The organism is Flavobacterium zubiriense, assembly GCF_041729725.1.
Taxonomy (GTDB): Bacteria; Bacteroidota; Bacteroidia; order Flavobacteriales; family Flavobacteriaceae; genus Flavobacterium; species Flavobacterium zubiriense.
In genome coordinates this window covers 115,344-173,014 of record NZ_JBCFQL010000009.1, presented here as the reverse complement: position 1 = coordinate 173,014, position 57,671 = coordinate 115,344, and the positions used below count along the sequence as shown (strand labels likewise).

The 57,671-nt window shown below is 32.5% G+C and carries 57 protein-coding genes (2 of these 57 cut by a window edge); 40 read left to right on the top strand and 17 right to left on the bottom strand.

Annotation, left to right across the window (positions count from 1 at the left end; translation table 11 throughout):
• The 22 genes from lpxA to AAGV28_RS09900 form a co-directional block, all read left to right on the top strand.
• On the top strand, positions 1–182 hold the 3' portion of the coding sequence (lpxA, locus tag AAGV28_RS10005) for an acyl-ACP--UDP-N-acetylglucosamine O-acyltransferase (RefSeq protein ID WP_373406676.1). It extends 604 nt beyond the left edge of the window; the window shows 182 of its 786 coding nt (coding positions 605–786); the start codon falls outside the window, past its left edge; its stop codon occupies positions 180–182.
• A gap of 160 nt (positions 183–342) precedes the next feature.
• On the top strand, positions 343–909 hold the full coding sequence (gene efp, locus AAGV28_RS10000; RefSeq protein ID WP_161643320.1) for an elongation factor P: 567 nt from the start codon (positions 343–345) through the stop codon (positions 907–909).
• A 102-nt stretch (positions 910–1,011) separates the two neighbouring features.
• Positions 1,012–1,944: a UDP-3-O-(3-hydroxymyristoyl)glucosamine N-acyltransferase gene (locus AAGV28_RS09995; protein ID WP_373406675.1), complete on the top strand. Its 933-nt coding sequence runs from the start codon at positions 1,012–1,014 to the stop codon at positions 1,942–1,944.
• A gap of 164 nt (positions 1,945–2,108) precedes the next feature.
• A complete protein-coding gene (sucD, locus tag AAGV28_RS09990) occupies positions 2,109–2,981 on the top strand; it encodes a succinate--CoA ligase subunit alpha (protein ID WP_373406674.1) in 873 nt (290 codons plus the stop codon).
• A 203-nt stretch (positions 2,982–3,184) separates the two neighbouring features.
• Complete coding sequence (locus AAGV28_RS09985) at positions 3,185–3,607, top strand: hypothetical protein (protein WP_373406673.1); 423 nt, start codon at positions 3,185–3,187, stop codon at positions 3,605–3,607.
• Positions 3,608–3,742: 135 nt separating this feature from the next.
• Positions 3,743–4,489: a 3-oxoacyl-[acyl-carrier-protein] reductase gene (gene fabG, locus AAGV28_RS09980; protein ID WP_373406672.1), complete on the top strand. Its 747-nt coding sequence runs from the start codon at positions 3,743–3,745 to the stop codon at positions 4,487–4,489.
• A gap of 107 nt (positions 4,490–4,596) precedes the next feature.
• Positions 4,597–6,624 carry a hypothetical protein gene (locus AAGV28_RS09975; RefSeq protein ID WP_373406671.1) on the top strand — a complete coding sequence of 676 codons (2,028 nt, stop codon included), beginning with the start codon at positions 4,597–4,599 and terminating at the stop codon, positions 6,622–6,624.
• A gap of 50 nt (positions 6,625–6,674) precedes the next feature.
• Positions 6,675–7,634 (top strand): YeiH family protein, encoded by a 960-nt coding sequence (locus AAGV28_RS09970; protein WP_373406688.1) that lies wholly within the window; start codon positions 6,675–6,677, stop codon positions 7,632–7,634.
• A 10-nt stretch (positions 7,635–7,644) separates the two neighbouring features.
• Positions 7,645–8,124 carry a DUF2231 domain-containing protein gene (locus tag AAGV28_RS09965; RefSeq protein ID WP_373406670.1) on the top strand — a complete coding sequence of 160 codons (480 nt, stop codon included), beginning with the start codon at positions 7,645–7,647 and terminating at the stop codon, positions 8,122–8,124.
• 398 nt (positions 8,125–8,522) lie between these two features.
• Positions 8,523–9,380, top strand: a complete 858-nt coding sequence (gene hisG / locus AAGV28_RS09960) for an ATP phosphoribosyltransferase (RefSeq protein WP_373406669.1) — start codon at positions 8,523–8,525, stop codon at positions 9,378–9,380.
• 95 nt (positions 9,381–9,475) lie between these two features.
• Positions 9,476–10,759: a histidinol dehydrogenase gene (hisD, locus tag AAGV28_RS09955; RefSeq protein WP_373406668.1), complete on the top strand. Its 1,284-nt coding sequence runs from the start codon at positions 9,476–9,478 to the stop codon at positions 10,757–10,759.
• A gap of 105 nt (positions 10,760–10,864) precedes the next feature.
• Complete coding sequence (gene hisC, locus AAGV28_RS09950) at positions 10,865–11,914, top strand: histidinol-phosphate transaminase (RefSeq protein ID WP_373406667.1); 1,050 nt, start codon at positions 10,865–10,867, stop codon at positions 11,912–11,914.
• 91 nt (positions 11,915–12,005) lie between these two features.
• Entirely contained in the window at positions 12,006–13,142 is a 1,137-nt protein-coding gene (gene hisB / locus AAGV28_RS09945; protein WP_373406666.1) for a bifunctional histidinol-phosphatase/imidazoleglycerol-phosphate dehydratase HisB, read from the top strand.
• A gap of 67 nt (positions 13,143–13,209) precedes the next feature.
• Positions 13,210–13,797: an imidazole glycerol phosphate synthase subunit HisH gene (hisH, locus tag AAGV28_RS09940; protein ID WP_373406665.1), complete on the top strand. Its 588-nt coding sequence runs from the start codon at positions 13,210–13,212 to the stop codon at positions 13,795–13,797.
• 83 nt (positions 13,798–13,880) lie between these two features.
• A complete protein-coding gene (gene hisA / locus AAGV28_RS09935; protein ID WP_373406664.1) occupies positions 13,881–14,606 on the top strand; it encodes a 1-(5-phosphoribosyl)-5-[(5-phosphoribosylamino)methylideneamino]imidazole-4-carboxamide isomerase in 726 nt (241 codons plus the stop codon).
• Between the two features lie 77 nt (positions 14,607–14,683).
• On the top strand, positions 14,684–15,439 hold the full coding sequence (gene hisF / locus AAGV28_RS09930) for an imidazole glycerol phosphate synthase subunit HisF (protein ID WP_373406663.1): 756 nt from the start codon (positions 14,684–14,686) through the stop codon (positions 15,437–15,439).
• A 92-nt stretch (positions 15,440–15,531) separates the two neighbouring features.
• Entirely contained in the window at positions 15,532–16,131 is a 600-nt protein-coding gene (gene hisIE, locus AAGV28_RS09925) for a bifunctional phosphoribosyl-AMP cyclohydrolase/phosphoribosyl-ATP diphosphatase HisIE (RefSeq protein ID WP_373406662.1), read from the top strand.
• Positions 16,132–16,272: 141 nt separating this feature from the next.
• Positions 16,273–17,406: an alpha/beta hydrolase gene (locus AAGV28_RS09920; RefSeq protein WP_373406661.1), complete on the top strand. Its 1,134-nt coding sequence runs from the start codon at positions 16,273–16,275 to the stop codon at positions 17,404–17,406.
• The gene (locus AAGV28_RS09915; protein WP_373406660.1) at positions 17,407–18,837 is read left to right on the top strand and encodes a leucyl aminopeptidase family protein; all 1,431 of its coding nucleotides are present in this window, start codon (positions 17,407–17,409) and stop codon (positions 18,835–18,837) included.
• Between the two features lie 4 nt (positions 18,838–18,841).
• The gene (locus tag AAGV28_RS09910) at positions 18,842–20,056 is read left to right on the top strand and encodes an ATP-grasp domain-containing protein (protein ID WP_373406659.1); all 1,215 of its coding nucleotides are present in this window, start codon (positions 18,842–18,844) and stop codon (positions 20,054–20,056) included.
• 49 nt (positions 20,057–20,105) lie between these two features.
• Positions 20,106–21,761, top strand: a complete 1,656-nt coding sequence (locus tag AAGV28_RS09905; protein WP_373406658.1) for a M1 family metallopeptidase — start codon at positions 20,106–20,108, stop codon at positions 21,759–21,761.
• A gap of 55 nt (positions 21,762–21,816) precedes the next feature.
• Complete coding sequence (locus AAGV28_RS09900) at positions 21,817–22,521, top strand: DUF4240 domain-containing protein (RefSeq protein ID WP_373406657.1); 705 nt, start codon at positions 21,817–21,819, stop codon at positions 22,519–22,521.
• 3 nt (positions 22,522–22,524) lie between these two features.
• Here the strand turns inward: AAGV28_RS09900 and AAGV28_RS09895 are convergent, their stop codons facing one another.
• The 6 genes from AAGV28_RS09895 to AAGV28_RS09870 form a co-directional block, all read right to left on the bottom strand.
• The gene (locus AAGV28_RS09895) at positions 22,525–23,715 is read right to left on the bottom strand and encodes a hypothetical protein (RefSeq protein ID WP_373406656.1); all 1,191 of its coding nucleotides are present in this window, start codon (positions 23,713–23,715) and stop codon (positions 22,525–22,527) included.
• Between the two features lie 133 nt (positions 23,716–23,848).
• The gene (locus tag AAGV28_RS09890; protein ID WP_373406655.1) at positions 23,849–24,679 is read right to left on the bottom strand and encodes a type 1 glutamine amidotransferase; all 831 of its coding nucleotides are present in this window, start codon (positions 24,677–24,679) and stop codon (positions 23,849–23,851) included.
• Between the two features lie 43 nt (positions 24,680–24,722).
• A complete protein-coding gene (locus AAGV28_RS09885; protein WP_373406654.1) occupies positions 24,723–25,829 on the bottom strand; it encodes a carboxylate-amine ligase in 1,107 nt (368 codons plus the stop codon).
• A 23-nt stretch (positions 25,830–25,852) separates the two neighbouring features.
• Positions 25,853–26,794 carry an ATP-grasp domain-containing protein gene (locus AAGV28_RS09880; protein WP_373406653.1) on the bottom strand — a complete coding sequence of 314 codons (942 nt, stop codon included), beginning with the start codon at positions 26,792–26,794 and terminating at the stop codon, positions 25,853–25,855.
• Between the two features lie 41 nt (positions 26,795–26,835).
• Positions 26,836–27,549 (bottom strand): alpha/beta hydrolase-fold protein, encoded by a 714-nt coding sequence (locus AAGV28_RS09875; RefSeq protein ID WP_373406652.1) that lies wholly within the window; start codon positions 27,547–27,549, stop codon positions 26,836–26,838.
• A gap of 305 nt (positions 27,550–27,854) precedes the next feature.
• Positions 27,855–28,259 (bottom strand): glyoxalase, encoded by a 405-nt coding sequence (locus AAGV28_RS09870; protein ID WP_373406651.1) that lies wholly within the window; start codon positions 28,257–28,259, stop codon positions 27,855–27,857.
• Positions 28,260–28,326: 67 nt separating this feature from the next.
• On the opposite strand from AAGV28_RS09870, the gene AAGV28_RS09865 reads away from it, so the two are divergent.
• Positions 28,327–28,710, top strand: a complete 384-nt coding sequence (locus tag AAGV28_RS09865) for an acyl-CoA thioesterase (protein ID WP_373406650.1) — start codon at positions 28,327–28,329, stop codon at positions 28,708–28,710.
• A 56-nt stretch (positions 28,711–28,766) separates the two neighbouring features.
• On the opposite strand, the gene AAGV28_RS09860 is transcribed toward AAGV28_RS09865, so the two are convergent.
• Both AAGV28_RS09860 and AAGV28_RS09855 read right to left on the bottom strand, forming a co-directional pair.
• The gene (locus AAGV28_RS09860) at positions 28,767–30,026 is read right to left on the bottom strand and encodes a mechanosensitive ion channel family protein (RefSeq protein WP_373406649.1); all 1,260 of its coding nucleotides are present in this window, start codon (positions 30,024–30,026) and stop codon (positions 28,767–28,769) included.
• Position 30,027: 1 nt separating this feature from the next.
• A complete protein-coding gene (locus AAGV28_RS09855; RefSeq protein WP_373406648.1) occupies positions 30,028–30,303 on the bottom strand; it encodes a DUF3817 domain-containing protein in 276 nt (91 codons plus the stop codon).
• 104 nt (positions 30,304–30,407) lie between these two features.
• Between AAGV28_RS09855 and AAGV28_RS09850 the strand changes: the two genes are divergently transcribed.
• The 4 genes from AAGV28_RS09850 to AAGV28_RS09835 all read left to right on the top strand — a co-directional run bounded on the left by AAGV28_RS09850 (position 30,408) and on the right by AAGV28_RS09835 (position 35,287).
• On the top strand, positions 30,408–30,935 hold the full coding sequence (locus tag AAGV28_RS09850) for a DUF6155 family protein (RefSeq protein ID WP_373406647.1): 528 nt from the start codon (positions 30,408–30,410) through the stop codon (positions 30,933–30,935).
• Between the two features lie 105 nt (positions 30,936–31,040).
• Positions 31,041–32,588 carry a DEAD/DEAH box helicase gene (locus tag AAGV28_RS09845; protein ID WP_373406646.1) on the top strand — a complete coding sequence of 516 codons (1,548 nt, stop codon included), beginning with the start codon at positions 31,041–31,043 and terminating at the stop codon, positions 32,586–32,588.
• Between the two features lie 37 nt (positions 32,589–32,625).
• Entirely contained in the window at positions 32,626–33,966 is a 1,341-nt protein-coding gene (locus AAGV28_RS09840) for a DEAD/DEAH box helicase (RefSeq protein ID WP_373406645.1), read from the top strand.
• A gap of 58 nt (positions 33,967–34,024) precedes the next feature.
• Positions 34,025–35,287 carry an NAD(P)/FAD-dependent oxidoreductase gene (locus AAGV28_RS09835; RefSeq protein ID WP_373406644.1) on the top strand — a complete coding sequence of 421 codons (1,263 nt, stop codon included), beginning with the start codon at positions 34,025–34,027 and terminating at the stop codon, positions 35,285–35,287.
• Positions 35,288–35,378: 91 nt separating this feature from the next.
• On the opposite strand, the gene AAGV28_RS09830 is transcribed toward AAGV28_RS09835, so the two are convergent.
• Positions 35,379–36,608 (bottom strand): ATP-binding cassette domain-containing protein, encoded by a 1,230-nt coding sequence (locus AAGV28_RS09830; RefSeq protein ID WP_373406643.1) that lies wholly within the window; start codon positions 36,606–36,608, stop codon positions 35,379–35,381.
• Positions 36,609–36,979: 371 nt separating this feature from the next.
• On the opposite strand from AAGV28_RS09830, the gene AAGV28_RS09825 reads away from it, so the two are divergent.
• Genes AAGV28_RS09825 through AAGV28_RS09795 form a run of 7 tightly spaced genes read left to right on the top strand, consistent with a single transcriptional unit; the run spans position 36,980 to position 42,444 of the window.
• Positions 36,980–38,119: an NAD(P)/FAD-dependent oxidoreductase gene (locus AAGV28_RS09825; RefSeq protein ID WP_373406642.1), complete on the top strand. Its 1,140-nt coding sequence runs from the start codon at positions 36,980–36,982 to the stop codon at positions 38,117–38,119.
• Positions 38,113–38,826 carry a methyltransferase domain-containing protein gene (locus tag AAGV28_RS09820; protein ID WP_373406641.1) on the top strand — a complete coding sequence of 238 codons (714 nt, stop codon included), beginning with the start codon at positions 38,113–38,115 and terminating at the stop codon, positions 38,824–38,826. Before AAGV28_RS09825 ends, AAGV28_RS09820 begins: the two co-directional genes overlap by 7 nt.
• Entirely contained in the window at positions 38,823–39,875 is a 1,053-nt protein-coding gene (locus tag AAGV28_RS09815) for a type III polyketide synthase (RefSeq protein WP_373406640.1), read from the top strand. The genes AAGV28_RS09820 and AAGV28_RS09815 overlap by 4 nt, the downstream gene beginning before the upstream one ends.
• A 15-nt stretch (positions 39,876–39,890) precedes the next feature.
• Positions 39,891–40,319: a 3-hydroxyacyl-ACP dehydratase FabZ family protein gene (locus tag AAGV28_RS09810; protein WP_373406639.1), complete on the top strand. Its 429-nt coding sequence runs from the start codon at positions 39,891–39,893 to the stop codon at positions 40,317–40,319.
• 48 nt (positions 40,320–40,367) lie between these two features.
• Positions 40,368–41,642: a beta-ketoacyl-[acyl-carrier-protein] synthase family protein gene (locus AAGV28_RS09805; RefSeq protein ID WP_373406638.1), complete on the top strand. Its 1,275-nt coding sequence runs from the start codon at positions 40,368–40,370 to the stop codon at positions 41,640–41,642.
• A gap of 18 nt (positions 41,643–41,660) precedes the next feature.
• Entirely contained in the window at positions 41,661–41,915 is a 255-nt protein-coding gene (locus AAGV28_RS09800) for an acyl carrier protein (protein WP_373406637.1), read from the top strand.
• Positions 41,916–41,958: 43 nt separating this feature from the next.
• Positions 41,959–42,444 (top strand): 4'-phosphopantetheinyl transferase family protein, encoded by a 486-nt coding sequence (locus tag AAGV28_RS09795; RefSeq protein ID WP_373406636.1) that lies wholly within the window; start codon positions 41,959–41,961, stop codon positions 42,442–42,444.
• Positions 42,445–42,464: 20 nt separating this feature from the next.
• Here AAGV28_RS09795 and AAGV28_RS09790 read toward each other — a convergent pair whose 3' ends face one another.
• The 7 genes from AAGV28_RS09790 to AAGV28_RS09760 all read right to left on the bottom strand — a co-directional run bounded on the left by AAGV28_RS09790 (position 42,465) and on the right by AAGV28_RS09760 (position 50,458).
• The gene (locus AAGV28_RS09790) at positions 42,465–43,064 is read right to left on the bottom strand and encodes a 3'-5' exonuclease (protein WP_373406635.1); all 600 of its coding nucleotides are present in this window, start codon (positions 43,062–43,064) and stop codon (positions 42,465–42,467) included.
• Between the two features lie 4 nt (positions 43,065–43,068).
• On the bottom strand, positions 43,069–44,976 hold the full coding sequence (locus tag AAGV28_RS09785) for a DUF294 nucleotidyltransferase-like domain-containing protein (RefSeq protein ID WP_373406634.1): 1,908 nt from the start codon (positions 44,974–44,976) through the stop codon (positions 43,069–43,071).
• A gap of 253 nt (positions 44,977–45,229) precedes the next feature.
• Positions 45,230–45,724, bottom strand: coding sequence for a hypothetical protein (locus AAGV28_RS09780; RefSeq protein ID WP_373406633.1), 495 nt, complete (start codon positions 45,722–45,724; stop codon positions 45,230–45,232).
• A gap of 123 nt (positions 45,725–45,847) precedes the next feature.
• A complete protein-coding gene (fucP, locus tag AAGV28_RS09775; protein ID WP_373406632.1) occupies positions 45,848–47,167 on the bottom strand; it encodes an L-fucose:H+ symporter permease in 1,320 nt (439 codons plus the stop codon).
• 62 nt (positions 47,168–47,229) lie between these two features.
• A complete protein-coding gene (locus AAGV28_RS09770) occupies positions 47,230–48,132 on the bottom strand; it encodes a carbohydrate kinase family protein (RefSeq protein ID WP_373406631.1) in 903 nt (300 codons plus the stop codon).
• Between the two features lie 12 nt (positions 48,133–48,144).
• The gene (locus AAGV28_RS09765) at positions 48,145–49,008 is read right to left on the bottom strand and encodes a sugar phosphate isomerase/epimerase family protein (protein ID WP_373406630.1); all 864 of its coding nucleotides are present in this window, start codon (positions 49,006–49,008) and stop codon (positions 48,145–48,147) included.
• Between the two features lie 31 nt (positions 49,009–49,039).
• Entirely contained in the window at positions 49,040–50,458 is a 1,419-nt protein-coding gene (locus AAGV28_RS09760; RefSeq protein WP_373406629.1) for a carbohydrate porin, read from the bottom strand.
• 310 nt (positions 50,459–50,768) lie between these two features.
• On the opposite strand from AAGV28_RS09760, the gene AAGV28_RS09755 reads away from it, so the two are divergent.
• From AAGV28_RS09755 to AAGV28_RS09735, 5 genes are all read left to right on the top strand, one after another.
• Positions 50,769–51,506, top strand: coding sequence for an NUDIX hydrolase (locus tag AAGV28_RS09755; RefSeq protein WP_373406628.1), 738 nt, complete (start codon positions 50,769–50,771; stop codon positions 51,504–51,506).
• A gap of 379 nt (positions 51,507–51,885) precedes the next feature.
• Positions 51,886–53,496, top strand: a complete 1,611-nt coding sequence (porX, locus tag AAGV28_RS09750; RefSeq protein WP_373406627.1) for a T9SS response regulator signal transducer PorX — start codon at positions 51,886–51,888, stop codon at positions 53,494–53,496.
• 94 nt (positions 53,497–53,590) lie between these two features.
• Positions 53,591–53,998, top strand: coding sequence for a tRNA (adenosine(37)-N6)-threonylcarbamoyltransferase complex ATPase subunit type 1 TsaE (gene tsaE / locus AAGV28_RS09745; RefSeq protein WP_373406626.1), 408 nt, complete (start codon positions 53,591–53,593; stop codon positions 53,996–53,998).
• A gap of 212 nt (positions 53,999–54,210) precedes the next feature.
• Positions 54,211–55,410: an alanine dehydrogenase gene (locus AAGV28_RS09740; RefSeq protein ID WP_373406625.1), complete on the top strand. Its 1,200-nt coding sequence runs from the start codon at positions 54,211–54,213 to the stop codon at positions 55,408–55,410.
• 37 nt (positions 55,411–55,447) lie between these two features.
• Positions 55,448–55,825, top strand: coding sequence for a DUF4258 domain-containing protein (locus AAGV28_RS09735; protein ID WP_373406624.1), 378 nt, complete (start codon positions 55,448–55,450; stop codon positions 55,823–55,825).
• A gap of 167 nt (positions 55,826–55,992) precedes the next feature.
• Here AAGV28_RS09735 and ung read toward each other — a convergent pair whose 3' ends face one another.
• Complete coding sequence (ung, locus tag AAGV28_RS09730) at positions 55,993–56,664, bottom strand: uracil-DNA glycosylase (protein ID WP_373406623.1); 672 nt, start codon at positions 56,662–56,664, stop codon at positions 55,993–55,995.
• Between the two features lie 224 nt (positions 56,665–56,888).
• On the opposite strand from ung, the gene AAGV28_RS09725 reads away from it, so the two are divergent.
• Positions 56,889–57,671: the 5' end (the start) of an endonuclease MutS2 gene (locus AAGV28_RS09725; protein ID WP_373406622.1), read on the top strand. The gene runs 1,383 nt beyond the window's last position; 783 of the gene's 2,166 nt are visible here — the first part of the coding sequence; the start codon lies at positions 56,889–56,891; its stop codon lies beyond the right edge, outside the window.

Genomic DNA, 57,671 nt, shown 5'->3' with positions numbered 1-57,671 from the left:
CCGAAAAAATAAGAGAAATTCAGGATATTTACAGAATTTTATATCAAAAGAATTACAATACAACTCAGGCTTTAGGAATTATTGAAGCCGAAATGGAAGCCACTCCAGAAAGAGATGAAATTATCGATTTTATTAGAAATTCTTCTCGTGGTATCATGAAAGGGTACAGCGGAAATTATTAAAAGAGAATAGAATAAAGAAGAAAGAGAAAAGACTGGGAGTTTTAATTTGAATTAGTCTTTAAAAAAAATAAAAGCTTAATCGTTTATTTGTAAAATCGATGAATCGATGCGAACAGATAAGCGAATTGACAAATAAACGAATAAACAAATAAACAATAAAATGGCATCTACATCAGATATTAGAAACGGACTTTGTATTAAATACAATCACGATATTTATAAAATTATCGAATTTTTACATGTTAAACCAGGAAAAGGACCTGCTTTTGTAAGAACAAAATTAAAAAGTTTAACCACTGGAAAAGTATTGGATAATACATTCTCAGCAGGACATAAAATTGAAGATGTTCGTGTAGAAACACATACATACCAGTATTTATATGCTGAAGGAGATCAATTTCATTTCATGAATAACGAATCCTTTGAGCAAATTACTTTGAATAAAAGTATTCTTGATAACCCAGATTTATTGAAAGAAGGTACTAATGTAATGGTTCAGGTGAATACTGAAACTGATTTGCCTTTATCTGTAGATATGCCCGCTTCAATTATTCTTGAAGTAACGTATGCTGAACCAGGAGTTAAAGGAAACACAGCAACAAATGCTACTAAATCAGCAACTGTTGAAACAGGAGCTACGGTTAACGTACCTTTGTTTATTAATGAAGGGGACAAAATTAAAATTGATACTGCTTCAGGTTCTTACATGGAGCGTGTTAAAGAGTAGTTTAATTGAAAAATTTAAAGATTAAAAAATGAAATGTTTTTAAGCTTTAAATTAACAATGGAATTTTTTAATCTTTAAATTTTTCAATCTTTAAATTAATTTATGAAATTTACAAAAGCATATTCTTTAAAAGAAATTGCAGGTTTACTGAATTGTGAATTTGTAGGGAACGAAAATTTTGAAGTTTTGGGCATGAACGAAATTCATGTGGTAGAAAAAGGAGATATTGTTTTTGTAGATCATCCTAAATACTACGAAAAAGCTTTAAATTCGGCAGCTACAATTGTTTTAATTAATAAAAAAGTGGATTGTCCTGAAGGAAAAGCGTTGTTGATTTCAGAGGATCCATTTAGTGATTTTAATAAATTAACAAGGCATTTTAAACCTTTTCAATTCTCAGGAGTTGCTATTTCTCCCTCAGCTGTTATTGGTGAAGGAACTGTAATTCAGCCGAATTCTTTTATTGGAAATCATGTTGTTATTGGTAAAAATTGTTTGATTCATTCTAATGTTTCTATTTATGACTATACGGTTTTAGGAGATAATGTAATTATTCATGCAGGAACCATTCTGGGTGCAGATGCTTTTTATTATAAAAAACGTCCTGATGGTTTTGATCAATTGCTTTCGGGTGGGCGAGTAGTTATTAAAGATAATGTTGGAATTGGCGCTTTGTGTACCATTGACAAAGGAGTTACTGGTGATACTACTATTGGCGAAGGAACAAAAATTGACAATCAGGTTCATGTAGGACATGATACTGTAATTGGAAAAAAATGTTTGATTGCTTCTCAAACCGGAATTGCAGGATGTGTTATCATTGAAGATGAAGTAACTATTTGGGGACAAGTAGGAACAACTAGCGGAATTACCATTGGTGAAAAAGCAGTTATATTAGGTCAAACCGGAGTAACTAAATCGGTCGCGGGTGGAAAAACCTATTTTGGAACACCTATTCAGGAATCCAGAGAAAAATTGAAACAATTGGCCAATATCAAAAAGATTCCAGAGATTCTAGAGAAATTAAAACAATAAATAAATGGGGTAAATTATTGCATTTTGTTAAAAAGTCAATAATTTGTGTTGAAGCTAACAAATGAGTAAAATAACAGACTTTTTTTTGATAAGAAAAGAGCTCAAATAATTTCGAAAACCTTATTTTTGCATTACAAATTTAAAAATCACATAAAATATATATCATGAGTGTTTTAGTTAACAAAGATTCCAAAATAATTGTTCAAGGTTTTACAGGAAGCGAAGGTACTTTCCACGCTTCTCAAATGATTGAATACGGTACTAACGTTGTAGGTGGTGTAACTCCAGGAAAAGGAGGGTCAACTCATTTAGATCTTCCAGTTTTTAATACAGTTAAAGATGCGGTTGAGAAAGCAGGTGCTGATACTTCTATTATTTTTGTACCGCCAGCTTTTGCTGCTGATGCTATTATGGAAGCTGCTGATGCTGGAATTAAAGTAATTATTGCAATTACTGAAGGTATTCCTGTTGCTGATATGATCTATGCAAACAACTACGTTAAAGAGAGAAATGCTAGATTAATTGGACCTAACTGTCCAGGTATCATCACTCCAGGTGAAGCTAAAGTAGGTATCATGCCAGGTTTTGTTTTCAAAAAAGGAACTATTGGTATTGTTTCTAAATCAGGAACTTTAACTTACGAAGCTGCTGACCAAGTAGTAAAACAAGGATTAGGAATCACTACTGCTATCGGTATTGGTGGAGATCCAATCATTGGAACAACTACTAAAGAAGCGGTTGAGTTATTGATGAACGATCCAGAAACTGAAGCAATTATCATGATTGGTGAAATTGGTGGACAATTAGAAGCTGATGCTGCTAAATGGATTAGAGCTGATGGTAACCGTAAGCCTGTAATTGGTTTCATCGCTGGAGAAACTGCTCCTGCTGGTAGAACTATGGGACATGCTGGTGCTATTGTTGGAGGTTCTGATGATACAGCTGCTGCTAAAAAACAAATTATGAGAGACAACGGAATTCACGTTGTTGATTCACCAGCTGAAATTGGTAAAAAAGTAAAAGAAGTTTTAGGATAATCTCTAAAACCGAATTTAAATACATTAAGCCTCACATTTGTGGGGCTTTTTTAGTATAAAACAGAATTAAAGAAATACATTTGCACTCGATTAAAATTAGGAATACTAATTTTGTTTGAAATAAATAAAAATTAATAATTGGTTTCAAAAAAACAGGCTTTTATTTGCCCTCTTTTTGAAAATCCAATTCAAAAGAGATTACTATGTATAAGGAATTAGAAGGATTCACAGTTAAAAATCAGTTTTCATTAACAATAGAAGATAGCTTAGAAGAAGTTTGTAATGCTACTGAAGGTTCAGGTATATTTTTAGTTTATGATGTTGCTGATACAAAAGAATTAATCATGGTCGGTTCTACAGGAACAGTACAAAATGATGGTACTTTGAAAACTAAAAATGGTGGATTGTATGACAAAATTGTAAACGGTCACCAATTTGCAAAAACAGGAAGAAAATATTCTTGGCCTGCACAAATGAAAAAAGAAGAAATTAGCCGTTTAGAAGTAGTTTGGTACGAAACATTTAATGACGATACTAAAGTGATTCCAACTTTTGTGGAAGGACAAGTTTTACAAAATTTTTTGAACGAAAACGCTAAATTGCCAAGATGGAATGTAGCTTTCTAGTTCATTTTCAATGCAATAAAATAATATTAGGAATAGCCTTGCTTCGGTAAGGCTTTTTTTATACCATAAATTTTATAAAACAGCTAAATCGTTTATATTTGTATCTCAATTTAGTAAATAAACTTATATCATAATATGAAATTACTCGAAGGAAAAGTAGCTATCATCACAGGCGCAAGTCGCGGAATAGGAAGAGGAATTGCAGAAGTATTTGCAAAACATGGTGCCAATGTAGCTTTTACTTACAGCGCATCTGCTGAATCAGCTTTGGCTTTAGAAAATGAATTAAACGCTTTAGGCATTAAAGCCAAAGGATATAAATCCAATGCAGCTGATTTTAATGAAGCACAAACTTTAGTAGATTCTGTTTTAGCTGATTTTGGTACAGTTGATATTTTGATCAATAATGCTGGAATTACAAAAGACAATTTATTAATGCGTATGTCCGAAGCTGATTTTGATCAGGTAATCGATGTGAACTTGAAATCGGTTTTTAATATGACGAAAGCCATTCAAAAAACATTTTTGAAAAAACGTGCGGGTTCAATCATCAATATTAGTTCAGTTGTAGGAGTTTCTGGAAATGCAGGACAAACCAATTATGCTGCGTCTAAGGCTGGTGCTATTGGATTTACAAAATCAGTAGCTTTAGAATTAGGTTCTCGTAACATCCGTTGCAATGCTATTGCACCAGGATTTATTGAAACTGAAATGACTGCTAAATTAAGCGAAGATGTTGTAAAAGGCTGGACTGAAGGAATTCCGTTGAAACGTGGTGGAACTACTGAAGATGTAGCCAATGCTTGTTTATTCTTAGCTTCAGACTTGAGTGCTTATGTAACAGGACAAGTATTGAATGTTTGCGGAGGAATGCTTACTTAATATTCATTCAAAGATTTAATGATTTAAGAATTTAAAGATTTTTTATATTCGTAAATGTTTAGAATTTTTAAATTATTTAATTTTTCAATCTTTAAATTAAAAAATAAATGACAACTAACACCATTCTACTGATTATACTTTCTTTAATAGTAGCAGTTGGGTTGTCTTATTTTCAATATTATTACAAAGCCAAGAGTACATTAAAAGTTAATTTGCTCTTGGCTTTTTTACGTTTTTTAGGTATTTTTGGTTTGTTATTGTTGTTGATTAATCCATTGATTACAACTAATACTACTGTTGTTGATAAACCGAATCTCGCCATTGTTGTTGATAATTCGAGTTCGATTACGAATTTGAAAGCAGATAATGTAGCAACCGAATTGCATTCGAAACTTACATCAAATAAAGATTTAAAAGAAAAATACAATATTCAATCCTATCAATTTGATTCGGAATTTTTGCCTTTTCAGAAATTAGATTTTAAAGGAACACAAACCAATTTAGACGGAATTGCTAAAGGATTAAAAGCTATTAATCGAAATAATTCTTTCCCAACGGTATTGATTAGTGATGGTAATCAAACATCAGGGAATGATTATGTTTATAGTTTTGATGCTTCTAATAAAGTTTTTCCTGTAGTTTTAGGAGATACGACGAAGGTTTTGGATTTGAAAATCAACCAACTGAATGTCAATAAATATGCTTTTCTAAAGAATAAATTTCCTGTAGAAGTGTTTTTACACTATTCTGGTACAAAAAATATAACTGCTGATTTTCAAATTTCGCAGGGAAATTCCGTTTTAAACAAACAGCGTGTTTCTTTTTCTCCAACTAAAAATACAGCGGTTGTAAATGTACTTTTAACTGCAAATAAAATAGGAACACAGTTGTATAAGGCGAGTTTAATTTCGGCTGAAAAAGAAATAAACAGCTATAACAATCATAAAAATTTTGCTGTCGAAATCATTGATCAAAAAACAAATGTTGCTATAGTTTCATCCATAAATCATCCTGATGTAGCAGCTTTAAAACGAGCCATTGAATCTAATGCACAACGTAAAGTAACTGTTTTTAACACTAAACAAATCAATCAATTAAATGATTACAATGTTTTGATTTTATATCAGCCTAGATCTGAATTTAAAGCTATTTTTGACTCGAATAAATTGGCTCGAATCAATACATTTATTATTACAGGCACACATACTGATTTTGGATTTTTAAACCAACAACAGAACAATTTAGAATTTAAAATGACTTCACAAAAAGAAGATTACTTGGCGGGATTTAATTCGCAATTCAATCTTTTTGCTCTTGATAATATTGGTTTCGAAAATTTTCCACCTTTGCAAAATCCGTATGGAAAAATTAAAACCAATGGAAGTACCAGTATTTTGCTTTCTTCAAAAATTAGAAATATGGAGACCGAAGCGCCTTTGCTTGCTTTTGGTGAAAACCAAGGAAGCCGTTCTGCATTTTTGTTAGGAGAAAACAGTTGGAAATGGCGTTTAGAAAGTTATATTCAAAATGAATCTTTCGATAAGTACGATGTTTTTATTGATAAAATCGTTCAGTTTTTAGCGAGTACTAATTCTAAAAAATCATTGGTTGTTAACCACGAAAGTTTCTATAATTCAGGCGATGCTATTGAAATTACAGCGCAATATTTCAATAAAAATTATGAATTTGACGAAAAAGCACATTTGAGCATTGCATTGGTCCATTCGAAAACTAAAAAAACTACAACTTACGATTTATTGAAAGGTAATAATGCTTACAAAGTTAATTTGGACGGTTTACCAGCTGGAACATATAATTTTACGGTAAAAGAATTGAATTCAAAATCGACGTATTCGAGTCATTTTGAAATTTTAGATTTTGATATCGAAAAACAATTTGTAAATCCAGACTTGGATCGATTGAATCAATTAGCTGCATTGACACAAGGAAAAGTGTGTTTTCCAAATCAAATGGATGCGTTAATCCAATCACTTTTAGTGGATGAAGATTATAAAACGATTGAAAAAAACAACATCAGTCGTTCGCCTTTGATTGACTGGAAATGGTTGTTGGTTTTAATTTGTAGTTTTTTTGCCATCGAATGGTTTGTTCGAAAATACAATGGTTTATTGTAACTAATTTTAAATTTTAATACAAAAGATTTCTCTTGAATAAACAATCAAAAATTTTTCCTGAAAACGGAATCTTTAATTTCGAAAAACATAGCAGAGTACAGCAGATTATTTTTGTTAGTTTGCTTATCGTTTGCTTGACAGGAATAATAAGTCCGCCCATTGCATTATTGCTTGGATTATTGGTTGCTAATATCTCAGGACATCCCTGGTTGCATTTAAATCATAAAATCATTCACGTTTTACTTCAGGTTTCGGTAGTGGGTTTGGGGTTTGGAATGAATGTTACCAATGCTTTACATTCGAGCAAAGAAGGTTTTATATTAACGGTTGTCACTTTGTTTAGTACCATTTTATTGGGAACTTTTTTAGGAAAATGGCTCAAGACAGATAAAAAAACGTCTCATTTAATTTCGTGTGGAACTGCTATTTGCGGAGGAAGTGCCATTGCAGCGATTACTCCAGTTATTAAATCGGATGAAAAGCAAACTTCGGTAGCTTTAGGTGTCATTTTTATTCTGAATTCGATTGCATTGTTTTTATTCCCAACAATCGGACATTGGTTGGAATTGTCTCAAGAAGATTTCGGGTTGTGGTGCGCCTTAGCTATTCACGATACGAGTTCGGTAGTAGGAGCGGCTAATAAATATGGTTCATTGGCTTTGCAAATTGCAACTACAGTAAAACTGGCGCGTGCTTTATGGATTATTCCTATTGTTTTATTAACGAGTTTCTTGTTTAAGAATAAAACCAGCAAAATAAAAATCCCATATTTTATAGGATTTTTTATATTGGCAATGATTGTAAATACTTACGTTCCTCAAGCAGCAATTGTAACGCCACATATTGTTTCAATTGCTAAAATTGGATTAACGATTACTTTGTTTTTTATTGGTTCAGGACTAAGTAGCTCCGTTTTGCTAGCCGTTGGAATAAAACCTTTAATACAAGGTGTTTTGTTATGGGGATTTATTGCATCTTTGTCATTAATTGCTATTTTGTATTTGAATTAAAAAAAAAATTATGAACGACGCACATTTACACCTGTTAGTAAACCATTTTCCAATTGTTGGAACTATTTTGGGATTATTGATTTTATTAGGAGGTTTGTTTTTTAAAAACAATTCGGTAAAAAACACTGCTTATTTTTTATTTATTGTCGCAGCCGTTTTTGCCGCATTTAGTATGGCTACTGGAGAAGGAGCCGAAGAACTGGTAGAAGATATGCCTAATATTGGTCACGAAATTGTTCATAATCATGAAGAATTAGCTGAAAAATTTGCCATCATCATGTATTTACTTGGAGTTGTTTCCATTATTGGATTGATAACCAATATCAAAAAACATCCAAAAGCGAGTTTCTTTTCTTATGCAATTCTAGTTATAGCAATAGTTGCCGTATTTTTTTCTACAAAAGTGGGAACTTCTGGAGGAGAAATACGTCATACTGAAATTCGTCCTGAAGAAACGGTTCAGAATAGTAATGTTGAGAGTCCGAAATAATTGGTTAATAGAGTTAGAGTCACTTTAAAATTAATTTCCCTTATTCCTAAAGGGTATAATTTTGATGAATTTTAAAGAAATTTTTCACCCTTTAGGGACGGGGAAAAAGAAAATTTCTTTTTTAATATTTTCGAAACATTTAGTTAAATTAAAAATTTGGTTGTAACTATTTTATCACTTATATTTGCAGCACAATTTTAAGATTAATACAAAATCATAATGTTATCAAATCAATTGCATCATCATCATTCACATTATTGCTCTCAAGCGATGTGTTAATGGTATGCGTGTAAATCATCATATTAATAAACCCGTTTGAGTACATCAAACGGGTTTTTCATTGTGTGTTAAGTCCTTTGTACTCAAACACATTCAATAAAACATAAAAAAACAAAACAATGAGTACGCTAAAAATTGCAATTCAAAAATCAGGTAGATTAAACGAAGAAAGTATCCAAATTCTTAAAGATGCGGGGATTTCTATCAACAATGGTATTGATCAGTTAAAGGCTGAAGCATCAAATTTTCCATTAGAAGTTTTGTATTTAAGAAACTCCGATATTCCTCAATATTTAATTGATGGAGTGGTGGATATTGCTATTGTAGGAGACAATTTATTAGTTGAAAAAGGAAAAAACATTGAAGTAATTCAAAAATTAGGTTTTTCTAAATGTAAAGTTTCTATTGCCGTACCTAAGGCGTTTGAGTACAATTCAATTCAGGATTTGAATGGTTTGCGTGTGGCAACATCTTATCCAAATACGGTGATTGATTATTGCAATTCAAAAGGAGTAACCGTTGATATTCACCAAATTTCTGGTTCAGTTGAAATTGCACCAAATATTGGTTTAGCCGATGCCATTGTAGATATCGTTTCCAGCGGAAGTACGTTGTTTAAAAACAATTTGAAAGAAGTAGAAGTAATCTTTAAAAGCGAAGCCGTTTTAGCGGTTTCTCCAAAAGTTTCTGCTGAATCACAAGAAATAATTAATACGTTAAAGTTTAGAATCGAATCGGTATTAAGAGCTCGTAAATCAAAATACATTTTGATGAATGTGTCTAACGATAAAATCGAAGCGGTAAGCAGTATTCTTCCAGTATTGAAAAGTGCTACGGTAATGCCATTGGCTCAGGAAGGTTGGAGTAGTGTACACACCGTAATTGACAAAGATACTTTTTGGGAAGTGATTGACCAATTGAAAGCAGCAGGAGCTGAAGGGATTTTGGTTTGCCCAATTGAGAAAATGGTACTTTAAAAAGTTAGAAGTTGGGAGTTGGAAGTATTCAAAAAATCGAATAACAACTGACACTTAACTCATAACTCATAGCCCATAACCCATAACTTAACAACATGAATAAGATATACAATCCAACGCCAGATATCTGGGCTTCTATTTTAGAAAGACCAACTAAAACGGTAAACGATATCGAACAAACGGTAAAAGAAATTTTTTCGGCTGTTCAAAAAGACGGAGATGTGGCTGTTGCCCAATACACGACGCAGTTTGATGACGTAAGTTTTGAAAACATCGAAGTTACTACTGCCGAAATCGACGCTGCTGTTGCAACTTTGCCTAATGATTTAAAAGAAGCAATTGCTTTGGCAAAAGCCAATATAGAAAAATTTCATCAAGCGCAAAAAACCACTCGTGTTTCTGTTGAAACGACTGAAGGCGTGCAATGTTGGCAAGAAAAAAGACCAATTCAAAAAGTAGGTTTGTACATTCCTGGCGGCACAGCACCTTTGTTTTCTACTGTTTTGATGTTGGCTGTTCCTGCTAAAATTGCGGGTTGTAGTGAAATCGTTTTGTGTTCGCCTCCCGATAAAAATGGAAATATCAATCCTGCTATTTTGTATGCTGCTCATTTATGTGGTGTGACTAAAATCATAAAAGTTGGTGGAATTCAAGCAATTGCGGGAATGACCTTTGGTACACAAGCCATCCCAAAAGTGTATAAAATTTTTGGGCCTGGAAACCAATATGTAACGGTAGCGAAGCAATTAGCGACGCAGTTTGGTGTAGCCATTGATATGCCTGCTGGCCCATCTGAATTGTTAGTTGTGGCTGATGACACGGCTGTGCCTGCCTTTGTAGCTTCGGATTTATTGTCGCAAGCAGAACACGGAACAGATAGTCAGGTAATTTTAGTTTCAACTTCTAAAGCGATGATGGATGCAGTTGAAAACGAAATTCAATTACAATTAAATGTTTTGCCTAGAAAAGCGATAGCTGAAAAAGCGATAGCCAATTCGAAATTGATTTTTGTTGAAAATGATGCTATTGCATTGGATTTAATCAACGAATACGGCCCAGAACACTTTATTGTTTGTACTGCCAATAATGATTTTTATGTTGATGGAATCCAAAATGCAGGTTCAGTTTTTATAGGTAATTATACGCCAGAAAGTGCCGGAGATTACGCTTCGGGAACCAATCATACCTTGCCAACAAATGGTTATGCTAAGAATTATAGCGGTGTGAATTTGGATAGTTTTATGAAATCGATGACATTTCAAAAAATCTCTGAACAAGGAATTCAAAACATAGGAAAAGCGATTGAAAATATGGCAGAAGCCGAAGGTTTACAAGCGCACAAAAATGCGGTTACTTTGAGATTGAAAAGTTTAGAATAAAAAAGATAATAGAATATAGATAAAAGAGAATAGATAGAAATTTTAGAATCATAGTAAAGTCTATATTCTATGCTCTATTTTCTTTATTTTTTATAAAATAAGAAAATGAAAAATTTCGATATAAATAGTTTAGTTCGTGATAACGTAAAGGTGTTGAAGCCTTATTCGTCAGCACGTGATGAATTTGAAGATTTTGACACTGCTAATATGGTGTTTTTGGATGCCAATGAGAATCCGTATCAAAATGGAGTAAACCGTTATCCAGATCCACAACAAGCGAGCGTAAAAGCAGTTTTAGCTAAAAATAAAGGGTTAAATACCAATCAAATTTTGCTTGGAAACGGAAGTGACGAAGTATTGGATTTGTTGTTCAGAGCTTTTTGTGAGCCAAAAGAAGACAATGTAATTTCGTTGCCGCCAACTTACGGAATGTATGGTGTTTTAGCCAATATTAATAATGTAGAGCATAAAGAAATTTTGCTTTCTGAGAGTTTCCAACCCAGAGTAGAAGCGATTTTAGAAGCGGTAACTGCAAACACTAAAATTATCTTTTTGTGTTCACCGAATAACCCAACTGGGAATTCATTTACCGAAGAAAGTGTTACTACCATATTAGAAAAATTCAATGGTTTTGTAGTCATTGACGAAGCTTATATTGACTTTTCAGATAAGGCAAGTTGGTTAGCCAAATTAGATCAATATCCTAATTTGATTATTACACAGACCTTATCTAAAGCGTATGGTTTGGCAGGAATTCGTTTAGGAATTTGTTATGGTTCACCTGAAGTTATTGCAGTTTTGAATAAAATCAAACCTCCGTATAACGTAAACGAATTGACGCAACAAAGAGCATTAGAAAGATTGAAAGATCAATCAAAAATTGATAACGAAATCACCTCAATCATAGCACAAAGAGAAGCTTTATTACAAGTTTTAGATCAAGTATCTTTTGTGGAGAAAATCTATCCAACAGAGGCAAATTTTATCCTGGTAAAAGTAGACGATGCCAACAAACGTTATGATGAATTAATCGCTAAAGGAATCGTAATTAGAAACAGAACTACGCAGCCTTTATGTGAAAACTGCTTGCGTTTTACTATTGGAACGGAAGAAGAGAATAAGAAGTTGATGGAGGCTTTAAAAGAGATTCGTTAATTTTTTTAAATATACTTGACCAAATATTTTAATCGAATTACTAACCCTTCTAGGGTTTCAAACCCTAGAAGGGTTAAATACTAAATAAATAATGAAAAAAGTACTTTTTATAGATCGTGATGGAACGATTGTTTTAGAACCAGAAGGATATCAATTAGACAGCTTGGAAAAATTAGAGTTTTATCCAAAAGCATTTCAATATTTGGCTAAAATTGCTACCGAATTGGATTATGAATTAGCAATGGTAACCAATCAGGATGGTTTGGGAACAGCTAGTTTTCCTGAAGATACCTTTTGGCCAACACAGGATTTTATTCTGAAAGCGTTTCAAAACGAAGGAGTGCTTTTTGATGATATTTTCATTGATCGTTCTTTTCCAGAAGACAATGCGCCTACACGCAAGCCACGCACAGGAATGTTGACTAAATACATTGATAATCCAAACTACGATTTGGCAAACTCATTTGTTCTTGGTGACCGACTAACTGATATTGAATTGGCTAAAAACCTTGGTGCAAAAGCCATCTTTTTGAATACTACTGACGGAGCTGGAAGTAGCGAAATCAGTGCTAAAAGAGAAGAATTAGATGTTGTTATTGCATTACAATCTACGGATTGGAAACAAATATACGAGTTCTTGAAATTAGAAGCACGTACCGCTTCGATTACCAGAAAAACACACGAAACAGATATTTATATCAAGTTAAACCTGGATGGAACGGGAAAAAGCAACATCGATACAGGAATTGCTTTCTTCGACCACATGTTAGACCAAATTTCGCGTCACGGACAAATGGACTTGGATATCAAAGTAAAAGGAGATTTGGAAGTGGATGAACACCACACCATTGAAGATACTGCGATTGCTTTAGGAGAAGTGTATGCAAAAGCCTTAGGGAATAAATTAGGAATTGAGCGTTACGGTTTCTGTTTGCCAATGGACGATTGTTTAGCGCAAGTAGCTATTGATTTTGGTGGAAGAAATTGGTTGATTTGGGAAACCGAATTCAAACGTGAAACGGTGGGTAAAATGCCAACAGAGATGTTTTTCCACTTTTTCAAATCATTTTCTGATGGGGCAAAAGCCAATATCAACATCAAAGCAGAAGGCGATAATGAGCATCACAAAATTGAAGCTATCTTTAAAGCTTTTGCAAAAGCGATAAAAGTTGCTGTAAAACGTGATACAGAAAAAATGATTTTACCTTCAACGAAAGGAATGCTTTAAAAGTTTATAGTTGTCGGTTGATAGTTGTTGGCTATCAACCGACAACCGACAACTAACAACTAAAACAATGAAAATAGTAATCATAAATTACGGAGCAGGAAATATTCAAAGTATTCTATTTGCCATAGAAAGGCTCGGATATTCTGCTGTGTTAACCAATAATCCTGAGGAAATAAAAGCTGCGGATAAAGTCATTTTTCCAGGCGTAGGAGAGGCAAGTTATGCCATGAAAATGCTAAAAGAAAGCGGATTAGATACTTTGATTCCCACGCTTACCCAACCTGTTTTGGGAATTTGTTTGGGAATGCAATTGATGTGTAAACACACGCAAGAAGGCGATACGACTGGTTTAGGGATTTTTGACGTAGATGTGATTAAGTTTACGCCAAAAGTAAAAGTACCACAAATGGGTTGGAATACCATTTACAATCTAAAATCGGATTTGTTTAAAGATGTTTCTGAAAAAGAATACATGTATTTAGTACACAGTTTTTACGCACCACTTTGTGACGAAGCCATTGCAACCACTAATTACGAAGTAGAATACGCTTCAGCATTAGAAAATAATAATTTTTACGGAACTCAATTTCACCCTGAAAAAAGCGGTGATGTGGGGGAGAAAATTCTAGGGAATTTTCTTGAATTGAAAAATTAAAAGATTTAAAGATTTAAGAATTAGGCATCACCGATAGCATAATCTTTTAATCTTTAAATTCTTCAATCTTTAAATAAAAATAAATGAGAATAATACCAGCAATAGACATCATCGACGGAAAATGTGTTCGTTTATCCAAAGGCGATTACAATACCAAAATTATATACAACGAAAATCCGCTTGAGGTTGCCAAAGAATTTGAAGCACACGGAATCGAATATTTGCATTTGGTTGATTTAGATGGAGCTAAATCAAGCAAGATTGTAAACCATAAAATTTTGGAACAAATTGCTTCTCAAACCAAATTAAAGATTGATTTTGGTGGTGGATTAAAAGCAGATTCTGATTTGAAAATTGCTTTCGAAAGTGGTGCAAACCAAATTACAGGAGGAAGTATTGCGGTAAAAAACCGTGCTATTTTCGAAAAATGGATTGCTGAATATGGTGCAGATAAAATTATTTTAGGAGCTGATGCTAATAACGAAAAAGTAGCTGTTTCTGGTTGGTTAGAAGATTCTAACGAAGATTTAGTTCCTTTTATTCAGGATTATCAATCTAAAGGAATTGAGTATGTAATTTGCACTGATATTGCCAAAGACGGAATGTTAGAAGGCCCAAGTTTTGATTTGTATGCTAAGGTTATAAAAGAAGCTAACGGAATAAAATTAATTGCTTCAGGAGGAATTTCTACTTTTGATGAATTGCCTAAATTAGCCGAATTAGGTTGCGAAGGAACAATAATTGGAAAAGCAATTTACGAAGGAAGAATTAGTTTGAAACAATTGGAACAATATATTTTAAGTAAATAATTTGAAAATTAGATAATTTGGAAATGTAACAATGAATTTTCAAATTGATTAATTTTCAAATTTTCAAATTATAAAGAATGTTAACAAAAAGAATAATCCCTTGTCTCGATATTAAAAACGGAAGAACCGTAAAAGGTGTTAATTTCGTAGATTTGCGAGATGCAGGAGATCCGGTGGAATTAGCTAAAATTTATTCGGATGAAGGTGCGGATGAATTGGTGTTTTTAGATATTTCAGCAACTGAAGAAAGAAGACGTACTTTGGTTGATTTGGTTCGAAAAGTAGCCGCAACTATCAATATTCCATTTACTGTAGGTGGTGGGATTTCGGCAGTTTCTGATGTAGAAGTGCTGTTGCAAAATGGAGCTGACAAAGTTTCGATTAATTCATCGGCAGTAAAAAATCCGCAATTGATTAATGATTTGGCACAGAAATTTGGTAGCCAATGTATTGTTGTTGCTATTGATGCCAAGCAAATTGATGGAGAATGGATTGTACATTTGGTAGGTGGAAAAGTGCCAACAGAAATCAAATTATTTGATTGGGCACAAGAAGTAGAACAAAGAGGAGCAGGAGAAATTCTGTTTACGTCCATGAATCACGACGGAACTAAAAATGGTTTTGCTAATGAAGCTTTGGCTAAATTGTCAACTTTAGTCAATATTCCAATTATTGCTTCGGGAGGAGCAGGAAACATTCAGCATTTTGCAGATACATTCATTGATGGAAAAGCAGATGCAGCCTTAGCAGCAAGTGTTTTTCATTTCAAGGAAATTGAAATCAAAACCTTGAAAAAGGAATTAAAAAAGAGTAATATAGCAGTTAGAGTGTAAGGGTTAGAAGTTATATGTTAAACGTTAAGAGCTAATGTTTAACCTACTCAATACCTAATAACCCCTAACTCATAACTAATAACTTAAAAAAAATGGAAATAGATTTTTCAAAATTGGCACACGGGTTAATTCCTGCAATTATTCAAGATAGTGAAACAAAAAATGTTTTGATGTTAGGCTACATGAATGCTGAAGCCTACCAAAAAACAATTGAAACAGGAAAAGTAACTTTTTACAGCCGTTCTAAGCAACGTCTTTGGACTAAAGGGGAAGAAAGTGGTCATTTTTTAAACTTGGTTGATGTTAAAAATGATTGCGATGGAGATACCTTATTGATACAGGCAAATCCTGTTGGACCTACTTGTCACACAGGTGCTGATACTTGTTGGCAAACGCCAAATGAAAACAGTTACGGATTTATTTCTCATTTAGAAGATACTATTCAAAGCCGAAGAGAAAAAGCCGATTCAGAACAAAGTTATGTAGCTTCTCTTTTTGCAAAAGGAATTAACAAAATTGCTCAAAAAGTAGGTGAAGAAGCGATAGAAGTGGTAATCGAAGCTAAAGATTCGAATGATAATTTATTCTTAAGCGAAAGTGCCGATTTATTATTTCATTATTTGATTTTATTACAAGCCAAAGGATTTAAGCTGGATGATGTAATTTCGATTTTAAAAGACCGTCAGAAATAGCAGCCTTATTTTTTGTGTTAATTTACTTAAAAACGAGTCTATTAGGGAATAAAATTGATCTCTAGACTCGTTTTTTCTTTTACCCAAAAAAGCAATCCGCTATATTTACCACATAAATAAAACACTTAGAAATAACCCCTTATGATTTTTGATAACACTCATTTTTCAGAAGATTTAATTACCACTAAAATAAAAACAGGATTACATATCATATTAACAACTGACGAAGATGACTCTCGTCCAGTTTATATTTCAGGAAATTTCAATGATTGGCTTACCCAGGACAAAAATTTTGTGATGGAAAAAGTAGGTACTGGATTGTATCATTTTAAATTTGCACATGATTTTGTATTGCCCAATACGATTTTGTATAAATTCACCAAAGGAGATTGGAGTGCGGTAGAAATTGATGCTATTGGTGAACGAACAGAAAATCGTTCTACAAATAATCACACAGGAATCCAAAAAGAGCATGTATTTCGCTGGAGAAAAAATTGGTTGCCTTTTAAGCCTAATTTCTTACCTCAAATCCAATTGATTTCGGATGAATTTGAAATACCGCAATTGAATACTACACGCAAAGTTTGGGCGCTTTTACCACACGATTACGATTATTCTAACGAAAGTTATCCCGTAATGTATTTACAGGATGCTCAGAATTTATTCAATGAAAATTCAGGATATGGCAACTGGCAAATTGACAAAAAATTAGCGGTAATGTCAGAGTATAACGTGGGTAAAATTATTGTTATTGCTGTTGAACATGCCGAAGAAGATCGATTAAAAGAATACAATGTTGGGAAAACAATTTTGGGAAAAGGACAGGGCAAAAAATACATTAAATTTTTAGTCGAAACACTCAAACCTTATGTTGATGATCATTTTAGAACCAAAAAAGAAAGAGCATTTACTGGAATAGGCGGAAGTTCTATGGGTGGATTAATCAGTATTTTTTCAGGTTTAAGACATCCAGATGTTTTTGGGAAATTGATGATTTTTTCTCCATCACTTTGGGTTGTTCCTAAAATGGAGTTGAAAACTTATGAAAATTCAGAAGCTACAAAAATCTATTTGTATGCTGGTGGCGATGAAAGTGAAACGATGATAGAACATGTAGAAACCTTTAAAAACAGTATACTCGAAAGCGAATTTGTTGCTGATAAAATGAAGATTAATTTGAGCATCAACAAATTAGGAAAGCATAACGAAACGTATTGGAGTGACGAATTCCCCAAGGCAATAGAATGGCTCTTTTTTAACACTAAAGACAATTAAATGAAAATAACAACGATTGATAGTTTAGATAATTTTTCAGGAACTGTTTTAGTTCCCGTTTTTGAAACCACTGCTAGAAATTTGATTCCTATCGAATTTGATGGCGTAGTAATAGCTTCTAAAGTTTTTTTTGGGAAAAAAGACACTCATTATTTAGCCGAAAAAAATGATAAAACTTATATTTTTATTGGTTTAGGAAAATCAATTGACTACAAATCATTAAAAACAATATTTAGAAGAATAGCAACTAAAGAAAAAGACACATTTAGCCACAATGTGTCTTTATTTTTACCAGATGACTTTACCGAAGAGCAAGTAGAAGCAGCTATTTCAGGCTTGTATTTAGGAACCTATAATTTAGGACATTATAAAAAACAAGAGTTTCATCCGTTTTTAAATGTGGAATTTGAACTTAAAATTTTAGCTGCAAAAGAGTATTCAACAGTAATAGAAAAAGCTTTAAAAATTGCAAAAGCACAACTGGAAACTTTTACATTAGTGGATTTACCTCCAAATGTAGTTACTCCAAAATATTTAGCTAATTGGGCACAAGAGAAAGGAAATCAATATGGTTTTGACGTAAAGATTCTAGGATTAGAAGCGGCAAAAAAAGAAAATTTAGGCGCTTTTGTGGCTGTTGGAAAAGGCAGTGATAATGAAGCTCAATTTGTAATTATGAATTACAGCCCTAAAGAAACTATTGCTAATTTAAAGCACGTAGGTTTAGTTGGTAAAGGAATTACGTTTGATACAGGAGGATTGAATATCAAAACCGCAGGAATGGTTCACATGAAATGTGATATGGCTGGCGGCGCTGCTGTTCTTGGAGCGATGCAATTGATTGCCGATTTACAATTACCTATAAAAGTGACTGCAATTGTTCCTTGTGCAGAAAATTCAGTCGATAGCAAGTCTTTTTTACCTAGTGATGTTATTTATAGTTACAGCGGAAATTCGATTGAAATTATCGATACCGATGCCGAAGGCCGATTGGTTTTAGCCGATGGATTGTCGTATTTAATTAAAAATTATAATCCTGAATATATTGTAGACATTGCCACACTTACCGGAAGTAGTGTAGCTACTCTAGGATATGAAGCGGGTGCTTTGTTTACCAATAATGAATTGATTTCTAAAAAAATTCAAGATGCAGGAGATTCAATAGGCGAACGATTGTGGCCTTTACCCTTGTGGGATTCGTATAAAAAAGACATTGAAAGCGATATTGCCGATGTTAAGAATTTCAGTGGAAAACCAGCAGCTGGAGCTATTAGTGCCGCTAAGTTTTTAGAGTTTTTTATACAAGAACATACTGCCTGGGCACACTTGGATATTGCTGGTGTTGCGTTTGGTGATGATGAATTTGCAAAAAGTAAACATGCAACTGCGTATGGTGTACATTTATTGATTAAATTCATAGAAAATTTATGAATTTATGGAAAGTGCTAAAAGCTTCGTTTGTATTTCAAATTATTTTAAAGGAACTGACTTTTTAATTCAGTTAAAAAAACAGGGAAACAAAGTCTATCTCGTAACCAGCGAAAAGTTAAGAGATAAGCCTTGGCCACATGATTACATAGACGAAATTTTCTACATGCAAGGTTCAGATACCGAATGGAATTTAGAGCATTTGTTGTTAGGTGTTGGTAATTTAATGAAATCAAATACGGTTGATGCCATAGTAGCATTAGACGATTTCGATGTTGAAAAAGCAACTTACCTAAGAGAAAATCTTCGTATTGATGGTATGGGACAAACTACCGGGCGTTATTTTAGAGATAAATTAGCAATGCGAATGAGAGCTAAAAGTTGCGGAATTCCTATTCCTGCCTTTTGTTCGTTATTCAACGACCATGATATCAATACTTTTGCCGATACGGTTTCGCCTCCATGGGTTTTAAAACCGCGTTCAGAAGCTTCTGCATCAGGAATTATTAAAGTTTTTGATAAGGAAAATTTGTGGATTCACATTAACGAAATGGGAAATAATCGTTTTAAATATTTATTGGAACAATTTAAACCTGGTGATGTGTACCATTGTGATAGTTTGATTTTAGATCGTAAAATTCTGTTCAGTTTGACTTCAAAATATTTAGCTACACCAATGGAAATTTCGCAAGGCGGAGGCGTTTTTAGAACTTCCAATATTCCTTATAATTCAGAGGATGACATCGAAATCAAAAAGGTAAACGAAGCAGTTTTAAAAGGCTTTGGTTTAAAGAATGGAGTGGCTCACACCGAATTTATAAAATGCAAAGAGGACGGGAAAATCTATTTTCTGGAAACTTCTTCTCGTGTAGGCGGTGCTCATATTGCTGAAATGGTAGAAGCAGCTTCAAATATCAATCTTTGGAAAGAATGGGCTATAATCGAAGACGCTTTAGTTAAAGAAAAAAAATATAAATTACCAAAAGTAAAAAAAGAATATGCGGGTATTGTTTTGACTTTGTCTAAATATCAGCATCCTGATTTATCTTCATTTTCAGATCCCGAAGTTTGTTTTAGAGTGCCTTTAGATTATCATGCGGGTTTAATTGTAAAATCAGACAATAACGATCGAATTTTAGAATTATTAAATCATTATGTAGATCGTTTAGTTACAGATTATACTGCGGTTGTACAACAAAACAAAGTGACAAAATTGCACTAAATTCTGGATTAATTCAACTACAACTTATTTAAAAAAGACTATAAAATTTATGAGGATTCTTTGTCTTTTCATTATCACAGTATGCTGCGTTTTAAACCCAATAAAAGCACAATCCCTTTTAGGTAAACAAAATAATTCGTTTACTAAGCAAGACAGCATGCGTGGAAGTATCACTAAAGAAAGGTCTTGGTGGGATTTAAAACAGTATCGATTACATGTAAAAATAAATCCTTTAGATAGCACAATTACAGGCTCTAATACTATTAAATATAAAGTAGTACAAGACTATAATGTAATGCAAATTGATTTACAAAATCCTTTAGAAATCAGCAAAATTGTTCAAGATGGAATTGAATTAAAATACAATAGAGAAGGAAATGTATATTTTGTAAATTTAGTTGCTGTACAAAAAAAAGGCTCTACAAAAGAACTTAGCGTTTTTTATGGTGGTAAACCCAAAGTTGCCGTTAATCCGCCTTGGGACGGTGGAATTACCTGGAAAAAAGACAGGAACGGAAAACCGTTTATAGCTTCTTCATGTCAAGGTTTAGGTGCTAGTGTTTGGTGGCCAAATAAAGACCACATGTATGATGAAGTAGAGAATATGTACATTAGTGTTAATGTTCCGTCAGACTTAATGGACGTTTCTAATGGTCGTTTGTTGAGTGTAAAAAAACATAAAAACGGCACCAAAACTTATAATTGGTACGTTTCAAATCCAATAAATAATTATGGCGTGAACATCAATATTGGTGATTATGTTTCTTTTTCAGAAAAATACAAAGGCGAAAAAGGAACTTTAGATTGTAGCTATTATGTTTTGAGAGACAATTTGGCAAAAGCCAAAAAACAATTCAAAGAAGTACCTAGAATGCTTGAGGCTTTTGAATATTGGTTTGGTCCTTATCCTTTTTACAAAGACGGTTACAAGTTGGTTGAAGTTCCTTATTTAGGCATGGAACACCAAAGTTCAGTTACTTATGGTAATGGATTTGAAAATGGTTATTTAGGACATGACTTGAGCGGAACCGGCTGGGGATTAAAATTTGATTTTATTATTGTTCACGAATCAGGACATGAATGGTTTGCTAATAACATCACTTACAAAGACGTTGCTGATATGTGGATTCATGAAAGTTTTACAAACTATTCTGAATGTCTTTTTGTGGAATATTATTACGGCAAAAATGCAGGATCTGAGTATGTAATAGGAACAAGAAAGCATATACAAAATGATATTCCTATCATTGGAAATTACAATGTAAATAAGGAAGGTTCGGGCGATATGTATTCGAAAGGAGGGAATATGCTGCATACTTTACGCCAAATTGTAAATGACGACAAGAAATGGAAAGCTATTTTAAGAGGTTTAAACGCTACTTTTTATCATCAAACGGTTACAACTAAACAAATTGAAGATTACTTGAGTGCAGAAACGGGAATGGATTTGAATCCGTTTTTTGATCAATATTTAAGAGATATTAGAATTCCAACATTAGAATATTATTTTGAAAATAAAAATTTAGTCTATCGTTGGACAAATTGTGTTTCGGGATTTGATATGCCTATTAAAATTTCTTTTAATGGAGTTGATAAATGGCAAAAACCAGAAACTAATTGGAAAAAAGAGACTAACATTGATGAAAATTCAAATTTAGTTGTTGACGTTAATTTTTATGTGAAAGGAGTCCACATTAGAAAATAAAATAGACTAATTTTATACAGTATTTCAGCACTGTCTAATCGAATATTCTATTAATATGAGACATCACTACTTTTTTCTATTGTTCCTTTTAGTTTTTTCTACCATTGGCTACAGCCAAAATAACACAGTTAATTCAACGGGATTAGAGACAATTTCAAGCATTGATTCCACTGATGTAGCTCCAAAGATAAATCTAGATTCGATACATTTTAAAGCATCAAGTGAAATGCTGGACGAAGAAAATTTTTGGGCTATTATTGAAAAATCAATACAAGAAACGACCAATCAAGAAGATCAGGAAATTTTTCTTATTTCTGAAATCGAGAAACTTTCACCCAAAGAAATGGTTGGTTTTCGATTAAGAACGGATAAACTTTTGTTTGACTCCTATACTTCAGATTTATGGTGTGCTAATTACATTATCAGCAATGGTGTGGCTGAAGATGGTTTTGATTATTTTAGATGTTGGCTAGTTTCAAGAGGAAAAGAAGCTTATTATAAAGTTAAAGAAAATCCTGATTATTTAGTAAATTTAGTTGAAAATGAACCACAAGTATATGATTTTGAAGGTTTTTGGCATGTTGGTTTAAGTGCTTTTAAAAACAGGACTGATAAAGAAGCTTATGCTTATATAGATTATGAAAATTTTAAAACAAACGATGAACATTATCCTATCTTAGAATTTAACTGGAACGTAGATGAACCTATAACAATGGAAAAAGTATGTCCTGTTTTATATCAAAAATTCTGGAAAAAATAAATTTTATCTTTCAAATAGCCCAATAGTTCCGCCCACCCAGTCTTTATCCTGATTGTATTTTACACCTATCATTTCACCGCGGCTTAAACGCACTAAATTACACAATAGAGTAGGAGCTTCATCTTCTTTTTTCCAAGTACAAAGCATTCTTACTTCGGCTTTTACCTTTCCGTCAGGAGATTGAACAATAGGTAAATAGTTGACTTTTTTCTGAAGTATATAGAGTTCTTTATCCACAACAGCTTCAATATCTTCTCGTTTTACATGAAAAATCACACCTGAACCCGAAAACGAAAATAATGGTTTTAGAACATAATTTTCTAAGTCGTTTGGAATTTCTTTTAAATCGCTTAATAGCGTAGTTTCTATAAAATATTTCCCTTTTAATAACGGTAAAATGAATTTACTGATTCTAAAAAACCAATTAGGATGACCTGCCCATTCTACATCTAATTCGTCTGAGAAACTAAAATTCAATTTTAAATCGGTACGCAAATCCAGTTCGTCAAAAATCACTCTGTTATAAATGCGTTTTATTTGGATTTCTTCGCCTTTTTCGTTTTTGTAAAACAATTGTTTTCCTTTTTTTATTACATCTGTAACACAAACAATGGTCAACCCGAGGTCTCTTTTGCAATAATAAAAATCAATTTTTGTATTTTGTTTTTCGGGTTCTATTTCCAGTAAAACAACATTTTCACTAGGATGATTGTTGCAAAGAACCGTTTCTAAATTTTCAAGATATTCCTGTGGCGTTAGCTCGTTCAAAAAAGGCGTTAACTCCTCTAGAAAAGGATATTGTTTTTTGAATTTTTCGAAAAGATTAATTTGGTAATTAAACAAAGAAGGAAAACCTTGTACTTCTATTAATTTGGGAACAACAGCTCCGTCTTCTTCACAAATTCCAAAATCTATAGCTATAAAAGTAGAATGGTCGTCTTCATTAGGAACTGTACTGTTTAATTCTAATGCTTTGTTTGTAAGTTCTTTAAAGTTGTTTTGTTGAATCAACGCTATAACATCATTACAGCCTTCTAACAATTGTTCTTTTAATTCGTTAGAAATAAAAAAAGGGGTTTCTGCTAATCGAAAAGTAGGAGCATAATTAAAATCAGCTGTTATATCTTCTTTTAAAGCTTGGTATTTTTCTTCTGTAAACTGCTCGTTGAATAATTTTCGATATTTTGAAATCATATAGATTTAATTATTAAAAAATGGGAACACAGATAATACTAATTCAACGGATAAAAAGAAATTTTTTAAATCTTTCTAAATAACAATACGCTTAATCTGTATTTCAATATTAGTTTGTGAAAATGATAATTGATTAATTAGACATGATTTTCTTAGTTCTCATCAGGTCAGTAATTGCAGAACGAAGGAAATTTGGGATCAAAGTTTCATTAGTGCGATATATTTTATCATCATCCACTAAGTCTTCGAGCATGTTTCTAAACTTTCTTTTACCTTTCATTTTTCTAATTTTCTCTTTCACATCTTTATTTCTCAAATGAGCAAGAAAACTGATTGGATCGGCTTCGGGATGAAATTGTGTTCCCACTAAGTGATCGGTGAAACGTACCGCCATAATGGCTCTTTCGTATTGCACATGATCTCTAATTTTTTCTAACGAAAGGATTTTAGCTCCTTTTTTAGCGAAAACACTCAATTTAGGTTGGATTACTTGATAATCTCTGGAATCAATAGCAAAAAAAGGATCAGCAAGTCCTTCAAACAATAAGTCTTTAAGACCATCTTTGGTTTTGTGGATACTCATGACCCCAAAGGAAGTATCATTTCGTTTTGTAATTTCGGCTAGACCAAAATGCTTACAGGCCATTTGGTACGAATGACAAATGAATAATACATGTTTTTTTATAGGATTTTCATTGTTCCATTTTACAATGGCATCAATAAAAGCATAATATTTTATATCCCATTCGCCATCACCTTCAAGCGGATTTCCAGGTCCCCCAGTAGAAATATAGATATCAAATTGATCAATTTCAGGTAAATCACACTTTCCTCTTACATCAAATATTTTAAAAGATACAAATGGTGTAAATCGATTTACAATATCAATGATACAACGCATCCCTTGATTGGGTTCGCCATTGTACATATCTAATATTGCTATAGTTATGCTTTTCTTTCTCATTAGTCCAACCTTTTTATAATATTTGCAAAGATAAGCTAATAATCTATAGCCCTTTAGTAAATTCGGATGTTATAAAATCAACTACTTTAGTTAAATCATTTGTCTGTTCAAAAATAGCCAATTGTTTGTCGGCTCCAGTACCGTTTTTCAGAATTTCGTGTGCATAATTAATGTGATCTCTGCTGCCCAATTCATCCACAACATCGTCAATAAAATCTAATAATTCTAGAATAAGCATTCTGGTTTCTACTTCTTTTTGAAGTCCAAAATCAATCATATTTCCTTCAATTCCATAACGAGCCGCTCTAAATTTATTTTCTTTTATCAGCGCTATACGATAGGTATTGAATTTTAAATTTTGTGTATTTAAACGATATAATTTAGCTACAATTGCCTGAATTATAGACACTATACACATGGTTTCTTCAACCGTTAATGCCATATCGCAAATTCGGAATTCAATGGTATCATAAAAAGGGTGCAAGCGTAAATCCCACCAAATTTTCTTTGGATTATCGATGCAATTGGTTTTTACCAAGGTTTCCAAAAACTTATCATAAGAAGCTACCGAATCAAAATATTCAGGCAATCCTGTTCTAGGAAACTTATCAAAAACTTTTGTTCTAAAGGATTTATAACCCGTTTGTCTTCCTTCCCAAAAAGGGGAATTAGTTGATAATGCAAAAATATGGGGTAAGAAATAGCAAGCTTGATTGATTAATTTTAAACCAATTTCACGATTTTCAATTCCCACATGGCAGTGCATTCCAAAAATCAAATTAGAACGTGCTGCATCCTGCAATTCGTTGATAATATTATGATAACGCGGATCATCAGTTATGGCTTGGTCTTGCCATTTTGAAAACGGATGCGTTCCAGCTCCACCTACAATAAGGTTTTGTTTTTCGGCTAGTTCAACAATCTTAGTTCTTAAAAATTTAATTTCGCATTCGGCTTCTTTAACGTTTTTACAAATATTAGTACCTACTTCCACAACCGATTGGTGCATTTCGGCTTTTACTTGCTCATTCAATAATATTTTAGCTCCATCCACAATTTTGGATAAGTGGGAGCGTAGATCTCTGGTTTCAGGATCTATAATTTGGTATTCTTCTTCAATACCCAGCGTAAAAACAGGCAACTTTCTCATTTAAATTCCTCCGATTGTTATTTTTATCCTACAGCCTCCTGCATAAATGTTCCCCAGGTTAGGTTGATTTTTCCTGGTTTTTGTTTTTTTGCTGCTGCAATTGCCATTTTAGCAGCTTCTTCAACCACCCATTCAAAGTTTTCAGGTCCTACCGAATTAATATCAGCATCTGGAGCTGGATTACCGAAATCGATAGCATAAGGAATACCATCACGAACGGCAAATTCTACCGTATTAAAATCATAACCTAAACCTTTACAAAGACGAATAGTGTAGTCTTTAATCGTTGCTAATAACTTTTTATCTACTGCTGGACCGTCGTGAACATAACGTAAATGAGGTTGGTTTCTAGGTTCGTATTGCATGATTTTAACTGCTTTGCAACCTAAACAATACACCCTAAAATATTCTGTAAAAACAATTTCTTCTTGCAATAACATTACTAATTGTCCTGTTTCCTTATGTTTTTCCCAGAATTCTTCTTTGTTTTCCAAACGATATACATTTTTCCATCCACCACCAGAATAGGGTTTCATATAAGCTGGAAATTTTACATATTCGAAAATACCTTCCCAATCTAAAGGAAATTTAAGGTTTCTAAACGAATTGGCTGTTGTATCTGTAGGATGTTCAGCTGATGGAAGAATTACTGTATTCGGCAACGGAACGCCAAGTGTATCAGCCAAGGCATTATTGAAAAATTTATCATCTGCACTCCACCAAAAAGGGTTGTTAATAACATTTGTTCCCGTTAAAGCTGCATTTTTAAGAAAGGCGCGATAAAAAGGAACATCTTGCGAAATGCGATCAATAATTACGGCATATTCGCTGGCTTTATTTTGAACAACCTTGTCAATAGAAACAGCTTCAGCAATAATTCCTTTTTCGTTTTTTGAATTTACTCTATCAATAAATGCTTGTGGAAAGGTGTCTTCCATTCCAAATAAAATTCCAATCTTTTTCATACTTTTATTTTTCTTTTATTTTTATACTGTTCTAAAAGCTGTTAGCTAAATTTAATTCGAGACAAATAATGAGGAAACATTTCTTTCCAAAGAGGCCAATCGTGTAGTTTGTCTTGTCTAATATCAAGCCAATGATCCATATTCTTATTCGCTATTAATTTGCTTATTTTTAAGTTGGCATCAAAACAAATATCCCAATTAGAAGTTCCCAGAACAATGTCCATATTCCATAATTCGTAATCATTTAATCCATGCAAATAATCATCTGGAGAATGATAAAAAACGGTATCGTTATGAAAACCGTCTAAATAGCTTTTGATATTAAAAATTCCGCTCATACTAAATAAATGACTCACATAACCAGGATGTCTAAAAGCAAAATTAGCCGCATGATACCCTCCAAAACTACAACCCGCAACAACTACTTTTCCCGATTGTGTATTATGTCTTACTTTTTCAACCACTTCATGACAAATCATTTTATCATACCAATCGTGATTTTCTATACGATGGACAGGATGGATTTGTTTGTTATAAAAACTGTCTTTATCTATACTGTCCGGGCAATAAATTTGTATTAATCCTTGTTCAATATACCATCTTGCCGATTCGATTAACCCCATGTCTTTATTTTCATGAAAACTTCCCATAGAAGTAGGAAATAAAATTACTGGATAACCTGAATGTCCAAATACAAGCATTTCGATATCTCTACTCAAATTTGGAGAATACCATTTCAAATAGTTCTCTTTCATAAACTTTGGTTTTAACAATTATAATGAAATAAATGATACTATGTACATAAATAAAATATAGTATTTTACTTTTAACAAAAAAACAATACTCTGTTTAAAAAAGCGGAATATTATTCACTATTTTGACTTAATACACTATGTTTTTAACCAATTTATTAACATAATCTAAAGACTTAAAATAGCTAAGTGGAATATTTTTTTTTTAAAAATAACCCATAAAAATTCCACTCTTTAAAAAGTTAATCTAAAATGAGATAGAATTTTTTTTTTTGAAGAGGTTTAGTTTTAATTTAAAAAATTAGGTGTTATTCAACAAGACTTTTTTCAAATAATTGTACCTGATTTTTTAATCTTTCGGTAAGCATATTCATCATTCGTTTGTTTAAACTTGATGAATTTTTAATATATAAAACATATTCATCGACTGTGAACAAAGCAATAATCATTCCTTTTAAAGCATTCCTGAATTTAATGTCTTTTTGAATTGCATTTTCAATAGTGGCTATTTTTTTTTCTACGCTGAGCGAATAGAAATCCCGTTTGTACTTGCTGATATAATTGTGAAAAGAAGCGATAAATAAATCATTTTGCAGTTTTAAAATGGGTCTCAAAACTTCATTTTGAAAAATTTCATCGGCTGAAGATTGGGTGCTAACACTACCTATAGGAGCACCACGGAATTCACTTAAAAATTGATCTCTTTGGCTCATCTTTTTTTCTTAAAAATAGAAAAAAAATCATCAAGGATGTCTTATTTTAGCATAAATAATTAAAATCATGAGATTTCATACTAGAAAATGGGTAAAACCCGAAGACCTTAATCCTAACGGAACTTTATTTGGAGGAAAACTACTGTCTTGGATAGACGAAGAACTGGCTTTGTACACCATAATTCAATTTGAGAATTCGAAAGTAGTTACAAAATACATGTCTGAAATTAATTTTACAAGTTCAGCAAAACAAGGAGATGTAATCGAAATTGGAATTGATGTGGTTCGTTTTGGAGTAACTTCGATTACTTTACAATGTGAAGTTCGCAATATGATGACTCGAGAAACAATTATTACTATTGATAGTACGGTAATGGTCAATTTAGGAGAAGACGGCAAACCAAAAGCGCACGGAAAAACGGAAATTGAGTTTGTAAAAAATCGTATCTAATATTTATGATTTAAAAAGCCACGAATTCACGAATTTAATTTGTGAATTCGTGGCTTTTATTCTTTAGAAAAAGTATTTTTCGAAGGAAATTCAAATACTTCAAGGTCAAAATAAGGAACAGCGGATATCACATGATCAAAAATATCTGCCATGACATATTCGTAATTTTCCCATCTTTTGTCGGTAGAAAAAGTATAAATCTCTAATGGTACTCCTTCTGCAGTAGATTGCAGCTGACGGCACATTAAAGGCATCTCTTGATTAATAGCTGGGTGATTACGAAGGTATTGAATAACGTATTTTCGAAACAAACCCATATTAGTCATGTTTCGCCCGTTTACTGCAATGGATTTGTCAATTCCTCTGTCAGTATTGTATTTATTAATTTCGGCTTGACGAGTGGTAATATAATCACTAATTAAATGGATTTTTTTCAAATCGGCTAATTCGGCTTCATTCAAAAAACGAATACTATTGGTTTTGATAAGCAGGTGTCTTTTGATGCGTCGACCATTAGATTTAAGCATTCCGCGCCAGTTTTGAAACGAATCCGAACTCAGGCTATAAGTAGGAATGGTAGTGGTAGTATTATCAAAATTACGGATTTTAACGGTGGTTAAATTGATTTCGATTACATCACCATCGGCACCAAATTTATCTATGGTAATCCAATCACCTATTCGAATCATATCATTCACAGCTACCTGAACGCTGGCTACAAATCCTAAAATAATATCTCTAAAAATTAAAATAATTAATGCCGAAACCGCTCCTAAAGTGGTAAACATGTTTTTAAAATCGATATTGAACAATTGGGAAACTAGAATTGTAATTCCAACTAACCAAAGCACAATCATGATGACCTGAATAAAACTATCTATTGGTTTGTCGCTGTAACGAGGTTTTTGCTTTAAATAATCACGCAGCGCGTTAAAAACAGTACGGATAATCCACAACACTAAAATGAGAATATAAATCCCTATCAATTTTTCAAAAACACCATCCCAATATTCATATCGTTCTAAAATAATAGGAACCGATTTGTAAACGAATAAAACCAGAAGTAACCGAGCGATATACTTAACTGTTTTGTTTGAAACCAGTAAATCGTCAAACTGCGTTTTGGTTTTTCGAGCCATAAAAATTATTAAACCAACTAAAAACTGTTTAAATACATAGTAAACTAAATAAGATAATAAACAAAGCAGCACAATATTTAGTATCAAACTAGAGTAAGATGCTATGGTATTATTCCATCCCCAGGATTTAAAAAGCGGATATAAAAAAGAGAATAGTTGGTTTAATATGTAGTACATATTAACAGTATTTTTTTTCTACATAAAAAGTACCAAACGGAATCAAAGAAGCCAATAGAATGATTCCAAAATCTTTAACACTCCATTTTTGAGGTGTTTTTAATAAAAATGCCAAAATGATATAAGCAATAAATAAAATTCCGTGACTCATTCCAATAGGATACAATAATTGGTGATAAAGTTCAAAATTATTTGGTTTGATAAAAAGCATATTTGAAAATAGAACTAAATACGATATTCCTTCAAGGATGGCAGTAATTTTAAAAATCTTAAGCATTGCTATTATTTTTTAATGTTTCATGCCAAAATTAAGGATTATCATTCGTTTTATAGGTATTAAAGCCCAAAGTAATTTACTTTTGTAATCATAAATTTTTTATAATGAGCAAAAGAGATTTAAAAAAATATTTGAGCGAACTTGATAAGGAACAACTCCAGGAACAATTGATTGAATTGTATGAAAAATTTACTGCTGTAAAGGAATTTTATGATTTTGTATTCAACCCAAAAGAAGATAAATTACTCCAAGAAGCCAAACTGAAAATTTCTCACGAATATTTTCCCGTTTCGAATACAAAAAAACGGAAGCGTCCAAAAATGCGTCGCTCAGTGGCTCAAAAATATATCAAACATTTTATCACGCTAGGAGTAGACCCATTTGTAATAGCCGATGTGATGTTGTATACTATTGAAATTGCTCAAACTTTTGCATCCGAAAATAACATTACACAGGACGCTTTTTATAAAAGTATGTTCAATTCTTTTGATCATGCCGTGCAATTTACAATAGCAAATGGCATTTTAAGTGAATTTATAAGCCGAATAAGAGCTATTTCTGAGGAAACTATTCAACAAAAATGGAAAAATAAAGGCGATTTCCTGCTAATTATTGAGCGAATTGAGGAGTAAGTCCCTTGTAAACCAAATTATTTCAAATTGAGTTAATATTTTAAATTAAATATAACAAGATAACTGTTTTTTAGACGTATTTTTGCAAAAATCCAACAAAAAACAATGTTCGAAAGTACAATAGAAATAGAAAAAGAAGAAAAAAAAGAACTTTATGCTTACCAGAAAGGAGATATTGATGCCATATTTGAGCGCATCGATAATGGTCCTGCACAACACCACCTGCTGTATCAATTGCCTACAGGAGGAGGAAAAACAGTAATATTCTCAGAAATTGTTCGCCGTTACCTATCCAAACACGATAAAAAAGTAGTTGTTTTAACGCATAGAATCGAGTTGTGTAAACAAACTTCTAAGATGTTAAAAGGTTTTGGAGTTAAAAATAAAATCATCAATTCTAAGGTTAAAGATTTACCCGATCAAAACGAATATTCTTGTTTTGTAGCCATGGTAGAAACGCTTAAAAACCGTATCAATGACGAAAAATTAATATTAGATAATATTGGTCTGGTTATTATTGATGAAGCGCATTATAATTCATTTAGAAAATTATTAAGTTCTTTTACCAATGCCTTTATATTAGGAGTTACCGCAACACCCTTAAGTTCGAATATAAAATTACCAATGAATCAAAGCTACGATGAATTAATCGTAGGAGATACTATTAGTTCATTGATAGAAAAAGGATTTTTGGCGAAAGCCACTACCTATAGCTATGATGTGGGTTTGACATCCTTAAAAGTAGGGATCAACGGAGATTACACAGTAAAATCGTCGGATGATTTGTATACGAACACTTTAATGCAAGAAAAATTATTGCATGCGTATACTGAAAAATCATTAGGCAAAAAAACCTTGATTTTCAATAATGGAATCAATACATCATTGTATGTATATGAAACTTTTAGAGAAGCAGGTTATGAAATTCGACACCTGGACAACACCAGCAGCAACGAAGAAAGAAAAGAAATTTTACATTGGTTCAAACACACTCCGGATGCAATTTTAACATCTGTAGGGATTTTGACAACTGGTTTTGATGAGCCCACAGTAGAAACCATTATATTGAACCGTGCTACAAAATCATTGACTTTATACTACCAAATGATTGGTCGTGGTTCTCGTAAATTACCTCTTAAAAACGAGTTTACCGTTATCGATCTAGGAAATAATGCCGCGCGTTTTGGACTTTGGAGTGAGCCGGTAAACTGGCAACACATCTTTAAATCACCTGAGTTTTATTTGGAAAATTTACGTGACGATGCTGAAATCGAGTTGTATTTTAAATATACTATGCCTCCAGAATTAAGAGCTAAATTTCCTAATACTGAAGACGTTACTTTTGATGTTGACGAAGAACACAAATTGGTCATAAAACAAAATCTACGTTCTAAGGTCGTTCTTGATAAATCGCTGGATCAGCACGCTATTATGTGTGTGTACAACACCGAAACGTTGCAAGAAGCCAAATTATTAGCTAAAGAATTAGATGATGATATCGAATGTCGTATCAAACGTTACGCAAAATGTCTAAGCCAATGCAGTAAAAATTACCGCGAATGGCTTGTAGATGATTACAAACTAAAATTAACCTTGTTATTAGGGAAAAAGTATCGTGAAAAAATCATGAACGAACCTGATGATGAAGATTAAAATAAGGAATACAATTTTTCATATAAATAATAAAATAATGTCCAAACAATTCTCAGATTTAGGAATTTCGACAGCTTTAGTACAAACTTTAAATCAGTTGAACCTTGTTGCCCCTACAGCTATACAAGAACAAGTGATTCCGTTACTTTTAGCAAATCAAACCGATTTGGTAGGATTAGCCAAAACAGGTACGGGAAAAACCGCTGCCTTTGGTTTACCAATTTTACAATTAGTTGATAGCTCAAAACCAAATGTACAAGCCGTAATATTAGTTCCAACCAGAGAATTAGGACAACAAGTTTTTAAAAATTTAGAAACTTTCGCTCAAAATCTTCCAGCAGTTTCGATTGCTGCTGTTTGCGGTGGAATTCCAATAAAACCACAAATAGAACGTTTAAGTAATCCTACTCATATTGTGGTAGCCACACCAGGACGTTTGATTGATTTGTTGCAACGAAAAGCCATCAGTTTAAAAGAAACTTCATTTTTAGTACTGGATGAAGCTGATGAAATGGTAAGCATTCTAAAAGAAAGCTTAGATGAAATTGTTGCCGAATTGCCTAAAAATCACCGTACTTTTTTGTTTTCGGCTACTATGCCAGGTACAATCAAACAGTTGATTCAGAATTATTTGCATAAAAATGTAGTGCAAATAAGTGCAAATATGGAAACTTCAGGAAATCAAAGTATTGATCATCAATATATTGTGGTTGATCCTATTGAGAAATTAGATGTTTTAATGCACTTTTTGAATTCCAGAGAAGGACAGCGCGGCATTATATTTTGCAAAACAAAAGCAGCCGTAAATAAATTAGCTAAAAATTTAGCTATCAATCGTTTTTCGTCGGGAGCTTTACACGGAAGTTTGTCGCAGGGAATTCGGGATCGAATTATGGAACAATTTCGCGAAGGACACATCAATATATTAGTAGCTACAGATTTGGCTGCCAGAGGAATTGACGTAAAAGAGATTGCTTATGTAGTGAATTATCATTTGCCAGATACTTATGAGAATTATGTTCATAGAAGTGGTAGAACCGCCAGAGCAGGAGCAAACGGATTATCATTAACTGTTTTACAAGCCGAAGAAGAAATAGAAATTGCTGATTTTGAAAAAGAATTAGGGATCCAATTCAAACCATTTTCAAAACCTTCAGCAACTAGTATTGAGGATAACAATACGTTGCTTTGGGCAAAACAAATTTTTAAAACGAAACCCAATCACGAGGTGGATTCCGAATTAAAAACAAAGATAAAAACCATTTTTCATCACTTAACTAAGGATGAATTAATTGAAAAAATACTAGCCAATCATTTATTACAAAATAAAACCCAAGTAGTAGAAAAACCAGTTAAAAAGCTAAAACAAAAAAAATAAAAACAATCCAAACTTCTTTTGCTGACTAACATAAGAGGTTATTTTAAAATTGTAAAATATGGAAATCGTAATAATCGGAGGCGGTTTTGCAGGAATGAATCTGGCAAAAGAATTATTAAATCAAGAGGGAGTTCACGTAACTCTGGTTGATAAAAACAACTACAACTTTTTCCCGCCGCTTATTTATCAAGTGGCTACGGCTTATTTAGAGCCATCAAGTATTAGTTACCCTTTTAGAAAATTTTTTGCAGGAAAAAAGAATCTGCAATTTCGTTTAGGAGAATTAGTGGAAGTAGTGCCTGCTGAGAATAAAGTTATTCTGAGTAATGGAGAATTAAACTATGATAAGCTTGTTTTTGCAACAGGAGCGGAGACGAGTTATTTTGGTATGGAAAACGTAAAAAAGAACGCCATTCCAATGAAAACCCTGAACGATGCCATTGTAATGCGTAATACTTTGCTTAAAAACTTAGAAAAAGCGGCTATTACAAAAGACATTCGTAAGCGTAGAAAATTATTGACGATTGTAGTTGCTGGAGGTGGTCCTACAGGAGTAGAGATCTCGGGAATGTTTGCCGAAATGCGTAAAAATATCCTTTTAAAAGAATATCCTGAATTAGGAACCTCAGTAAGTAATATCTATTTAGTAGATGGAGCACCTGCATTATTAACTCCCATGAGTAAGGAATCACAACAAGATACACTTAAAGAACTGACTGATTTAGGGGTAATTGTAAAACTGAACAATAATGTAGTGGATTATGTAGACGATACAGTACATTTTGCTAATGGAGAAACCATTCAAACTAAAAACTTAATCTGGGCAGCTGGAGTTACAGCACGTGAATTTAAAGGACTTCCAGCAGATAGTTACGGTCGTGGCAAACGTTTAACTACCGATGCTTTTAATAAAATTAACGGAACGGATAATATTTATGCCATCGGTGATACTTGTATTCAATCCAATGATGAAGCTTTCCCACATGGTCACCCACAAGTGGCACAAGTAGCTATTCAACAAGGAATCAACTTGGCTAAAAATTTTAAAAATGAGATTCAAAGAAAAGCTTTAGTCCCTTTTAAATATTTAGATAAAGGTTCTATGGCAATCATTGGAAAAAACAAAGCCGTAGTAGATTTACCAAAACCAAAAATGCACTTTAACGGATTTTTTGCTTGGATTATTTGGTTGTTTATTCACTTGATTTCGTTGATTACCTATAGAAATAAAATAAAGACTTTCTACAACTGGATGATCGCTTATTTCTCAAAAGATAATTCGTTACGAATGATTATCAGACCGGATAAAAAAACAAAATAAATTTAATTCTTCTCAATACAAAAGAAAACCGATACAGCGATTGTATCGGTTTTATATAGACAATGTTTTTTAAAATTGGTATTGAATGATGTTATTTAATAACACCTACAGAACCATTTTTGGTAGGAATTAATTCAAAAATAAAATTAGGTGCTAAATTAGGTTCACTGCGATGGGAAACAAACACAATAGTCATATTCGATTCTTGTTTTAGCAAATTAATAAGTTGGGTAACCATAGCTACATTTTCATCGTCTAAACCTTCAACTGGTTCGTCTAAAATAACCAATGGCGGGTGTTTCAAAACCGAACGTACAATCATAGCAAGTCGTTGTTGTCCTACAGAAAGTCGTTTGAACATTTTGTTTTTTAGGTGTTTCATCCCAATTAAGTCTAGCCATTGATCGGCAATGTTTTTTTGTAAAGTTGTTGGTAAGTCATACAGTCCAATGGAATCAAAAAAGCCTGATAAGATCATTTGTTCCAAAGTGTGGTTTCTTTGAAATAAACTGGTCATATTGGTCGCAAAATAACCGATGTTTTTTTTGATGTCCCAAACGCTCTCGCCACTTCCTTTTTTGTATCCAAAAAGATGTAAATCCTGTCCATAACCCTTAGGACTATCGCCATTTATTAGTGATAAAAGAGTACTTTTTCCCGAACCATTTGGTCCAATAAGTTGCCAAAATTCGCCTTGTTGAATCGTCCAGTTGATGTTATTGACAACAGCACGACCTTCATAACTTACGGTAACATTATTCATCTGAACCAGCATTTGCTGGTTGTATTTGATAGGATGCGCAGGCTGCGGAATTCCAGATTGTGCTATTATTTTAGTTTCGTGTGTTGAGGCAGTTATTTCTTCTAAAAGATAAGCATCCGAATTAATTTGGCGAGTATTAGAAATAAAAGCTAATACATCAGCAGCACGATTAATCAATTGAATAATCTTAATTTTAGAAGTCATTTTTTCCAGTAATTTTGATAATTCCACTCTAGAAACCTGGTCTAAATGATCCATTGGATTATCAAAAATGATGAAATCTGGATTTTGATTGATGCAATATTGAAGAAATTTCTTTTTGCGTTGCCCCGAAGAAAAAGTGCTGAGTTTTCTATTAGAATCAAGCGCGGTCAATTCGAGGTATTGAAATTCTTTTTGGATGAAATGATCAATGGCTAAATCAGAATAAAGAATTCCTTTTAAAATATTAAAAGGCGCTAATTCGGCTTGAGCATTTCCAGAAAGAATGGATTCTATAAACTCTTTTTTATTGATTTGATTGGATAATAAAATATTCCAATGTGTGGCAGTATTCATGAAAAAGGATTTGTTTTAATAGGATGTAAAGTTAATAAAAGAAAACTGAAGGGGTCAGGGTAGGAGACAGAAAGCAGAAAATAGATAAAAAATATCATCTAAAAGATCACTACCCGTTCTACTTGGCTTTCTTTTGATAAATACTTCCAAATGGTGTTTAACTCTTAAGGATAAGTGGTGAAAACTATATCATGTTCTATTTGGAAACGAGATCATGTTGTTTAAAACATTAACCTGTAGTTGTTTGAACTCATAGAGTTTCTTTTGACTTTACGACTTTAAAACTTTCGACGTACTTAGTTATTCAAGAAGCAGCTTTTTTTGAATAAATAAATTTTTTATAAAAAGAAATAGTCTAAATTAGTGATTCTATGGAGAATGATAATAAGATACTAATTGTAGGTGGCGGATTAGCTGGGCTTACCGCAGCAATTCACTTATCTAAAATAGGCTTGAAAGTTATTTTGATCGAAAAGAATGAATACCCAAAACATAAAGTTTGTGGTGAATACATTTCTAATGAAGTTGTATCGTATTTGAATTGGTTGGAAATAGATTGTGACGATTTAAAACCTACGCATATAAATAAATTTCAATTTTCTTTTCTCGATGGGAAAATCCTCGAAAGTAATTTGCCTCTTGGCGGTTTTGGTGTTAGTAGGTATTTATTAGATGATTTTTTATGCAAAAAAGCAGTAGAAAATGGATGCGAAATCATTCATGATTCAGTTGAAAAAATTTCTTTTTCAGAAAATAAATTTACGGTGACTACTGCAAAAAATGCTGTTTTTAAATCTGAAATTCTAATTGGAGCTTACGGAAAAAGATCTAGTATTGATCTAAAACTTGATAGAGCTTTTATTTATAAAAAAGCACCTTGGTTAGCAGTAAAAGCCCATTATTCAGGTGTTTTTCCAAATGATTTAGTTGGTTTACATCATTTTAAAGGAGGTTATTGTGGTGTTTCTAAAGTAGAAAATGAAATAATAAACATTTGTTATTTAGCTGATTACAAAACATTCAAGAAGTATAAAAATATTGAAGAATTTCAAATAAATGTAGTTTCTAGAAATCCTCATTTAAAATTTATTCTAGATAATTGCGTTCCAGTATTTGAAAAACCTTTAACGATAAGCCAAATTTCTTTTGACAAAAAAAAAGCGGTAGAAAATCATATTCTAATGATTGGTGATACCGCCGGATTAATCCATCCATTGTGCGGTAACGGAATGGCAATGGCGATACACAGTGCGAAAATTGTATCAGAGTTGATTGAGAACTATTGCAATCAGGAAATAACATCGCGATTGGATTTGGAAACTAAATATCAAAATGAATGGAATCATAATTTTAGTAACAGATTAAAAATGGGACGCTTATTAGCTACTGTTTTACAAAGACAAAAATTAGCAGCATTTTTTATGCAAATAATAATCAAGTTACCGTTTTTACTACCAGTAATAATAAAAAAAACACATGGAAAACCCATTAATATACAACCAAAATGTTAATCCGTACTAAATACAGAACAGAAATGCCCGAAACCATGGATGATTTTATGTTAGAAGGGGAAATTTTGCGGGATGCTTTAGATAAAATAGCTAAAATAAATCAGCTTTTGGGTGGAAACAAGCTAACTTTACTAGGTGTCAAAACCTTATTAAGAAATGTTCCTGCTAATACTGAAATTACAATTGTAGATATAGGTTGTGGTAATGGCGATATGTTGAGAATTCTAGCTGATTATGGTTTTCAAAACAATTTGAAATTAAAATTAATTGGTATTGATGCTAATAATTTTACCATAAATCATGCGATTAGTTTATCAAATAAGTATTCTAATATTAGCTATCAATGCGAGAACATATTCGATAAAGCTTTTGAAGCATTAAAATATGATATTGTATTATCAACTTTAGTGTTACATCATTTCAAAGAAGACGAAATTATTGAAATATTGAGCGTTTTTTATACGAATGCACGCCTTGGAATTGTTATTAATGATTTACAAAGAAGTTCAATTGCATACCGATTATTTCAGTTGTTGTGTTTTGTTTTTCGATTGAATACGATGTCTAAAAATGACGGATTGATTTCGATTTTAAGAGGTTTTAAAAAGGAAGAATTGATTCAATATTCTGAAGAATTAGATTTTAAAAAATATACCATTCACTGGAAATGGGCTTTTCGTTACCAATGGATAATCTCAAAAATATGAGTGTAAAAATACATACAGTTGCAAAACAACTGCCTAAATATTCTAGGACTACAGAGGAGATTATTCCTTTTTTAGACGCGTGGCTGGATGGTCATGAGGAACGTTTTATTCGAAAAGTAAAAAAAATATTTGAAGGTGCAGCCGTAGACAAACGTTATTCTATTATGGATCCTATCGAAGTTTTTACCAATACTTCTTTTGAGGATAGAAATGATATTTACGTTCGTGAAGTTATTGATTTAGGCGAAAAAGTCTTGAATAAAGCTTTGCTAAAATCCAAATGGAAACCTGAAGATTTAGATTATATCATCACCGTAAGTTGTACCGGAATTATGATTCCGTCACTAGATGCCTATTTAATTAATAAGCTGCAATTAAGGCAGGATATTGTGCGGCTTCCTGTGACCGAAATGGGTTGTGCAGCAGGAATTTCGGGGATTATTTATGTCAAAAACTTCTTGCAGGCTAATCCTGGAAAACGTGCAGCCGTAATAGCTGTTGAAAGTCCAACGGCAACATTTCAATTAGATGATTTTTCGATGGCAAATATGGTGAGTGCCGCCATATTTGGTGATGGCGCTGCCTGTGTTTTGCTTTCGTCACATGAAGACGATGACGGTCCGGAAATACTAGCCGAAGAAATGTATCATTTTTATGACAATGAACACATGATGGGATTCAAACTGACTAATTCAGGCTTACAAATGGTTTTAGATATTGAAGTTCCTGATACGATTATGGCTCATTTTCCAGCTATTATTCACCCCTTTTTAGAGAAAAATAACTTAAAAATAGCAGATATTGATCATTTAATATTTCATCCCGGAGGAAAAAAAATAGTACAAACTGTTGAAGATTTGTTTTCTGATTTAGGCAAAAACATTGATGATACTAAAGAAGTGTTGCGTTTGTATGGGAACATGTCAAGTGCTACCGTATTGTATGTTTTAGAACGTTTCATGGATGCTAAACCCCCAAAAGGTTCTACAGGACTAATGCTGAGTTTTGGTCCCGGATTTTCAGCTCAAAGGGTTTTATTACGGTTTTAAAATAAAAATAGAACAATGACGAATCAAAATATTTTATCCAAATTACCGTATGCCAAGCCTTTTTTGTTTGTCGATGAAATCATTCGTATTGATGAAAATGGAGTGGAAGGCTGTTATACTTTTGATGAAAACTTAGATTTTTATAAAGGTCATTTTAAAGATAATCCCGTTACTCCAGGTGTAATTTTAACCGAAGTCATGGCGCAAATAGGAGTAGTGTGTTTGGGCATATTTTTGTTAAATGATACAATTAACAGTAACGCTACAATTGCCTTAACATCAACAAATATCGAATTTTTAAAAGTGGTTCGTCCAAATGAAAAAATAACGGTCATTTCAGAAAAAATCTATTTTAGATTCGGAAAATTAAAATGCAAGATGATGATGAAAAACGAAAAGGAAGAAGTTGTTTGTAGCGGTGAAATTGCAGGAATGATTATTTAATTTTTTTTTTAAATTGATATTGCCATTGAAATTGATATTGAATTTTATATGAATAAACGTGTCGTAATAACAGGATTAGGTATAGTGGCTCCAAATGGAGTAGGACTTGATGCGTTTACAAACGCCATTAAAAATGGAATTTCGGGTATTAAAAAAGATGCTGAGTTAGAGCGATTACAGTTTTCCTGTCAAATTTCGGCTAAACCTGAAGTTTCTACTGAATTAGCATTGCGTTATTTTTCGGAGTTAGAATTGCGGAATTTCAATTCTTCAGGGATTTTATATGGCGTTATTGCAGGAATCGATGCTTGGAAAGACGCTGGATTGTCAATTGAACACAATGAAAAACCAGATTGGGATAGCGGAACTATTTTCGGGACAGGTACATCTGGAATTGATAAATTTCGCGAAAGCATTTATAAAATTGATGAATTTCAAACCCGTAAATTAGGCAGTACTGCTGTTGTCCAAACCATGAACAGCGGAATTAGTGCTTATCTGGGCGGGAAATTAGGATTAGGAAATCAAGTGACAACTAATTCATCCGCCTGTACCACAGGGACTGAAAGTATTATGATGGCTTTTGATCGGATTAAATCAGGGCAAGCCAAACGGATTTTAGCAGGAAGTACCAGCGATTCCGGCCCTTATATTTGGGGGGGATTTGACGCAATGCGTGTATGTACTTTTAAACACAACGAAACCCCCGAACAAGGTTCTCGACCAATGAGTGCTTCAGCATCTGGATTTGTACCCGGAAGTGGTGCAGGAGCAATGATATTGGAAGATTTAGAATCTGCATTAGCCAGAGGTGCACGAATTTATGCGGAAGTCTTAGGTGGAAACATCAATTCGGGGGGACAACGTGGATTAGGTACGATGACGGCACCAAATCCAATTGCGGTACAAAAATGCATTACGGATGCTATTGCAAATGCTAAAATAAGTGCTGATGCCATCGATGCTATTAACGGACATTTAACGGCTACTTCAAAAGACAGTTTAGAAATACAAAATTGGACCGAAGCTTTAGGTCGAAAAGGAAATAATTTTCCGTACATTAATTCCTTGAAATCTATGGTTGGTCATTGTTTATCCGGAGCAGGAAGCGTTGAAAGTATTGCTACAATCTTGCAATTGCATCAAGGATTTATTTTTCCTAATACAAATTGCAATGATTTGCATCCTGAAATAACCCGTTTAATTGATGCGTCCAGGATTCCACAACGATTGATTGAAACCGAATTGACTATTATTGCCAAAGCCAGTTTTGGTTTTGGAGATGTTAATGGATGTGTTATTTTTAAGAAATTTAAAGATTGAAAAAACAAAAAAGAAACTATGAGCAAACAAGAAATAATAGAGCATTTAAAAGCCATTGTAAAACCTTATATCCAAGATCAAGCAGCCTTTGAATCATTAACAGAAGAAACCGATTTCATCAATGATTTAAAGATAAATTCGGCCAATCTAGTGGATGTGATTTTAGATATTGAAGAACAATTTGATATTATAATTGATAATCAGGCAATGGAAAAAATGATTAACATTAAAGCTGCAATAGAAATTATCGGAATGCAATTGTCTGAAAAATAAGTACGTTGATTATAATTCTTTTGTCTTTATTAGTAAACTAAAAATGATAGGAAATGACATCGTAGATTTGGCTTTAGCCCGAAAAGAAAGCAATTGGAAACGAAAAGGTTTTTTGGATAAAATATTTACCCAAAAGGAGCAATGGCTTATTGCCAATGCCCAAAACCCAGAAGTTATGGTCTGGAATTTATGGTCTAGAAAAGAAGCAGCTTATAAAATCTACAATCGCGAAACTGGAATTCGAGAATATATTCCGATGCAATTAGTATGTTATTACGAAAACGAAACAACAGGAACGGTTTTTTGCAATGAACGTGTTTATTATACAGAAACTATAATTACAAATGTTTCTGTCTACACAATTGCGACAACTAAACTAGAACTTTTCAGTCAGATAAAGAAAATCAATTTGGATGATAAAGTTATTAAAACAAATGGAATTCCTTTTAGGATTGATTCTAGTATAGCTAGTTTAAATCCCGTTTCTATTACACATCATGGGCGTTTTTGGGAGGGTATAACACTATAAGTCTAAATCAACATATAAATCTATTTTAGTCCTAATTTCAATTTCAACTTTAAGAATAATAAAGCAATTTTGTATGCTTTTTCAGTTACCGAATCGCCGGCTGTAGGTGGGATTTTATAAAACTGAACTAACTCTTCTAAAGAAAATTCTTTGTCTTCAGGAAGTTCGTGTAGTTTTCGATGCATAATAGCAATATCCAAAGCATCATTGCGCAATTTCCCACAGTCTAAACGCTCTAAAGTGGCATTGATCATTGCCATGTCTGAGGCAATTTCATGACCAACTATAATTCCGTTTCCTAAATATTCTACAAAAGATTTTAAAGCTTCAGGTTCAGACAATTTAAGCAATTTACTTTCAATAATATATTCATTAGAAAGATGATTGTCATGCATAAAACGATATTGCAACAAAATAGTTTCAAAACTATCTTTAATCAAAACAGAATCATTCTCCACGGCAAAAGCACTAATGAAAGTAATAACATCTTTTTCAACAGAATCTCCAGTTGCTTCGGTTGATAATATAATGTATCGATTTGTTTTTTTAGAAAATTTTGCTAAATATTCTTTCCAAAATTCAGGATGTTCTTTATTAATATTTTTTAACCAGTCTAACATAAATTTATGAGAATTGTGTAAGTTGGAACTTATCTTTAATTAATTCTTCCAATTCTTTCATTGGAATCAGTGCATTTTTAAGTTTTTCTTTATCAATTTTTGATAGTTCTTCTAAGTTAATATATTGTCCTGAATTTTCATTTTTTAAACCCTCTAAAGTTCTAATTTTAGTTAGAAATAAATAAGCTTCAGCACAGTTGAGATAAATTTCGGAATGTTTGGGATCAACTATAGCCAATTGTTTGAATCGGGTATAGGTGTTATTGATTCCTTTTATCTCATAACTTAATGCAAAAAGTCGCGCACTATCAATTAGTGGCATTAATGCTCGAGTTTTGATATCAAATTTATCTTTATGAATTCCTTCTTCTTCAACAATGAATTTTTTGAAAAAACTCAAAGGGGAATTTTTTCTTAAAGCATCATTTCCTAAAAAATCAAAAAATAGCGTATTGTTGACGGCATTTTCAAAAACAATATTATTGATTGCTGTTTCTATTTTCTGTTCGCCTATAACCAACTCATAATCAAAGAAAATACTACTTAAATTAGTTGCGTTTTCTCTTGTAGCGTTCATCCAATTACCATATTGTTTTATCCAGTCTGTCAATGACTTACACCACATCATATTACTTGCCATGTGTCCTTGAGGACAAAGTTGGTAACCTATCGTTTCTAGCGTTGTAGTTGTTTTTTTTCCAAGCTTCAAAAAATAATCTTTTACCTCGATATACTTGTCTTGTGCTACATCTTCAAAAACTAAAATACTGTCTTGATCCGTTAATAAAAGTTGTTCCTTTCGTCCTTGACTACCAATACTTAACCAAGCAAATCGCGCAGGAGGGGAACCTAGTTCTAAAATAGATAATTCGACTGCCCTTTTTAATATAGCATAGTTAATTTCGCTAGCAATATTGGTAATATGGGTTAGTGGAATGTTTTTTTGAATCGATGACTGAATCAAATTAGTCAATCGAGTACGAATTCCTTTAAGTTCTTTTGAAGACAAAGAACGTTTGATTTCTTTGATCAAAACACCAGGATTACTGGCTTGAGCAGCAATTAAATCATGTTCAGAAATTACTCCTTTTATTGTAGATTTATCAGTTCCATCAATAGTTACGCACAAATGAGTGACATTGTTTTTTAGCATTAGGAGTTGGGCTTCTGCCAAAGAAACATTTTCTAAAACCGTAACCACTGGCGACGACATGATATTACTTACAGCTGTATGAATAGGATAGCGTCCAGTTGCAATTTTTGAAGCTAAATCAGCATGTGTTACAATCCCAATTGGGCCATTTCTTTCGAAAATGATAACATTATTCTTCAATGATTCTGCCATTAATTGGGCTACTTCCTGAGCAGTATTATCAGAAGTAGCCAAAAGTGGCGTGGTGTTATACGCTAAAGTTTGAAAAAATTGTGCTTCCGATTGTTTTTCAGAATAAAACATCCCATCTGAAACCAGATTTCCTTGAGACGAACGATCATCAGGTAAATTGCTGGCAAAATTCTCTAACAAAAAGTTTAAAACCTCCGAATTATTTGCCAGTAAAGGCTTAAAAACGGCAATAGGAATGGCATAAACCAGACTTTCTTCTCTGGCTTTAGCCATCATTTTATAATTATTTTTAGCAAAAAAAGGACGCAAACCAAAAATGGTACCTTCGTGACATTTACTGATAATACTTTCTTCAGCATCTGCAATTACAGAAATATTAACAACACCAGATGCCACAACATAAAAACTGTCGTGTAAGGTATCATTAATTTTAAATAAGGTTTGTTTTTTTTCTAAACTGACAACCCGAATATTACTAGCTACTTCAGCTAATTGTTCTGATGTAAGCTGATTAAAAGGCGCATAATTTTTTAAAAATTCAGCAATTTGTTCTGCAATTATATTCATGTTATATCAATAAAATATAGTACAAAATTACTAAATAAAAGACTCAAAAAGAATTTCATTACTATCTAAAAGTGTTGTTTGTAAAAAATGTTTTTTTTAAAACAAATACAAAGAGAATATAGAAGGTAATAGCATTTTCGACTTTCCGATAGTAATTGAAAATATTTAGATTAAACCAAATATTCTATTTTACATAATATAAATTATAGTTCAGAATATCACTATCGAAATTTATTGTTTTTCTGCTTATTAACTATGATTTTTTTTGCCAATCTTTATAATATTCTTCAAAAGTCATGTTATATCTCAGTAAATAATTCAAACCATCTATTTTTGTGAGTAAAAATTCTTTTTTAGAATTTGGAGTAACAATATCAAATTTGTAGGATCCTTCAATAAACACAGTTCTTTCATCAAACACATTAATTTCATTGTTTAAATTTTCAATTATTTTATTTGTAGCAACTGTAAATGTTGTATCTAATTTTTTTAAAATTGAATTATTCTTTAAATCGATAGAATAAAAATCAATTTCAATTTTATTGTCTTTTTTGATCAATTTAATTTCGGAATCAATGCGACTTACCAAACAACTATAATTTGTTATTAATAAATCAGCTGATTTTAGGTTTTTATTTTTTAAAACTGAATTCAAATAATAATAAAAATCTCTCACTGATTCGTTCTGGGCATTTGAAGGAATCAAAAAACAAAAATTGATTATAAAAAACAAAACTAACTTTCTCATAATGATTTAAATAAATGGATTTTCAAATGTAATAAGAATAGTAAAACGTAAATCCATTTCTTAAAATAAAAAACCCGACATAAATTGTAGCTTACATCGGGTTTTATACTTTAAAAACTATCTTTACTTGGATGTTTTATAAGTTGAATAACCATATAAAGTTACTACAGCCAAGCAAATTAACGGCAAAATAAACGAGAAATTCACTTCGGGGATAAATCCTAAAATTTGTATATCTGAAAAACCTGAGCCGCCCCAATCTAAAATACTTCCTTGTAAAACAGGCATTAATGCGCCACCCACAATAGCCATTACTAATCCAGCAGAACCAATTTTAGCTTCATCTCCCATATCTTTTAATGCAATTCCATAGATTGTTGGAAACATAATCGACATAAAAATTGAAATACAAACTAACGCTATTAACCCTGGCATTCCTTGTAAAACAATAGCTCCAGCTGCACATAAAACACCGCCAATCCCAAAAACCATCAAAATTTTAGAAGGATTAATACTTTTCATCAAGCCTGTTCCTATCCATCTACCAGCAAGAAATAATATCATCGCTGCAATATTATAATAAGTAGCTGTTAAATCTAATCCAAAAGTTTTATTGATGTTATCTACATATTGGAAAATAAAAGTCCAACACATAATTTGCGCTCCCACATAAAAAGCCTGTGCTATCACACCGTATTTGTAGTTTTTGTTTGCAAATAATTTTTTAAACGATTCTCCAATAGCCATTTTATCTTCATGTGCTGTTTTTGGCATTTTTGTTAAACTAATGGCAATCAGAATAACTAAGACAAAAATCCCTAATCCAATGTATGGAATGCTAATAACATCTAAATCATTTTCTCTAATTGCTGCCAACTCGCTTGACGATAAAGCTTTAAACGCTTCGGGTGAATAATCATCTGATTTGATCTTATCAATCACTAAAAACTGAGCCATGATTAATCCTGCTATGGCGCCAATTGGATTGAAAGCCTGAGCCAAATTCAGTCGTTGTGTAGCTGTTTCTTTGTTTCCAAGAAATAAAATCAATGGATTTGATGTAGTTTCTAAAAATGCTAAACCACAGGTAATTACCCATAACGAAATTAGAAAAAACGTATAACTTTGATAATGTGCTGCTGGATAAAATAAAAAAGCTCCTGTAGCATACAATATAAGCCCAACAATAATCCCCGACTTATAACTGAATTTTCTAATGAACAATGCCGCTGGCAAAGCCATAAAGAAATAACCAAAATAGAATGCAAATTGCACTAATGATGCCTGAACATTAGATAATTCGGGCATTACTTTTTTAAATGTAGAAACCATTGGAGTTGTCAAATCATTGGCAATTCCCCACAAGGCAAATAATATTGTGATGATAATAAACTGAAAAACATACTCTTTACTAACTACAGGTATTTTTTTAGATAGATTCATTTTTAATTAGTTTTTGGTTATTTTATTGAAAGTTTTGATTTCTAAATGATGGTATTTTGTGATTATTTTTGGCTAAATCCACTCAAAAACTCTTCAATTTCGAATGATGAAATTACTGGATTTGCTCCTTCATTTTGCGCTACAATTGCACCAATTGCGCTGGCAAAATTAATAGCGTATTGAGGGTCTTCTCCACTAAGTAACTTGGTAATTAATGAAGCTAAAAAGGAATCGCCTGATCCTACTGTGTCTACTACATTAACCTTGAATCCACAATTGTGGTAAAATCTATCATTGCAATACAACACTGCACCATGAGAACCCAGAGTTACACATACAATTTCGGTATTGGTTTCTTTGGCTATGAATTTTATATTTTGCTCTAATGATTTTTTGTTGGAATGTAAATCTTCGCAAATTTCATTTAATTCTTCATCATTAAATTTGATAAAATTTGCAGCTTGCAGTAATTCTAAAATATTTTTCTTTGTATAATGTGGTGATCTCAAATTGACATCAAATATTTTGTATTTGGCCACTTTTAAAAGTTCGTCCAATGTATTTCTAGAAACCGCATCTCTGGACGACAAACTGCCGTAAACAAAAAAATCAGCTTCTGCTACAATTGAAGTATTTACATTTGAAAGTTCAATTTTGTCCCATGCCGAAGGATAATTAATATCATAAGAAGCGTTTCCTTTTTCATTTAAAATAACATTCACCACGCCTGTTGGATAGTTTTCCTTTAGTTGAATTGCTGTTGTATTGATCCCTACTCCATTCAAATATTCTGTTAATTCCTTACCATTAGTATCATTTCCTATGGCACTAATCATAGCAACATCAATTCCTAAAGAGCTTAGTCTTGACGCTACATTTAAAGGGGCTCCTCCAATTTTTTTGTGCTCCAGAAAAATATCAAAAAGAATTTCACCAAAACACACGCCTGTTAATTTTTTTTTCATTTTTTATCTTTTTTAGTTGGATTTATTAGTTTTATCATACCATTTTTCGACCATCATTTTCATAAATAATAAGCTTCCTTTGGCCAAGTCTTCTGAATTGTATTTTGATGGTCTCCACAACGAAGTTGGTCCAATTAATTGGGTTATTTCAGAAGAAAAATTCTCGAGAACTAACGGCCCTTGGTAGTTAATTTCAGCCAAGGCTTTAAACAAATCATCCCAATTTACATTGCCTTCGCCCGTCATTCCTCTGTCTGATTCGGTGATATGTAGGTGATTTAAATAATTTCCTGCTCTAATGATTGGGTCATAAAAATTCCGCTCTTCAATGTTCATGTGAAAAGTATCCAAGTGCACTCCAATATTAGTTGTACCAATACTTTTAATCATTTTTAGAACATCATCTGCTTCAGTAAAAACATAGCTTTCATAACGGTTGATGGGTTCAATTCCTAAGTTAATGTTGCGTTCTTTTGCGTAAGCAGCAACTTCAGTTAAAACCTGATAAACAATTTGTTTTTCGTCTTCATTACAAGGATTTCTGGTAAATGTTCCAATAGCCGAATGCAAAACACCTCCCAAGAAATCACCATTCATTTCTGCCACTTTATCTAATGCCGATTTGATAAGGATAACAGCTTGTTCTGGATAAAAAGGAATGTGAGCATTTGCAGGTAAATTCAAACTACAACGTGCTGAAATTCCATATTGTTGTAATTGCTTTTGAATAGTTTTTGTATCAAAATCCATTGTGGAAGGCAAATTGATTTCGAGCATATCAAAACCATATTCTGCTGTTTTTTTAATGGCAAAATTACCTCCCTCACTACTCCATTTAGGAATAAACGATAAAATTGATGTTCCGAAAATTGGCATATTTCTATAATTTTAAATTAATTTTTGCGATTTAAAACAACCACCATTCTGTTCGAACACCAATGTAAGATCCCCAACGTTTTTGATTGATTTGTAAATAAGGAGAATAATTATGGTCTCGAGCATAATCATTGTATCTCGCTAAAGTGGCAACTAATCGAATGTGTGGTCGACTCCACGGATCTCTTTGTCCTAATGGAACAATTGTGGGTGCTAATGTACATTTCCACATGCTCGCTTCTGGATTATCACCGTCTTTTCTAACGGAATAATGAACCTCTTGAAGCAAATGAAACCAATTGGTCACATAATAAAAATTTCGTAATCCCACCACAAAATCGGTCTTGCGATTGTAGAATTGATTGCCATTAAAATATTCATCTGTATTAGTACTTGATGATCCACCTTTACTTTTGGTAAAAACACCATAACCATTGATACTGAATCTATTTGAAATATTTAATAGAAAATGTTCTACCATTGTAAATGAATAGGCTTTTGTATATTTTCCTGCATCGTCAGGCGCGCCATAAGTGGCCCAAGTAAAAGTGTTTCCGTTATCGCCACCGTTAGCTATTCCGGAGCCGTAACGAGCCGAAATTTGATTAAATGAACCTGGTTTTTCTGTTTTAAACGGACTGTTGTATTTTATTCCTGCCACCCATCCTTTATCAGAAGGGTAGTTTTTTGAAGCTTCATCTGAACTTTTAGAAACATAATGAAATTCGCTTAAAAGTTTGATGGTACTATTATTTTTTAAAGGAATACTGTGCTCTCCTATCCAAACCATTCGCTGACGAATCACTGGATTAGTAGCTCCAGCAACGGTTACTTCGTAATTATAAGGATAAACTCCGGTAGAATCAGATGAAGCAGGCATTAACATGGACAATTCGGTATTTTTATATTTTACACCAAATCCCTGAGCCGAATGATCATCAAAATAAAAATAATCGCTTATGTGTATATCATCATATCTACGAAAACGCGAACCAGCCCAAGCTGACCACTTGCTTCCTAAAATATTAGTAGCTTCGATATAAGCTTCGGGAAGAATAAAAGTCAATCCATTATTTGAACGACTACTCACATTACCTACAAATTGTCCATTTGCAGAATACATACCCAAACGCATTTGAAAAGTGATATTAATACTATCTTGTCCAATACTATTTGGTGTAAAATGGATCGCTGGTAAAATATCAATATAATCTACTTGTTCCATACGCCCTCCTAAAGAACCTTGTCCAGATAAATTTAACGGTTTCCAGTTGTTTCCCTCTCCATTTGGCGAAAGCCCAACTCCTATTCTACCCGTTGTGCCCATTGAAAAATTAGTATTATTGATGACAACTTGCGCTTTAGTATTTATGGCAATTCCACACAATAGAACAATCCATTTTGTTGTTTTTATACTGAAATGAGAACTGAATATATAATTTATTTTCACGATTTTGGGTTGGTTTGAAAAAATAACTATTAAACGTCTTTATGACTATTATTTTTCAAATGTATTATTTTATTTTAATTCAAAACAAAAAAAAAGGTATTTTTTTTTGTTTTTTACATATTAATGAAAAAAATATTACACATAACAAACTTATTGTATCAAAACATAGAGAATAGTACTTTTGTTATTATAACGTTATATATACGTTTAATCTAAAATATTGAAGATTGAGTAATTGGAATTAAATTGGTAAATTTGTTTTCTGCGATAAATCACTAAAAAAAAAATTGATGGAATTAAAACCAAAAATATGAAAGCCGAAATAATTCCAAATATATCTGTAGACTGTGTCATTTTTGGATTTGACAATACTACAAAATCATTGAATGTCTTATTAATTGAACGCTATTTAAAACTTAAAGATTCCGAAATTCCTGCTGTAAATGATTATGTTTTAAGAGGATTTCACACTCTTGATAACGAAACAATAGACGAAACAGCTAACAGAGTTTTGAAAGAATTAACAGGATTGGATCATTTGTATAAAAAACAGTTTAAGGTTTTTGGTGATCCGAACCGTTTGATGAATGAAAAAGATATCATTTGGGCTCAACACGAGCATTTTAACCAAAGAACCATTACCATCGCTTATTATATCTTACTGCCTACCGATGTAATTCAAATAGAAGTTAATCAATACAAACCAAAATGGTTTCCTGTAAATCAACTACCCGAATTGGGATTTGACCACCGAAAAATCATTAACGAAGCCTATGCTGATTTAAAAGAAAAAGTATTATACAAACCAATTGTTTTTGAATTACTGGCTGATAAATTTACTATAAAAGATTTGCAGGATGCCTATGAAGCCATTTTAGGTGTTGAAATTGACAACAGGAACTTTAGAAGAAAATTAATTACCAAAAAGTATATTATTGCGCTGGACGAAAAACAAGTGGGTGTTTCTAAAAAACCATCCCAACTCTATATGTTTAGTAAAGATGTATACCAAAAAATATACAAAGAGAGTTATTTAATTAGTATTTGATTTTTTTTATTACACACTAGCAATATAATAACATAGCGTTTCTTTGTAGTTATTTTTTTTTGTCTTGGTTTTCCATAAAAAATCAATTCATAAATAAAATTCGGAATTGTCGTGAACTTTATGGATTACAATTAGCAGCTTTTTTTCACCTCCTTGTTTCTTCTCTTTTTTTTATATAAGAAAGAAATTTTATCATAATATTAGGAACTTGGAGTCTATAAAATCTTTAATTTGCACAATGATGCAGAAATATTTGCGTTTACTTAAAAACTGTTTTAGAAGCGTTTTTTAAAGTAATCTAGTACTTTTTTTTAAGCACTACTTTATGAAATTACTCATTCTCCGGAATGACAACCAATGAAAAAAAGACAATAAATTTATGGACAAAATAAAAATACTTTGGGTTGACGATGAGATTGATTATTTAAAACCTCACATTCTTTTTTTAGAGAAAAAAAATTATGAAGTTACAACCTGCAATAATGGTCTTGACGCTATTGAAATATTCGAAAACGAGCAATTTGATATTGTTTTCTTAGATGAAAATATGCCAGGAATGAGCGGATTAGAAACGCTTTCGGAAATGAAAGAGAAAAAAAGCGCTATTCCGATGATTATGATTACTAAAAGTGAGGAAGAATATATCATGGAAGAAGCTATTGGTGCTAAGATTGCCGATTACCTGATTAAACCCGTGAATCCAAACCAAATTTTACTGAGTTTAAAGAAGAATTTGGATCATTCGAAACTGATTTCTCAAAAGACTACTTTGGATTACCAAAAGGAATTTCGAAAAATAGCCATGGAATTAGGCATGGTAAACAGCTACGAAGACTGGATTGAATTGTATAAAAAACTCTTGTTTTGGGAATTACAACTCGAGGATATCAACGATCAAAGTATGAGTGAAATTCTGGAATCGCAAAAAGTAGAAGCCAATTCGCAATTCGGTAAATTCATTGAGCGTAATTACGAGGATTGGTTTGCTACGCCAGTTCGCCAAGGCTCGGGCGAACCTAAAGCAGATAAACCCATTCTATCCCATACTTTATTCAAGGAATTAGTAGTTCCTGAATTGAAGAAAAAAGACACCCGAGGCGAAGCCGAACAGAGCAAAGCTAAACCTGTATTATTTGTTGTAATTGATAATTTGCGTTACGACCAATGGAAAGCCTTTGAAAGTGTAGTTGCAGATTATTATAAATTAGAAAAAGAAGTTCCCTATTATTCTATTTTACCTACTGCAACTCAATATGCGCGAAATGCGATTTTCTCCGGTTTATTACCCGTGGAAATGGAAAAAAAGCATCCTGAATATTGGAAAAATGATCCTGAGGAAGGCGGGAAAAACTTATTTGAAGCCGAATTCCTTTCGGCTCAATTAAAACGTCTTGGTTTAAATATCAAAGAAGATTATTTCAAAATTACCAATTTAGCTTCGGGGAAAAAGCTTGTAGAAAATTTTAGAGCTTTAAAAGAAAATGATTTGGTAACTATAGTTTACAATTTTGTAGATATGCTTTCGCACGCTAAAACAGAAATGGACGTAGTAAAAGAACTAGCAGCAGATGACAAAGCATATCGTTCATTGACATTAAGTTGGTTTAAAAATTCGCCTTTATTAGAGATTATTCAACAAGCTCAAAAATTAGGTTTCAAATTGATTTTAACTACCGATCACGGAACAATTAATGTTAAAAATCCATCAAAAGTGGTAGGCGATAAAAACACTAGTTTGAATTTGCGTTACAAAACCGGTCGCAGTCTGACTTACGAAAGCAAAGATGTTTATGCGGTAAAAGACCCAAAAAAAATAGGTTTACCAGCAATTAATATGAGTAGTTCTTATATTTTTGCAAAAAATGATTTGTTTTTGGCGTATGTCAACAACTACAATCATTATGTTAATTATTATAAAAATACCTATCAACATGGAGGAATTTCTCTAGAAGAGATGATTATTCCATGTTTGATATTTAATCCCAAGTAGGGATTTAGGCCTTAGTCCACAGTCCTTAGTTTTTCTCTAGATACTAAGGACTGTGGACTAAGGACTAAGAACTAGGTACTAAAAAACTAAAATTATGGAAATCACTTTTTCAATAAGCGAAATAAAAAACGTTGCCGAATTAATTGTAGCCTCTCGGCCAAATAAAGTAATACTTTTTAATGGAGAAATGGGTGCAGGAAAAACCACTTTTATAAAGCAATTGTGCCAAATTTTAGGCGTTAAAGAAGCTACCAGTAGTCCTACTTTTTCTTTAGTTAACGAATACGAAACTGCAAACAATCAGATAGTTTACCATTTTGATTTTTACCGTTTGAAAAATGAAATAGAAGCATTAGATATGGGGGTAGATGATTATTTGTATTCAGGAAATTGGTGCTTTATAGAATGGGCCGAAAATATTTCAAGTCTTATTCCCGAAACACATTCGACTATTAGTATTGAAGTTTTAGAAGACGGAAAACGTCTTTTGAAATTTAGTTAGATTGGCAAAAAAATATACTAGGTATTGATTATCAAAACGATAAATTGCAATTACTTAAAATTATACCGAAAATACTTCTTAACAAAAACACTAAAATGAGCTAAAAGGAAGCTTTATGTTAATAAAAAAATTCAATTGATTTTTTATCAGAATATAAAGCTTATTTTTTTAAACTTTTTGTGTAATTTTACTTTTTAATTGTACCAAAAACGATGTCAATATCAATAACTCCATTTACAAAACAACAGTTATTACCTCAGGAAGAGAAGCTGGAAGTAGCTAGAAAAAAAGGCGAACTATTTATTGGTATGCCAAAAGAAACTAGCTACCAAGAACGCCGTATTTGCTTAACACCAGATGCAGTGAGTTCATTAGTATGTCATGGTCATCGTGTTATGATAGAATCAGGAGCTGGAGAAAATGCCAGTTATTCAGATAGAGAATATACTGAAGCTGGTGCTGAAGTAACTAAAGATACTCAAAAAGTTTTTGGCTGTCCAATGATTTTAAAAGTAGAACCGCCTACGGTAGCTGAAATTAAGATGATGAACAATCAAACAATTTTAATTTCGGCAATTCAACTAAAAACGAAGAAAAAAGAATATTTTGAAGCCCTAACTAAGAAAAAAATTACTGCACTCGCTTTTGAATACCTTAAAGATGTTGATGACACCTATCCTGTTGTAAAATCGTTAAGTGAAATTGCAGGTACGGCTTCCGTTTTAATTGCAGCCGAATTAATGATTGCAAATGCTCAAGGAAAAGGTCTTTTATTTGGAAACATTACAGGCGTTCCACCTACTGAAGTTGTAATTTTAGGCGCTGGAACTGCTGGAGAATTTGCAGCTAAAACAGCTATTGGTTTAGGAGCAAATATCAAAGTTTTCGATAATTCGATTACCAAATTAAGACGACTGCAAAATAGTTTAAGCCAGCGTATTTTTACTTCGACCATTCAACCTAAGGCTTTAATGAAAGCGCTAAGACGCTGTGATGTGGCTATTGGTGCGATGCGTGGTCAAGAACGTTGTCCAATTGTTGTTACCGAAACAATGGTGGAACACATGAAAAAAGGAGCTGTAATTGTGGATGTTAGTATTGATACTGGTGGTTGTTTTGAAACTTCAGAAGTTACCACACACGAAAAACCTACATTTATCAAAAACGATATTTTGCACTATTGCGTTCCTAATATTCCTTCACGCTATTCTAAGACTGCCTCGCTTTCTATTAGCAATATTATCACTCCCTATTTATTAAAAATTGCGGAAGATGGCGGTATCGAAAGTGCCATTCGTTGTGATAAAGGTTTAAAAAACGGAATTTATACTTACCACGGAATTCTTACCAACAGAGCCATTGGCGACTGGTTTGATTTGCCTAACAACGACATTAATTTAATTGTGTTTTAAGTAAACTTTCAATTACCTTTGCCAAAAAAATAAATCCATGAAGTTTGTACAACGTTTTTCCTATTATTTAGTAGGCTTAGTATTAGGTTGCTTTTTTGTAGCGCTTGTTTTAAGTGGAAAAGATACCCGTTGCAATTATTTTCCTAATGCCAGAGTACTGAATGATCTTAGAAATAAACCGTTTCATTATTCTGAAAATGCAAATAAAGTTTTATCTGAATCTTGGGTTAACATTGCAGATATTAAAAACACTTTAGAATTTGGAGATGTTAACTTTGACAAGAGCGACACCGAATTTGGAAAAAACATTAAAATTTATATCATTGAAGGGAAAACCCTAAAAGGACAAGAAATCATTCTAAAAGTGAAAAACCAAGAAGGCAAAGCAACTTTAGAAGAAATTCTAAAAAAATAAAAAAACTGCAAATTCGCAAATTATAGTTTTGAACTTTTTTATCGCAAAGTTGTCATTCCGTAGGAATCTCATACCTATAATTGGCTTTACCTATAGATTCCTACGGAATGACAAACTTTGAGTCTTGTATTTTTCTCGTTACTTCAAAAATAATCCTAAACCAGAAATTAAGACCAATTAATTTCCGTTTTATGATTCGCTTTCAAATATTGATTGGTTTGACTAAAATGTTGGTTACCAAACCATTTTCCTTGATTTGCACTCATGGGTGACGGATGCCCCGATTCTAAAACCAAATGTTTGTTTCTGTCGATTTTACTTCCTTTTTTATGTGCAAATGCACCCCAAAGTAAAAACACTACATTTTCTTTTTCGTCTGAAATTTTTTGAATCACAGCATCAGTAAATAAATTCCATTTCAAATGTTTGTGACTATTGGGTTTGTCTTTTCGAACCGTAAGTGCTGCATTCAACAATAAAACACCTTGTTTTGCCCAGTGTTCTAAATTGCCAGAAGTTGGAAAAAAAATCGAATCCAAATCATCATTTATTTCCCTATAAATATTGCGTAACGAAGGCGGAATTTTAACTCCATCATTAACCGAAAAACACAAACCATTCGCCTCTCCTTCTCCATGATAGGGATCCTGACCAATAATTACCACTTTCACCTCTTTGAAACTACAATAATTAAAAGCCGAAAAAATCAAGTCTTTGGGAGGAAAACAGACGAACTCCTGATATTCTTTTTCTACTTCATGCAATAAATCATTGAAATAAGGTTTTTGAAAGTCTTCGGATAAAATGGCTTGCCAATCAGGATTTAAGGAAATTTGCATCTTTTCTTTAATTTATTCCGCAAAGATACACAGAGTAAACACAAAGACACATCAAGATACTTTTACAATTAGCCAAATATTTGTGAATCTTTGCAAAACCTTCAAAATCTTTGTAAAAAAATGACAAACCAAAAACACAGCAAGAAAACACAATTTTTAATTGAATCTCTGCAAAGAGTCTTTAGTATTAACTATTTTTGCATAAAAAGAAGCACTCACAAAGAATGATATCCATCACCGAAAAAACATTACAAGACCTTCAGTTCCCAACAATTCTAGAAACCATTTCTGAGATTTGTAATACCGAAATTGGAAAAGAAAAAGCACTTGAAATTACACCTTTTAGAGACAAGGAAAGTTTGATGCAGGCTTTGTTACAAACTTCTGAATATGTATCTTCTTTTCAAAACAACAATGCAATTCCGAATCACGGTTTTGATGCCATTACACACGAAATAAAATTCCTGGCTATTGAAGACAGTTTTCTTGAAGTCGGCAGTTTTAGAAAAATTGCAACCCTCTCTTCAACGGTAAATTTCTTGTTGAATTTCCTGAGAAAATTTGATGATTATTATCCAAATATCAATGCCAGAGCTTCCCGTGTTGAACTTACTAAGGAAATTGTAACGCTTATTGATACCGTTGTCGATAAATACGGTGAAATAAAAGACAATGCTTCTCCAGTTTTGTTAGATATTCGAAGAAGTATGAATCAAGTTAGAGGTAAGGTAAATCAAAGTTTTGGTATTGCTTTAACGCAATATAATGGTTTGGGTTATCTGGATGACATCAAAGAAAGTTTTGTACAAAATCGTCGTGTTTTAGCGGTTTTAGCCATGTACCGTAGAAAAGTTAGAGGAACTATTTTAGGAAGTTCTAAAACAGGCAGTATTGCTTATATTGAGCCTGAAATGACGCTGAAATATTCCAGAGAATTAAGCAATTTAGAATACGAAGAAAAGGAAGAAATTACCCGTATTTTAAAACAATTATCGAATGCTATTCGT

Excerpts from the sequence above, each read along its gene's own strand:
- efp (WP_161643320.1), top strand. The coding sequence starts at position 343 with ATGGCATCTACATCAGATATTAGAAACGGACTTTGTATTAAATACAAT.
- AAGV28_RS09995 (WP_373406675.1), top strand. The coding sequence starts at position 1,012 with ATGAAATTTACAAAAGCATATTCTTTAAAAGAAATTGCAGGTTTACTG.
- sucD (WP_373406674.1), top strand. The coding sequence starts at position 2,109 with ATGAGTGTTTTAGTTAACAAAGATTCCAAAATAATTGTTCAAGGTTTT.
- AAGV28_RS09985 (WP_373406673.1), top strand. The coding sequence starts at position 3,185 with ATGTATAAGGAATTAGAAGGATTCACAGTTAAAAATCAGTTTTCATTA.
- fabG (WP_373406672.1), top strand. The coding sequence starts at position 3,743 with ATGAAATTACTCGAAGGAAAAGTAGCTATCATCACAGGCGCAAGTCGC.
- AAGV28_RS09975 (WP_373406671.1), top strand. The coding sequence starts at position 4,597 with ATGACAACTAACACCATTCTACTGATTATACTTTCTTTAATAGTAGCA.
- AAGV28_RS09965 (WP_373406670.1), top strand. The coding sequence starts at position 7,645 with ATGAACGACGCACATTTACACCTGTTAGTAAACCATTTTCCAATTGTT.
- hisG (WP_373406669.1), top strand. The coding sequence starts at position 8,523 with ATGAGTACGCTAAAAATTGCAATTCAAAAATCAGGTAGATTAAACGAA.
- hisD (WP_373406668.1), top strand. The coding sequence starts at position 9,476 with ATGAATAAGATATACAATCCAACGCCAGATATCTGGGCTTCTATTTTA.
- hisC (WP_373406667.1), top strand. The coding sequence starts at position 10,865 with ATGAAAAATTTCGATATAAATAGTTTAGTTCGTGATAACGTAAAGGTG.
- hisB (WP_373406666.1), top strand. The coding sequence starts at position 12,006 with ATGAAAAAAGTACTTTTTATAGATCGTGATGGAACGATTGTTTTAGAA.
- hisH (WP_373406665.1), top strand. The coding sequence starts at position 13,210 with ATGAAAATAGTAATCATAAATTACGGAGCAGGAAATATTCAAAGTATT.
- hisA (WP_373406664.1), top strand. The coding sequence starts at position 13,881 with ATGAGAATAATACCAGCAATAGACATCATCGACGGAAAATGTGTTCGT.
- hisF (WP_373406663.1), top strand. The coding sequence starts at position 14,684 with ATGTTAACAAAAAGAATAATCCCTTGTCTCGATATTAAAAACGGAAGA.
- hisIE (WP_373406662.1), top strand. The coding sequence starts at position 15,532 with ATGGAAATAGATTTTTCAAAATTGGCACACGGGTTAATTCCTGCAATT.
- AAGV28_RS09920 (WP_373406661.1), top strand. The coding sequence starts at position 16,273 with ATGATTTTTGATAACACTCATTTTTCAGAAGATTTAATTACCACTAAA.
- AAGV28_RS09915 (WP_373406660.1), top strand. The coding sequence starts at position 17,407 with ATGAAAATAACAACGATTGATAGTTTAGATAATTTTTCAGGAACTGTT.
- AAGV28_RS09910 (WP_373406659.1), top strand. The coding sequence starts at position 18,842 with ATGGAAAGTGCTAAAAGCTTCGTTTGTATTTCAAATTATTTTAAAGGA.
- AAGV28_RS09905 (WP_373406658.1), top strand. The coding sequence starts at position 20,106 with ATGAGGATTCTTTGTCTTTTCATTATCACAGTATGCTGCGTTTTAAAC.
- AAGV28_RS09900 (WP_373406657.1), top strand. The coding sequence starts at position 21,817 with ATGAGACATCACTACTTTTTTCTATTGTTCCTTTTAGTTTTTTCTACC.
- AAGV28_RS09895 (WP_373406656.1), bottom strand. The coding sequence starts at position 23,715 with ATGATTTCAAAATATCGAAAATTATTCAACGAGCAGTTTACAGAAGAA.
- AAGV28_RS09890 (WP_373406655.1), bottom strand. The coding sequence starts at position 24,679 with ATGAGAAAGAAAAGCATAACTATAGCAATATTAGATATGTACAATGGC.
- AAGV28_RS09885 (WP_373406654.1), bottom strand. The coding sequence starts at position 25,829 with ATGAGAAAGTTGCCTGTTTTTACGCTGGGTATTGAAGAAGAATACCAA.
- AAGV28_RS09880 (WP_373406653.1), bottom strand. The coding sequence starts at position 26,794 with ATGAAAAAGATTGGAATTTTATTTGGAATGGAAGACACCTTTCCACAA.
- AAGV28_RS09875 (WP_373406652.1), bottom strand. The coding sequence starts at position 27,549 with ATGAAAGAGAACTATTTGAAATGGTATTCTCCAAATTTGAGTAGAGAT.
- AAGV28_RS09870 (WP_373406651.1), bottom strand. The coding sequence starts at position 28,259 with ATGAGCCAAAGAGATCAATTTTTAAGTGAATTCCGTGGTGCTCCTATA.
- AAGV28_RS09865 (WP_373406650.1), top strand. The coding sequence starts at position 28,327 with ATGAGATTTCATACTAGAAAATGGGTAAAACCCGAAGACCTTAATCCT.
- AAGV28_RS09860 (WP_373406649.1), bottom strand. The coding sequence starts at position 30,026 with ATGTACTACATATTAAACCAACTATTCTCTTTTTTATATCCGCTTTTT.
- AAGV28_RS09855 (WP_373406648.1), bottom strand. The coding sequence starts at position 30,303 with ATGCTTAAGATTTTTAAAATTACTGCCATCCTTGAAGGAATATCGTAT.
- AAGV28_RS09850 (WP_373406647.1), top strand. The coding sequence starts at position 30,408 with ATGAGCAAAAGAGATTTAAAAAAATATTTGAGCGAACTTGATAAGGAA.
- AAGV28_RS09845 (WP_373406646.1), top strand. The coding sequence starts at position 31,041 with ATGTTCGAAAGTACAATAGAAATAGAAAAAGAAGAAAAAAAAGAACTT.
- AAGV28_RS09840 (WP_373406645.1), top strand. The coding sequence starts at position 32,626 with ATGTCCAAACAATTCTCAGATTTAGGAATTTCGACAGCTTTAGTACAA.
- AAGV28_RS09835 (WP_373406644.1), top strand. The coding sequence starts at position 34,025 with ATGGAAATCGTAATAATCGGAGGCGGTTTTGCAGGAATGAATCTGGCA.
- AAGV28_RS09830 (WP_373406643.1), bottom strand. The coding sequence starts at position 36,608 with ATGAATACTGCCACACATTGGAATATTTTATTATCCAATCAAATCAAT.
- AAGV28_RS09825 (WP_373406642.1), top strand. The coding sequence starts at position 36,980 with ATGGAGAATGATAATAAGATACTAATTGTAGGTGGCGGATTAGCTGGG.
- AAGV28_RS09820 (WP_373406641.1), top strand. The coding sequence starts at position 38,113 with ATGTTAATCCGTACTAAATACAGAACAGAAATGCCCGAAACCATGGAT.
- AAGV28_RS09815 (WP_373406640.1), top strand. The coding sequence starts at position 38,823 with ATGAGTGTAAAAATACATACAGTTGCAAAACAACTGCCTAAATATTCT.
- AAGV28_RS09810 (WP_373406639.1), top strand. The coding sequence starts at position 39,891 with ATGACGAATCAAAATATTTTATCCAAATTACCGTATGCCAAGCCTTTT.
- AAGV28_RS09805 (WP_373406638.1), top strand. The coding sequence starts at position 40,368 with ATGAATAAACGTGTCGTAATAACAGGATTAGGTATAGTGGCTCCAAAT.
- AAGV28_RS09800 (WP_373406637.1), top strand. The coding sequence starts at position 41,661 with ATGAGCAAACAAGAAATAATAGAGCATTTAAAAGCCATTGTAAAACCT.
- AAGV28_RS09795 (WP_373406636.1), top strand. The coding sequence starts at position 41,959 with ATGATAGGAAATGACATCGTAGATTTGGCTTTAGCCCGAAAAGAAAGC.
- AAGV28_RS09790 (WP_373406635.1), bottom strand. The coding sequence starts at position 43,064 with ATGTTAGACTGGTTAAAAAATATTAATAAAGAACATCCTGAATTTTGG.
- AAGV28_RS09785 (WP_373406634.1), bottom strand. The coding sequence starts at position 44,976 with ATGAATATAATTGCAGAACAAATTGCTGAATTTTTAAAAAATTATGCG.
- AAGV28_RS09780 (WP_373406633.1), bottom strand. The coding sequence starts at position 45,724 with ATGAGAAAGTTAGTTTTGTTTTTTATAATCAATTTTTGTTTTTTGATT.
- fucP (WP_373406632.1), bottom strand. The coding sequence starts at position 47,167 with ATGAATCTATCTAAAAAAATACCTGTAGTTAGTAAAGAGTATGTTTTT.
- AAGV28_RS09770 (WP_373406631.1), bottom strand. The coding sequence starts at position 48,132 with ATGAAAAAAAAATTAACAGGCGTGTGTTTTGGTGAAATTCTTTTTGAT.
- AAGV28_RS09765 (WP_373406630.1), bottom strand. The coding sequence starts at position 49,008 with ATGCCAATTTTCGGAACATCAATTTTATCGTTTATTCCTAAATGGAGT.
- AAGV28_RS09755 (WP_373406628.1), top strand. The coding sequence starts at position 50,769 with ATGAAAGCCGAAATAATTCCAAATATATCTGTAGACTGTGTCATTTTT.
- porX (WP_373406627.1), top strand. The coding sequence starts at position 51,886 with ATGGACAAAATAAAAATACTTTGGGTTGACGATGAGATTGATTATTTA.
- tsaE (WP_373406626.1), top strand. The coding sequence starts at position 53,591 with ATGGAAATCACTTTTTCAATAAGCGAAATAAAAAACGTTGCCGAATTA.
- AAGV28_RS09740 (WP_373406625.1), top strand. The coding sequence starts at position 54,211 with ATGTCAATATCAATAACTCCATTTACAAAACAACAGTTATTACCTCAG.
- AAGV28_RS09735 (WP_373406624.1), top strand. The coding sequence starts at position 55,448 with ATGAAGTTTGTACAACGTTTTTCCTATTATTTAGTAGGCTTAGTATTA.
- ung (WP_373406623.1), bottom strand. The coding sequence starts at position 56,664 with ATGCAAATTTCCTTAAATCCTGATTGGCAAGCCATTTTATCCGAAGAC.